Consider the following 57,671-nt stretch of genomic DNA (forward strand, 5'->3'; position numbering starts at 1 on the left):
AAGTCATACGAAAATGCCCGGCGGCGGCTCCCGAAAGAGCAACGAGAATGGGAGCAGGTTGTTTCGCTGCTGCAGGAAGCCCGTGAGATCGATCGCCTGTGGAATTTGGAGGACTGGCTGAAGGATCACAGCGAAGCGCTCAGCCACTTTGGGTATGGCAGCGGCGAAGATAACCAACGGTCTTCTCCGTATCGCAAATTCAAGGTAGGCAAGTATGAAGTCTGGATCGGAAAGAATGCCAAAAGTAACGATGCATTAACCAACCTGGCCCATAAAGAGGATATCTGGCTGCATGCCCGCGGGGTGGGCGGCTCGCATGTGGTGATCCGCATGGGCAATCAAAAGGACTACCCGCCAAAGCAGGTGATCCTGCAGGCGGCCGGTTATGCCGCTTTTTACTCCAAGGCCCGGGGAATGAAAACGGCCCCGGTTATGTACACCAAATGCAAATATGTCCGAAAACCGAAAGGGAGTCCCCCGGGCGCGGTTGTACTGGAGCGCGAAGAGGTGGAGATGGTCCCCCCGGTCAATCCCAATAACCATTAACCCTATTTCTCACACAATAATTTAGTGAAGACTCCAGGCCATTGATGTATAGTATATTTCATTTATTTTAGAATTTTGTCACAAATGAGACTCGGTCGTACGCTGCGAAATTTTCCCGTCTGCCGCGTTGTCCCAAAAATGGTGTACTCAGGTACGTTTCCGCCACCATTGCCGCACCGCCTTGCAGACGACCAAATTTCTTGGTGAGAAAAGCGGGGGAACGGCAACCTGAGTTCCAGAGAAAGGATTAAACGGAAAAGTATGGCTTATTGGGTGTCTTCGCTTGAAACAACATAATAATGATTAGCGTGGAGGTTTATCCATAGCAGGAGTACTTTTTTACAGAGCTTTGGTTCATATATCGAAACTCCCCTTAACATTAACCAAATCACGGATCATGGATATAGATGGAGAAATATCTGAAGTCATCTTTTTATGTGGATTTATGGGCGCCGGTAAAACAACTATCGGCCAAAAACTGGCCGCAGAGCTGGGCCGTCCCTTTTTGGATTTGGACGATCGTATCGTAGAAAAGGCGGGAAAGCCGATCCCCGAGATTTTTGAAGCATCCGGGGAAGGCAGGTTTCGGGCCATCGAGCGAAGTGCGCTCCTGGAAGTCGCCCGGCAGTTTAACGGGGTTGTGGCTCTCGGGGGCGGCAGTTTGCAAAATCAGCATCTGCTGGATCATCTGAAATGCAACGGCTTGCTTATATTCATTGAAGCCCCGATACCGGTGATCATAGACCGTATCTCACAGGACGCCAACCGCCCGCTGCTGTTGGATGAACAGGGAGAGCCAAAGGATCGGGATACCCTCAAAAAAGAGCTGAAGATGCTTTATGAAGACCGTCTGCCCTTATACGAGCAGGCAATGATCACCCTGAACATAAAAGCCGGTGAATCCGCCGACCAACAAGTAAAAACACTGATTAATAAAATTCGCAATTATGTCGCATCATAATATAGAAGTTGATATTTCATTTGAAGAACGCTACCGGGTCCGCATCGGACCGGATATCCGGGAAGAGCTGCCCTCTTTTTGTTCACAGCACTATTCGCCGGAGAAAATTATTGTCATCATAGACGAGAAGGTGCACCGGCTGCACCATACCAAAATCCAGGCGATATGCGGCGACTACTTCCGTGAGATCCTTTGGCTGAAGGTTCCCCGGGGCGAAGGGTCAAAGTCCCTGTCGCAATGGCAGCTGATGCTCGACCGGATACTGGAAGAGGGGATAGAGCGCGGTACGCCGCTCCTGGCCGTGGGCGGGGGCGTGACCGGGGATCTGGCCGGTTTTGTGGCGGCATCGACGCTGCGGGGTATCCCATTAATTCATATGCCCACCACCCTGCTCGCTATGGTCGACAGTTCCATCGGCGGAAAGACGGGGCTGAATCATACGACCGGCAAGAACCTGGTCGGAGCATTTTATCAGCCGGATGCGGTTTTTGCGGATGTGGCGTTTCTTCGAACGCTCGAACAAAAAGAGTGGATTACGGGTATGGCGGAAGTCATAAAATATGCTGCCATCAGAAAACCGGAGCTGTTCGATCAGCTGGCCGACCTCACAAAAAGCATCCCGGAGCCGGATGAACGATGGGCAAAAGTAATCAGTGACAGCGTCCGTATCAAAACCGATATCGTGGAAGAAGATGTTCTGGAAGCCGGAAACCGGGCTTTTCTCAATTTTGGACATACATTCGGACACGCATTGGAGAAGGTGGCAGGCTATGGAAACCTGGCACACGGGGAAGCTGTTTTTGCGGGCATGATCGCAGCCACTCATTTCTCCCGACAGCTGGGCCATCCGGTAGACGATATACGTTTTCGTCCCTTCTTACCGTTATACAAGCGTCAGATTGAATCGCTGCCCGCCGACATCGGTGCGCTTATTAAAGCGATGAGGACAGATAAAAAGGTGAAAGATAACACCATACAATTAGTGTTATTGAAAGAGTGGGGTTCGCCTTATATTCTACCTTGCACAGATCTTTCAAAACTGGAAGAATCCTGGCAGTATGCACTGGCACAGTTTACGTAAACAACCATTAGGTCTGAGTGATTTTTGATTCTTCGCTGGTTACATAAAAGCTGGAAGTATTTATGGGGGATTGTCCTTTCCATCCTGTTTGTTTTGCTCATCACAGCAGGAAGTGTCATAGGATTGCTCCAGCTCGACATCGTTCAAAACTACCTGCTTGATCGTATAGAAAACAGGGTGGAGCGCGCGTATAAAGCGGACCTTTCGGTGGGGGATATAGGGGGATTCCTGCCTTTCCGTGTTCAGTTAAGAGATGTGACCCTGGTTTCCCGGGATTCGGTGGCGGCGGACACTATAGCCAGTATTGAAAACATAGAAAATGAAATCGACATCTGGGAGCTCATCCGGAACAAGGTGAGTATTACGGGTTTTGTGATCAATAAACCTGAATTATGGCTGCGCAGGGGAACGGATGGCTCCCTTGTTTTTTTGGAACCCACTTTGCCGGCCCCGGATACCACAGGTCGCGCCAGCGAACTGTGGTTCAGTAATGTGAATGTGGAAGTACTGGCTCCGAGGATGGCTGTTACGGGCGGAAAAATTCACCTGAAAAATGTTACCGGTGATTCCCAAACGGTCCGCCTGCCGTCTTCGGTTACAATATCGGATCTTGATGCTAATTTTTTTCTGGAGTGGACCGGAAACCAGCGTTATCTTGATATCGAAACAATATCGGCGGAGACCGATCTCCCCGATCTCCGGCAATTTACGATGACAGGACAGGTTTATAGCGATCAGCGATTTTTGGAATTTAATTCGTTCTATTTTCATCTCGGTAACTCAGAGCTGATTCTCAATGGCGAAGTGGATGGGGCAGATCTGGGATCTCCTGGCTTTCTAACCCAGCTCTCGGGGGCCCATTACGATCTTAACATGGTATCAACGGCCTTGTATCCCCGCGAACTGCGGGGTATCATTCCCGCTATACCGAATGTGGACGGGCCGATCACGTTCCAGTTGTATACCGAAGGCTCCACCGATTCGCTGAGGGTGGATGAAATCTCCGTAGGCAAGGGAGAAAGTCTGTTTCGGTTGAACGGACTGGTTCAAAATCTCCGGGAACCCGATGCTTTTACCTATCAGGTGAGTATCGACAGCGTCAACCTGCGCCGGCAGGATATCCGGTCGCTGCTGGATACCCTGCAAGCCCCGGAATACCAGGTCCTCGAAGACCTTACCATGAAGGGACGGGCCGAGGGCAGCCTGGATTCGATCGACGTCGACCTGGCTTTTAACTCCCCCCTGGGCATGCTGGACCTGCAGGGCGGTAGTCAGCTAAAGGAGCCCCATCAGTACCAGGGGACCATGTCCGCCCGTGATATGGATGTGAGCTGGCTGATACCCACTACGCTGGATACGACCTCTCTGAATTTTGATGCCCGGCTCTCGGGGGTTGGAGTGACGTTTGATCAGGCAGTTTCGGATTTTGAGGTTACGTTTAAAGAAAGCAGGATAAATCAACAGGAATTTGACCTGCTCCGGTTAACTTCATCGCTTTATAACGGGCGCTGGAACCATCAGTATACCTATCAGAAGGGAGAACAGCGGATGTCGGGCTCGGGGGAGGTGGACTTCAGTCGCGAGCGTCCCCCGCTTACCATGAAGGGTGAAGCCGAGAATATCAACCTGGCAGAGCTGACGGGCGATACGCTGGTGGCCGATACCAGGCTGAACTTTGACTATAAGGTGGAGGCGGAAGACCTTGATCTGAATGATACCGAAGGCCGGGCCAGTTTTGATGTTGCCCCGTCTGTTATTGACGGCGATACGGTGCAGTCTCACCAGTTTTATGCGGATATCAATACCCTGGACAACCGGCGCCGGTCATTCAGGGTGACCAGTTCTCTGCTGGATATGAATGTCCGGGGTCACTTGTATCCCCGTGAGATTATGCGGCAGGCCCGTTTCTGGTCGACCTACCTGAATGATCGATACCGGGCAGAAATTAAACAGGACAGCACGGCCACCCTGTTGCCTCAGGTACCGTTACCGACACAAAACATTGTACTGGATGGCAGTATAACCGCCAAAAATTTAGAGCTTATAAAAGCATATTTCCCGTATTTCCCGTCATTATATACCGATTCCCGTATCAGCTTCAATGTCAATTCAGATCAAAACCGTTTGCTGCTCTCTACCGATATACAAGCTGATACGCTGCAATTTGACCAGTGGAGTATCCGGGACGGACAGTCCCAGCTGACGGCTAACTTCCGCAGTGATCGTCCGCTGAGGGCCTCTTCTTCCATCGATTTTAAAGCGGATGTCGGGACTCTTCACTCCAACCTGACGGATATGGATTCAGTGGGGATCGACTTTGGCCTCAAGCAGGACTCGCTCTACTACCACCAGCGCATCAGGAATATCGGAGAAGATGCCCGCTTTAACCTGGAGCTGTCGGGGGGGATCACGGACAGTTCTGTCATTACTGCTGTCGAAGCATTCTATCTTGGCAATGAAACCTATGCGTGGAGGAATCAGGGCAGGCCGTCACTGCATTTTATGGAGCGGGAACGAATGGTGTTTAACGACTTCAGTTTTGAAAACGAGGATGAGTTTTTTCAGCTCGAGGGAGCGTTGAGCGGCAGCCGGGACGATTCGCTGTCGTATACGCTCAGGGATATCAACCTCTCCCGGATATCAGATCTGGTGAAAGGAGAAATTGATTTCGGAGGGGTGTTAAATGGAGGGTTGATGACACAGTCCCTTGTGGATCAGCCCACGATACAGGGACAGCTTGAGGTCGACCGATTTACGCTAAACGATCGTGTAGTCGGTGATTTATCCTTTAACAGCAGCTATAGTCCGTCGAATGATCGGTTTGACACGCGTATTGAGATTTTTACCGATCCCCAAAAGTATAAATCGTATCTGCAGGAGAATGACGGCGTCCAGCAGCATATTGTACTTGACGGCTATTTTTCGACCGGTGATTCTGCTGCTGAGCAGGATAGCTTATTTTATTTTGACGCTGATTTTAAACAGATCGACATGTGGGTTGTTCGCCTCATCGTGGATAATATTTTCCAGCAGATGGAGGGACAGGCGACGGGCGAAGGATATCTTACCGGCAATTTCGATGAGTTCGATTTTCATGCTGATTTTGAGGCACAGAATGTTTTTGCCAAGCCGGAGTTTGTCAACACGAACTACTTTATCAATGGCCCGGTGACGTTCGACCGGCAGGAGGGTGTGATCCTGGATTCGCTGTCCGTCATTGATACCAAAGGCGGGTCGGGCACGCTTTGGGGCACAATCGACCTGAACGATTTCAATCCACGTACATACCTGGAGCTCTCGCTGGCCATGGACAGGCTCCAGTTCCTGAACAGCAGCATGGATCCTGATGTTCCTTTCTTTGGAAATGTTTCAGGTACGGGTACCGTACGCCTGAGCGGTTCAAATACCGATATGTACATGCGTACCGAAAACCCTGTGCGAGTTACCAATGACTCCCGGATATCCATACCCCTGATGGAGGAAACCCAGCTTACCGAGACCGGCAAGTTCATCCGGTATGTCGACTCCTTTGAAGATCGCGGAAGGACTGGCCGGTCGACATCTGATGGCGATGAGGAATCCCAACAGGAACAGCTGGAGCGACAACTCCAGGATATGACATTTAGCGAACGATTCGATTTGGATCTTCAGTTTAATACCACCGATAATATTGCAGTAAACCTCATCTTTGATCCGGTGACCGGGGAAGAGCTGAACGCCCGGGGCTCGGGACAGATGCGTATTTCCATGCAGGATCAGGAGGTGCAAATGTTTGGGCGGTACCAGATTGCCAGCGGAACATACCAGTTTGTGACTGGTGAAATCATCAGCAGGAGACTGGATCTGCAATCCGGCGGGACGATCGTCTGGGAAGGGCCGCCCGACAATGCCCGCCTCGATATAAGCGCTATTTATCACGCCCGTCCCAATATTTCAACCCTGATCTCAGAGGGTAGGATCGAATCGCAGAACCAGGGCAACAGCCAGCAAGTCCCTGTTGATCTTATCGTAAATATCACGGGAACATTGAATAGTGTTGAAAATAGTTATTATTTTGAGCTGCCGAGTTCGCTGGACCTCTCGTCCAATCCGACGTTGTCGTATACGATAAATCAGATTAACCGTGATGAGCAGCAAAAACTCCTTCAGGCTACCAGTATCCTGTTTACGGGACAATTTATACCGACGCAGGGAGCGGGGAGCGCGACGGCCTCACTCAGTCAGAACCTGACGAGAGGGTCCACGGTACTGAACCCCCTGCTCTCAAACCAGGTAATCAGTCCCCTGCTTTCCAACCAGATTAATGCACTGCTGGACAGTGATGTGAGTCGTATGGACATCGATTTTAACCTGAATGCCTATAACGAAGTTGATTTGGGAATTGCATTGCGTTTGTATAATGACCGCCTCATCTTACGGCGTGAAGGTCAGATAACAGGTGGGGGGCCGCAAACCACGTTAGGAGACCGTATTGGCGACTTGAATGCGACATACCGCATCAGCAGGAGACTCTCGCTGACCGCCTTTCACCGGCAAAACCAGATATTGAGCAATTTCGGGTCACAATCGCAGGCGGGGGACGTAACGCCCAGCGTAGATGGAGTGGGCCTGGAAACCCAGTTTCGGTTTAATACCTGGCAGGAGTTGTGGCATAAAATAACGGGGACTTCCTCCTCTGCGCCTGCCCGCAGTGAGAGGGAGAATGAAGGTAAGAATCAGGATGCGGCGGCAACTGAAGCAGGTAATAATAAAGCACGCAAAGAAAAATAAGAAATTAAAACTATAGAAAGATTTATTTAATGAGTAAAAGCAAAAAAGAAACGTTTGAAGAGATTATTCTCGATATACTAAAGAATAATCCGGAAGCACAGCTTCCATTTGAGGTATTACAGAATATTTTAAAAGTAGACAGCAATAATGATAATAACCGGCTTAAGAGTGCGATCAACAGTTTGTTTGATCGCAATCTGATCGTAAAACGCCGGGGTGGAGCCATTCAACTGGCGTCTTCCAACGGGAATGACGGCCATAATAAGAATATTATAACCGGTAAAATTGATATCAGCCGCCGGGGGACCGGCTACCTTATCACGGAGGAATTTGATGAAGATATTCGGGTCAAATCAAAACACCTGGGCATGGCGCTGCAGGATGACGTGATAAAAGTACAGCTTTTTGACCGGGGCCGGGGCAAGCGGCGCGAAGGGAAAACCGTAGAAATTGTCGAACGTGGGCGCAGTATGTTTGTCGGTACCCTCAGGAAACAGGGCAAGCAAAACTATCTTATAAAGCCGGACGAGAAGTCGGCCCATACTGATTTTTTCGTGCTCCCTGGCAATGTGCGGGACGCCCAATCCGGCGATAAAGTGGCCTTTGAGCTGGTCGACTGGGTTCATCCCCAGTCGCTGCCGGAAGCGCGGGTTATCGAAGTACTGGGCAAAGAGGGGACCAATGATGCCAACCTGCTCTCTATTCTGGCTGAAAATCAGATCAAGGCGGGCTTTCCGGAGGAAGTGGAAGCCTATGCCGAAAGTATTTCAACCGGGGTCCCCGAAAAAGAAATTATGCGGCGTCATGATATACGGGACAAGACGATCTTTACCATCGATCCCGAAGATGCCAAAGATTTTGATGATGCCATCAGTATTGAGATGCTGGATAACGGTAATTTCTACCTGGGCGTCCATATTGCCGATGTCACACATTACATGCCGCGCGAGACCATACTGGATGAGGAAGCCCTGAACCGGGGGACCAGCGTCTACCTGGTAGACCGGGTGATCCCTATGCTGCCGGAAAAACTCAGCAACGGGGTTTGCAGCCTGCGTCCCCATGAGGACAAGCTGGCCTACAGTTGTTTTATGGAGCTTACGCCCAACGGGAAGTTAGTGGGGCATACCATTGAAGAGACGGTCATCCATTCCGATCACCGGTTTACCTACGAGCAGGCGCAGGAAGTGATTGACGGGGCTCGGAGCGCCTATGCCAGTGAGATGAATCTGGCGGCCAGGCTGGCCCGCATACTGCTGAATAAGCGGTTCCAGGAGGGCAGTATTAATTTTGATACCCCCGAGCCCAAGTTTGTGCTCGATGAGAACGGCAAACCGATCGATGTAAAGCTTAAAGAACGATTGTTCGCGCACCGGTTGGTTGAAGAATGTATGCTGATGGCCAACCGGACGGTTGCCCGCCATGTCGACGAGCTGCGTGAGCGCTCCAATAAACCGACGACAAAAGACCTGTTTCCCTTCTTTTACCGCATACACGATCAGCCGGACCTCGACAAGCTGAAGAACATCGAAGACAACGTCAAGCCGTTCGGCATTAACTTTCATATTGACAGTCCCACCGTGAGTTCAAAAGCGATCAACGTGCTGCTGGAACAGATTGAAGATACCTCAATAGAGCTGACGGTCAATGACCTTATGCTGCGTGCTATGGCCAAAGCTGAATACAGTCCGAATAATATCGGGCATTTCGGTCTCGGCTTCGAAAATTATGCACACTTTACCAGCCCGATCCGTCGTTATCCCGATGTAGTGGTGCACCGTCTGCTGAAGAGCTATGCGGGCGGACAGCCAAGCTATTCCTATAATGAACTGAAGCAGCTGGGTACTCATTGCAGCGAACGAGAACGTGCGGCTATTGACGCCGAGCGAGACTCCGTTAAATTAAAGCAGGTGGAATACCTCAGCCAGCACCTCGGTGAGGAATTTCCCGGCGTCATCAGTGGTGTTATGGAGAGTGGTATTTTTGTAGATCTCAAAGATATTCACTGCGAAGGTATGGTGCGTGTGAGTGATCTGGACGATGATTATTATACGTATGATGATAAACAGCATTGCCTGATCGGTAGAAATCACGGCAGAAAATACCAGCTTGGGAAGGAATTGAGGGTAAAAGTTGTTAATACGGATATAAAAGCGCGGCAAATTGATCTTACACTTGTGGATGATGGGGAATAATGTAATATTTTCGTAAAAGAGAACAGCAATAACGATATGGAAAAATCACAATTATTATCCCGTTTCTTAACAGGCCTGTTTGCGATGGTTTTTGTGGCCGGTGCGGTCCATGAAGCCAGCGCCCAGTATTTTTCATTCGGCAAAAACCGGGTACAATACGACACCTTCGACTGGCGGTATATTCAGTCGGAGCACTTTGACGTCTACTACTACACATCCGGGAACTATGACCTGGCGAACTTTACCGCCACTTCCCTGGAAGCGGCCCTCAGGCAGTTCCACGAGGATTTTGACCACCAGATTGCCGATCGGATACAGGTCATTATCTATGATTCGCACAACGACTTTGCGCAGACTAATGTGATCCCTCTTCCGGCCGGTGCGGAAGGGATCGGCGGGGCGACCGATGCCTATAAAAACCGGATTACCATGCCGTTTCAGGGCGATTTTACCCAGTTTCGCAGTACGCTGCATCACGAGCTGGAGCACGCGGTGATCAACGATATGTTTTACGGGGGCAACGTGCAGTCGCGCCTGGGGGGGAATGCCCTTCAGATTCCGCTCTGGTTTAACGAGGGAATGGCCGAATACACTTCCCTCGGGTGGGATACGGAAACGGATATGTGGATCCGTGATGCGATCATTAACGACTACCTGCCCCCGATCCCCCGGCTGGGCGGCTATTTTGCGTATCGCGGGGGACAATCGGTCTGGAACTATATTGTGGAGGAATACGGCCGGCAGAAGATTACCGAAATAATGCAAACCATGAAGACGCAGCGAAGCGTGGAAGCTGCCTTTACCCGTACCACGGGATACAATATTGAAGAGCTGACCGACCAGTGGAGAGATTTTTACCGGAAGCGCTACCTGCCGGAGGTCGCAAACCGGGAAAAAATCGATGACTTCGCCGAGCTGGTGACCGAGAGGGGGAAGTTCGGGACCTATAATACCAGCCCCTCGGTTTCCCCGCAGGGTGATAAAATTGCAATGATTACGAATGCGCGCGGCTACTTTGATGTCGTCGTGGTGAGTGCGCTTACCGGCGAAAAGCTCAAGACGCTCATCAAGGGAGAAGACAACGTTAATTTTGAAGAGCTGAATATTTTAAATCCAAATTTAAGCTGGTCTCCGCAGGGTGATAAGATCGCCCTTTCCTCCAAATCAAAAGGAAACGATAACCTGGCAATCGTAGACTATAACACCGGTAAGGTGCAGCTGATACAGTTCCCCCGGCTGGATGCGATCGGTTCGGTCGCCTGGGCGCCGGATGGCAATAAAATTGCTTTTGACGGCAATATCGGCCCCTACCAGGACATTTACGTGTACAACCTGCAAACGGAAGAATTCAGTAATGTCACCAATGATGTAATATCCGATTACGAGCCGGCATGGGGAGCGGATTCCGAAACGATCTACTTTGTCTCCAGCCGCGGGGATGAGGTGAATCTCAACAGAGTTAAAAATACCAGCAGTCTGCTGCTGACCGATGATCTTTACAGCACCGATATTTATTCGGTGAAGCTGGGGGCGTCCCGCGCAGAGCGGTTAACCATAACGCCCCGGTGGAATGAAAATCAGCCGATAACCACACGGGATGGCGAACTGTTTTTTATCTCGGATGAAAACGGCATTCCCAATGTCTACCAGATGAATTTGAGCGACCGAACCACCTCTCCCCTCACGGATCTGCAGACCGGTGTCATGCAGATGTCGGTGAGTGCCGACGGAAGCCGGCTGGCGGTGAATACGATCAATGAGGGAGCGCTCGACATTTTTATGGTCCGGGCGCCGCTCACCCGGAAGAAGGATCAGCCGCTGGAACCCAACCAGTGGGCGCAGCGACGGGCTCAGGAGACGGAGGCCGAACGGGTACCGGCCACACAGTATGTGCGCGAGATGCTTCTCTCAAAGCCGCTTGGACAGAGCAGTCTTTCCGAGGATGCGGTAAATAATGTGCTGGAAAGAGAGCCCAAACTGGCTGTTGTGGACACCATAAAGACGGACACCACAGCCAGTGAAGTTGCCCAGGCTGATACGGATACCACGAGCGAGGGGGAAGAGAGCGAAGAGATCGATTTTCGTAATTATGTGTTTGATTCGTCAGTAGAGGAAGACACCGTTTTTGCAGCCAAATACCTTGACAAATCGAAATTTGACCTGGAGGGGAACCGCACGGACGACGGGCGGTATATCCCCAGAGATTACCGGCTGAAGTTTTCGACGGATCTGGTGTATGCGGGGGGGAGCTTTTCAACCTATTACGGGACCTACGGGCTGACCCAGATTGTGTTCAGCGATTTGCTGGGCAACCATCAGATAGCGTTCGGAAGTAACCTGAACTTCGATCTCCGTAACAGTAGTTATTTTTTGCAGTACGGTTATATGGAGAAACGGACAAACTGGATTTTTAACTTTTTCCACAACGCCAGCAATTTTCAGGATTTTTCCGGCCGGCTTTATCGCTTCCGGTCCTACGGCGGGGCTGTTAACATGCAGTATCCCATCGATAAATTCCGCCGCATAGATGTGGGATTGTCTGCCATCGGACTGGCCCAGGATTTTTCCGTCGCCTTTTCCGACCAGACCCAGAATGAAACCTCTACTTTTCTCTATCCGCAGATAACCTATACCAGTGATCGGACGCTTCCCGGGTATATTACTCCTGTCGGCGGTTCGCGTTACTCGGTGAGCCTCACGGCAAGTCCGCCCATCACAAGTGAAACGCCGCAGTTTGCCTCGGTTCTGGGCGATTACCGGAAGTATTTTAACCTCGGAAGCCGTTATTCCTTTGCGCTACGCGGTTCCGGAGCCGCTTCCTTCGGCAGCGACTCGCAAACCTACTTTATGGGGGGGATGCTGGGCTGGATCAATCAGAAATGGTCGAATAACTCTCTGCCGCTGGAACGGTTGGGCGATACGTTTTTTACGCTGCCCGCGCTCCCGCTCCGGGGGCATCCCTACAATGCTACCTACGGTGATAAATTCAGCCTGATCAATGCAGAATTTCGTTTCCCGCTCTTTGCGGCTATCTTGCCCGGGCCCATTCCCATACTGCCGCTGTATAATTTGACAGGTGTTGCCTTTTGGGACACGGGTATGGCATGGGGACAAGATGTTGTCTTCGATTACAATGACCTGCAGGGCAATTCCCGGTCGGCGGTATTGAACAGCGGTGATCTCGACTTTAAGGTAAGCGAGCGCGGGGAACGGACATTTAGCACCAGCACCGGTGAACATACGGTACGGGTCAATAACGGAGATATTCTTATGGGCGCCGGCTTCGGGCTTCGTACCATTGTCTTTGGTTTCCCGCTGCGTTATGATGTAGGGTGGCCTTTTTACCGCGGTGGGTTTGACAGCGATCCCATCCATTACGTGACGATCGGAATTGATTTTTAAAAGCCGGCGTGCGCGCCCTGATACCTTTATTACTACCGTACCGTCCGGTTATTTTGATCGTAGTATTTCTAAGCAGCTTGTTACCGCTCTGCCGTTTGCTGTGTACATGCGGGAGAGCAAAGTATTGTTATCAATAGTAAAGCCTGAAAACGCAATATCAAAGACCTTATTGCAAGCCCGTCCTGTTTAACCGGGGCTTCCCGGAAGAAACCAGGGATAGGTGAGTTCTTTTTTTACTATTGACGAAATAGTTCTATATTTGACTTTTGGAGCTACGGCCCGAGTATGGAACTTCAACATAAGTATTGGCTATAAGTATAGTTAGCTACAATTTCTCAATAAATTATTAAGATGGGATATAAAAGCGAGTCGGCTGCCACTAATAATAATATCATCCAAGAGAAATATGAAACGGTCAGGCAAAGTATAGTACAGGAGATGTACGATACGAACATAGCGTCTGTCAATGGCAGAGACAGCAGCTATTCCAAATTTGAGTCGCTGGCGAATAATACGTTTCGGGGCAAAAGGAGCATTGATGTGTTTATCGGCTGCTTTGCTTTTGTCGTTTTTTTGCTGGCATATCCCGTTTTCGCCTTTTTTATAAAGCTCAGCTCAAGGGGTCCTGTGCTATACAAACAGTGGAGAACCGGTCAGCACGGGCATGAGTTTATCTGTTATAAATTTCGGACAATGCATGAGCTGGATTTGCGAAGGATTGACGGCAAACCGGTGGTTACCCAGGAAAATGACAAGCGTGTTTTCTGGTTCGGCAGCTTGCTTCGAATGACGAACCTGGATGAGCTGCCCCAGGTATTAAACGTGCTGAAAGGGGATATGAGCCTTATCGGCCCGCGTCCCTATCAGGTGGAAGAGTGTGCCCACTGGAACAATACCTATAACGACTTTTATTACCGTTATGCGGTAAAGCCCGGTATTTCAGGACTGGCGCAAGTGAAAGGATACCGGGGCGGCACCCTCGATGAGCAGCATATGAGAAAGCGCCTGGACTATGATTTGATATATGTCGAAAAGCAGTGCCTGGGGTTGGATTTAAAAATTCTGGGACAAACGATTTTCAAGATGATCCATTTGGATACGGACGGACATTAGATTACAAAAAGATTAGCATGTATAAGCATCTGCTCCAAGAGATTATGATGGGATTGAAGCCTATCAGCTTCCATTTTTGCTCTGAACCGCGAAAAATCAAACGGCCAGCCACAAATTTAGATTGATGAAAGCCTGTCATGCATAAATACCTCCGTCAAGCGATTGAGAGCAATCAAGAGGATGGATACTTGAAATACCACGCTCCAAGATATGACTATCTGCTTGACCTGCTCCATCGATATTTCACCGGTGAGGAAGATATACTGGAAATAGGCAGAACCTCTTTTACCGGCATCATCTCTCGTTCCTTAGGTGCATCCATAGATACGTTGGGCTTTGAAGCGGATGGTGAAACCGAAGCGGGGCATCACTATCAATTTGATCTGAACGATGCCCAATACCGGGAGGCATGGCGGGAGGACCTGCCGGGATACGATATTATCGTGTTTGCTGAAGTCATCGAACACCTATACACTTCGCCGGAACGGGTGCTCAATTTTTTGAAATCGCTTTTGAAGGAGAGAGGCATAATAATTATCCAAACGCCAAATGCCGTTGCCTTACACAAAAGAATCAAGATGATGTTGGGTAAAAATCCCTATCATCTGATACCTGAAAAAAGAGATGGAGCCAATCACTATCGCGAATACACCGCTGATGAACTTGCAAATTATTGCCGGGCGGCCGGATTTTCTGTCGAAGAACAGATCTTCAAAAACTATTTTGACTACCGGTACCGTAATCACGGCCTTGGTCCTACAAACTATTCTGCCAAAACAAGAAGGTACTACTTACTCAACCTTTTATTTGACCTGTTACCATCGTCATTGCGCCCGGGATTATGCTTTGTTATCCGGGCCGAATAAGATACAATTTGCTATGCGTTCACTCATTAAACGCCTGTACCTGCTAAAACTTTAGATGGTGCAGAAAGACCGGAATCATGGGAGAGAAGGCTTTGCGAAACGGTCCTTTTCCCAATATTTTCATTACCGGGATGTCAAAACCTCTCATACGCCCAATATGCTGCGGTTTTAACATTCCTCTGGCCTTGACCTTGAGCACAAATCCTTATTTTGCATAACCTTCGAAGAGAAAAGATTCCGGCCGGGAAAATTATTTGCGGTCTATCCCATGTTCATCGGCCTTTTCATCAATAAAAGTCTTTATCTGCCGGCGAAAATGCTTTTCATCGAAATGAGTGACAGACTGCCTAACCGTTTCCCGGTCAAACGCCTGCTGTTCAAAGGCGTCGATGGCCCGGCGCAAGCTTCCCGGGGTCTGTTCATCAAAAAAACGCCCGTTAATCTGTTCCCTGATATAATCCCGGGTCCCTCCTTTGGAAAAGCCGATGACCGGGGTGCCCAGGGCCATGGCTTCGACGGGACTCATCCCAAAATCTTCTTCGGCTGCAAAAAGGAAGGCCCTGGCTTTGGCTGTCAGCTCGGTTTTTGTTTCTTCGTCTACGAATCCTAAAAAAGTGATATTGTCAGATTCCGCCAGACCCTTAAGCCTTTCGCTGTCGTTGCCGGCCCCGGCGATCAGTAATTTGCGATTCGGGGTTTGGTTAAAAGCTTCAATCAGCAGATCCACTCTCTTGTAGGGAACGAGTCGGCCCACCGTAATGTAATAATCCTCATCTCCGCAGTCTTTATACTTGTTTTTATAGCGGTCGACTTTGATGGGAGGGTGAATAACCCGGGCTTCTCTGCGATAGATGGATTCTATGCGTCTTTGGACGGTCGTGGAATTGGCGATAAAGTAATCGACCCTGTTGGACGTTGAAACATCCCAAATGCGCAGGTAATTCATAACATACCGCAGGATGAGACGGGTGACCCTGCCGATGTCATTCTCGTTGCGCAGGTACTCGTGATACTTGACCCAAGCCTGACGTATGGGCGTATGCACATAAGATATATGCAGTGTATCGGGGCGACACAGTACGCCTTTGGCCCACAAGTAGGAGCTGGAGATAACCAGGTCGTATCCCGTCAGATCGAAGTCCTCTATATAGGTAGGATAGAGAGGAAGCAGTTTACGGTAGTGCTTACGTTTCCACCGGGAATCCTTGAGTTTGGGATGTTCAAAGACTTTATGGTTGGTAAAGTACGTACTGAGAATCTCCTCTTCTGCTATCATGGTATAGATATCCGCCCCGGGGAAGAGAGAGGCGATCTGGTGAGTGACGATTTCAGCACCGCCATACTGGTTGAGAAAGTCAGTTACAATGGCTGTTTTCAAAATAGCAGGTTCTATGAATTCAAGGTTGCGAAAAAAGCGTAAATATATTTCTGTATCTCTGTTATCTCAAATCAAAGAATATGAGCGGGACTTAGAACAACTTCCCGCCACGGGCAGCCCGTGCCAGCTCGGTCCGTTCTTCTTCGACCATGTGTCCCCCGCCCCGCGTTAATGAAACAGGTACTGCAGCGACAGCTGATACTGCATATTGATAATATCATCTTTATAACGGCTCTTCCAGCTTATGGGGAGTCTTCCGTAATGATGGCGCCCATAGTTATAATGCTTGTTCCAAACTACCTTTGCTCCCAGTAATAGATCGGAGATGCGGTATTTCGCCTTGAAGCCGACATTTAGTTTTACCTGGTGGCGAAACAGATCTTTAAACCCATTTTGCCGATACCAGCGCTGATTCCATTCAAAGTGGTAATGATCATTATCGACCATTCGTTGAACAAACAAGCCGACCATACCTTTAGAGAAATAGCCTTCAGCGCCCACATATTGGCTGCTTGAGCCGGGACCGATAGCCGCTCCCAATACCTGTCCCCGGTTCGTATGTCCCTGTTTCACTCTTTTGTGCGTATAAGGGTAGGTTTGGGGACGAACATCATCTATGAGAGAGGGAATCAGAGAGTTGATTTCCGCATTTATTTTTACAAAATCGATCCGGTTGCTCTGAATGATCTTTTGGGCGCCCAGGGTGTAGGCGCGCCCGTGTTGCGGTTCCATCAGGAAATCACGGAAATTCCAGTTGTGGTCTTCTTTATAGAATTCTCCATACAATTCAGTATTACTTTCCGGGAGGACCCACCGGAAAAAGACCGATGACAGGGCGTTTTTATCCTGGTAATGGCTGGCGTCTCTAAAGCCATTCAGCACTTGTTCATCCGGGTTCGGAAAAGGTTGAAAGATAGCCAGGTAATCCGTCCCGTTGAGTCCTTCGTCCGGAATATACTGGTGGATCACGCGGCTGGTCCCCACATGGAAGTTAGGCAGGAACGATGGGGAATAGATGATATTCAAGCCGTTCATAAACCGTTTTTTGCGGTAAATATGAACGGGCAAATGGGTAAAATAGTCAGAATTTGCGGGCCAGCCCCAGATCCAGCGGAATTGCAGCCGGCCGATATTCCAGGGCAGCTCCAGGGGCTCACGTGTTCCCAGAAAAGCATGAGGTACGCCGGCGGCATTGTTGCTCATCGTGAGCGCATATTGCACGCCGGGCCCCCACCACAGTGGTTCAGAGCTGAGCCCGAGTTCAATATCATGATGATGAAACCGGACCGAAGAATGTCCCCAGTCAAGAGTCGTGTAGCTGTCGGGTCCAAACCGCCACGGGCGGTCGATGCGTTGGGCCATCGAGTCTTCGGGTATGATACCGGGAGCTACATAATGAATGTCACGGTTAATATCGGTTGGTATAAACCGGGGAGGATCAAAGTCCCTGTTCTGTTGATAGATAATGTGGGGTCGAAAGCTGACATCCAGGAAGTCGGAGGTAATATGAAAACCGCCCTGAAATTCGGTATTCAGTCCCCTTCCGTACCAGGCCGCCCCATTGTTTTCGCCATAGGGGAGGTCGCTGTTTCGGGTGCCTCTGATAACCGGCTCGTAAAAACCCAGGGTAAAGTCTTTGGAAAGCTCAATCTTCGGAGACTGAAACGGCCGGGCCCACCAGGAATCTGATGGCCTGTAATTCTGCATGACTTTTTGGTAGCGTTCGCTGCTGACGGGCCGGTTCATAAACGATATTTCGGTGGTAGAGTCGGAAAGCAGCTGCAACAGCCGAACCTGGTCGTCGCGGAAATCACCTACGGGTATCGTTTGGGCTCCGGCCTGACGCAGGGGCAAGAGCACTATTCCTGCCGTGATCAACAGAAAACACGATATGACGCGACCCGTAATTTTACTTGTATGAAATAAAGAGATAGTCAAACTGTATTCTCGTTTTTGGTTCAAAAAGTCGGGCTGTTTGAAGGCCTTATTATCTAAAAAGATAGCGGACGGAGAGCTGCAGCTGCATATTTACTTTGTCGTTTTTGTCAACGGTATCGAAATCAACGTCCAGGTCTCCATAATTATATCGTCCATAGTTATAGTTCTTATTCCAGATTAATTGAGCACCCAACAGGAGGGGACCGGTTTGGTAGGATCCTTTCAGGCCTATATTCAAATTGATGCGATGTCGCCAGATATCCTTATAACCGTTACCGAGTGCGGGTTGGTCGTAGTATACGTAATGGAAAAAGTCGTTCTCGGCCACGCGCTGGATAAAAAGTCCCGCCATCCCTTCATTAAAGTAACCCTCCGCACCAAAATATTGGCTGTCCGAACCGGGACCGATGGCCGCCCCGAGGACTTGTCCCCGGCTGGTATGCCCCTGTTTGATTCTACTGTGGCGGTAATAATAGGTTTGGGGACGCACTTCATCTATTCTGTTGGGGACCAGGGAGTTGAGTTCTGCGTTAAATTTCACGAAATCGATCCAGTTGCTTTCCACAATTTTTTGGGCACCCAGCGTATAGGCCCGGTCGTGGTCCGGCTGCATCAGAAAGTCCCGCAGGTCATAGTTGTGATCTTCCCGGAAATATTCCCCGTAGACCTCAGCATTGCTTTCCGGAAAAACCCATCGAAAGTAGACGGTGGCTAACTGGTTTTTAGCGTCATTCAGTCCGCTGCCGCCTGACTCGTCTTGCTTTACTTTCTGAAAGGCCTGCATAATATCGAAAAAGTCGGAGGCGTCGAGCCCGTCTTCGGGTACATATTGGTGGAAGGTGCGCGTCAATCCCACTGTAAGATTGGGGATAAAGGAGGGAGAGTAGCTGAAGTTGAGCGCATTCATAAACCGCTGGTTGTTGTTGCCGGTAAAATACGCTGAATCGCGGGGCCAGCCCCAGACCCAGCGGAATTCAATCCCCCCGATGCCGAGGGGCAGCGCCAGCGGCTCGCGTGTTCCCAGGAAAAGATGGGGAATACCGGCGGCATTGTTGCTCATCATCAGGGCATATTGTACCCCGGGCCCCCACCAGAGCGATTCGCTGCTGGCACCCGCTTCGATACTTTTGTAGTGGATACGGGCCGAAGAGTGTCCCAGGTCAAAATCGCTGTAGGCATCGGGGCCAAACCGGTAGGGCATATCTATATTGCTGAAAATAGCCCGGTATTGAGGATTCCCTTCACTATCGGTGGGAATGAACCGGGGCTTGGCAAAATCCCGGTTTTGGGTATGAATTACATGGGGACGAAAACTGAGCGTCAGATAATCCGACGTCAGGTACAACCCGCCCTGAAACTCCGTATTAAGTCCGCGTCCATACCATGCAGCGCCGTTATTTTCGCTGTAGGGCAGTTGACTGTTATAGGTGGTGGTCAGCACCGGTTCGTAGACGCCGGCCTCAAAAAAGTTGAAAAACGATGTTTTGGGGCCTTCCAGGGGCTGTGTCCACCAGGCGCCGGGCGATGGATGATTTGTTTCTTCCGCCAGCTTTCGGTAGGTCGACATCCACAGGGGACGGTTGGTCAGCGATGTTTGGATGGTGGAATCCGAAAGCAGCTGCAGTGTCCGGTAATGCTGGTCGTTGACACCACCGACGGGAACAGGCTGTCCAAATATATTTTGCAAAGGATATGCTGATAAGATAACGGCACACAACATCAGCTTTGCAGAAGCTACTATTGTACGATGAAAAAAGGTGGTACGAATCAATGGTTTTTATCAAGGTGATTATTAAAGGGACTAAAGTAAAAGAATGTGGCTAAAATTGCTAAAACCTATTCACAGGATGTCTGAGTCTGCATAGCACTTTTTGGCGTCTTTTGTTCCCGAACCAGTGACCCTGTATTACAGTAAAGGCCCCGAATTTGTCAATCAATGAGAAATTTCAAGACGGAGAAAAGTATTCGATCCTTGATGATCATGCTACCCTTTCAGCCTGTTTTGGAGACCAAAAATGGTACAACTCTTCCCGGATCAGGCAAAAAGGGAGGTGCCTTTTTCGGACCGATACGGGGAACCGAAGCACCATGTATTCAACTGTGACTTTTCGGGCCATTCCGCTTTTTTACAATGAGAACAAACGGTCGGCATCCTGTGAACAACGAGATTAATGAATTTGAAAGCTTCTTATATTTCTTTTTCTTATCTACTTGCTTTGAAAATATAAACCTATCAGAATAGTTCATGACTCTTGCCGGATGGACGGTTATTGCTGTTGTTGTACTGTGTTTAATTCTGTTGATTAAGACCCGCCTTTCCGCCGATGTTGTTTTTTTAGGCGGACTTACGGTCATAATTGTAAGTCAGGTGGTCCCGGTATCCGAAGTACTGGTAGGGTTCTCAAATGAAGGGATGCTCACGGTGGCGGCATTGTACGTTGTGGCAGCGGGACTCAAAGAAACGGGGGCCATCCAGTATGTAATCAACAAAATTATCGGTCGCTCCAGAAGTATCCGTCGCGCTCAGTTGCGGATTATGGCTCCCGTTATGGTGTTCAGCGCTTTTTTAAACAACACCCCGATTGTAGCCTCATTTATCCCCGCCCTGGAAGACTGGGCCCGGAAAAATCGAATTCCGGCTTCTAAAATACTAATTCCTCTCAGCTATGCGGCTATCCTGGGAGGCACCTGTACGCTCATCGGTACCAGTACGAACCTCATAGTAAACGGACTGCTGATCCAGGAAACCGCAACCGGGTCGCTCGGGATCTTCGAACCGGCCCTTATCGGCATTCCGTGTGCTATTGCCGGGTTTGTATACCTGGCCGTTTTCGGCCGAAAGTTGCTGCCCATCCGGGGCTCCGGTTTCGATACGTTTAAAGATCCCCGGGAATATACCATTGAGATGTTGGTGGACCATGGCAGCGAGATAGCGGGACAGACGGTCGAGGAAGCCGGACTGCGTAATCTGCCGGGACTTTTTTTAGTGGAAATCTATCGCGGGGGACAAATACTGGCGGCGGTGGATCCGGAAATAAGCCTACATGATAATGATCGCCTGATCTTTGCAGGTATTGTGGATTCGATTGTCGATCTGCAGCAAATTAAGGGATTGAGTCCCGCTACGGATCAGCTTTTTAAGCTTGATTCGTCGCGCAGAGAGCGTCTTATGATTGAGGCCGTCGTATCGCCGACTCATCCGATCAACGGGCGGACGATCAAAGAGGGACGGTTTCGCAATCTGTATGATGCCGTCGTTCTGGCTGTAGCTCGAAATGGCGAGCGCATTAAAGAGAAGGTGGGTGATATAGAGCTTCGGACCGGTGATACCCTGCTGCTGGAAGCGCACCCCACCTTTCTGGAACAGTATAAAAATTCCAGCGATTACTATTTGATCAGCGGCATCAGCGATTCCAATCCGCCCAATTATGAGAAGTCGGGCATTGCCTGGGCTACGTTAATTGGAATGGTCGGCTCCGTGGCCCTGGGATTTTTGACGATGTTTCAGGCTTCTTTTCTGGCAGCAGGGTTGATGATATTATTTAACTGTTGCGGGGCAACGGAAGCCAAAAGCTACATTGACTGGTCGGTACTGCTGGTTATCGCCGCATCGCTGGGTATAGGCAGCGCCATGCAGGAGACCGGGGCGGCAGCGGTCCTGGCCAAAAGCTTTCTGGGACTGGTGGAATCGAATCCCTACGGGGCTTTGATCGGTACGTACCTGGCAACCTGGATACTGACCGAGATGATTACCAATAACGCTGCTGCGGTTCTGATTTTCCCGATTGCTATTTCAATGGCGGCCTCCTTTGGCGTTAACCATATGCCGTTTGTCATTACCATTATGATGGCGGCCTCAGCCAGTTTCTCTACGCCTATCGGGTACCAGACAAATTTAATGGTTTATGGTCCGGGAGGGTACAAGTTTACGGACTTTACCAAAATCGGCCTTCCCCTGAATTTGATTGTCGCTGTAATCACCATTGTACTTGTCCCGATGATATGGCCTCTGTGATTTTTTTAGTATCTTTGGCGCTGACAGGTCAAAAAAAATAGAAAATGAATTAATAAATATAGATTATAAATTACATGTTGAAGGAAATTATTGCTACAGCGAAACAGGCGGGAGAGGCCATTCTTGACTATTATGAGGATGACGTAGAAGTCATGCACAAAGATGATGACTCTCCGCTTACCAAAGCTGATTTGGCAGCCCACCATATTATTGTGGACGCCCTGAAAAAAATAGATCCGGATACCCCGGTTATTTCGGAAGAATCCGGCATACCCGATTATGACGACCGCAGGGAGTGGACTGCTTTTTGGATTGTAGATCCCCTGGACGGGACCAAAGAGTTTATCAAAAAGAATGGTGAATTTACAGTTAATATCGCGCTTATCGAAAACGGAAAACCGGTTTTGGGGGTGGTTTATGTACCGGATAAAAAGATAACCTATTATGCGACCCGGGAGAAAGGGGCGTTTAAGCAGGTTGGCGATGAGAAGCCACAGCGGATATATTCGGAAGCCAGCAGCACCGAAAGCAGCCTTACGGCCGTGCAAAGTCGCTCACACGGTTCGGATTCGCTGATCAATCAGCTGCAGGATAAGGGCCTTCAGGTAACCGAAACGATACCTGCCGGCAGTTCGATCAAGTTTTGCCTGGTCGCTGAGGGAGCGGCCGATATCTACCCGCGGATGGGACCGACGATGGAATGGGATGTAGCCGCGGGGGACTGTGTCTATCGTTACTCGGCCCGCGATGGGGCCCATCCCTCTCCCCTGACCTATAATAAACCTGATTTGAAAAACAGCGGCTTCCTGATTGGGCTTAATGGGAATGTTGAATTGTAACTTCCATTGTTAAGACCACTCAAGACGCAATAAAAAATAATTCAAAATTCAATATTCAAAACTTACCATTATAGCATGTCAGAAGAAAAGAAACTAAAGCCGGCAGTCCTCTGGTTTACAGGGCTTTCCGGTTCCGGGAAAAGTACCATCTCTGAGAAAGTGTATCCCGCCTTGAAAGAACGAGGCTACCGGGTGGAACACCTCGACGGGGACGCCATTCGTGACATTTTTCCCTCAACCGGATTCAGCAAGGAAGAACGCAACGCGCATATCAGGCGGGTAGGGTATATTGCCAGCCGGCTGCAGGCTCATGGTGTGTTTGTGATCGGGTCTTTTATCTCTCCTTACCAGGAGGCACGGGACTTTGTACGTGACCTGTGCGAGGACTTCGTGGAGATCTATGTATCCACCCCGCTGGAAGTTTGTGAGGAACGGGATGTGAAAGGCCTCTATGCCAGGGCGCGCAAAGGAGAGATTGATAATTTTACCGGAATCAGTGATCCGTATGAGGAACCGGAGAACCCCGAGCTGGAAATCGATACCACGGATATTACTCCCGGGGAGGGGGTACGGATGGTATTGGAGTATCTGGAAAACAGGAATTAGATACCGTCCGTTGCCCCGTGGGGCGTTAAGAATTAATTATCCATATACTTTGAGAGAGCTTTACAAACTCGTGCTTTTGTCCAATGTCAGCATTATCAGTCGGTTGCAATCCTCGCATAGAGGCTATATGCCGTGATCCGCTCCCCTCTGGCCTTGACCCTGAACAATATTCTCCGGTTTTTCAAGCTCTCTTTGAAACATTTCGCAGTGCTGGCGGTTATGAAGGAAGTACCTACAGCACAGGATCCTATTCTTTGATGGTTTTTCTATCTATTAATGCTTAGTTTTAGCAGCTTTATAAAACAAACAATGATTGTCTTGTATGAGAAAGTATAAATTAAGTCACATTCGGCAGTTAGAAGCTGAATCTATTCACATTATGAGGGAGGTTGCCGCCCAGTTTGAGAACCCGGTATTGATGTTCTCGGGCGGAAAAGACTCGATCACGATGGCCCGCCTGGCCGAGAAAGCATTTTGGCCCGGTAAAATCCCTTTCCCTTTCCTGCATGTGGATACCGGCCACAATTTTGATGAGACGATTGAGTTTCGTGATCAGCTGATGGAGCAGCTCGGTGTGAATCTTATAGTGGTCAAGGTTCAGGATCTGATAGATTCCGGACGCGTAAAAGAGGAAAACGGTCCCAATGCAAGCCGTAATAAACTACAGATTCCCGCTTTGCTGGATGCGTTGGAAGAACACGGCTTTGATGCCGCATTCGGCGGTGCCCGGCGGGATGAAGAAAAAGCCCGGGCCAAAGAGCGATTCTTTTCTCACCGCGATGAATTTGGCCAATGGGACCCCAAGAACCAGCGTCCGGAGCTCTGGAATTTGTATAACGGCCGGAAGAATCACGGCGAGCACTTTCGGGTGTTTCCACTGAGCAACTGGACCGAGATGGATGTCTGGCAGTATATTGCCGCGGAGGATATTGATATACCAAGCCTGTATCTTGCCCATGAGCGGGAGGTTGTTGAGCGAGCGGATACGTACCTGGCGAAATCTCAATTTATTTCGCTGGATGAGGATGAAGAATATGAGGTAAAGAAAATACGCTTCCGGACGATCGGCGATATGACGTGTACCGGCGCTTTTAAATCCGAAGCGTCGACCGTGGCACAGATTATTGAAGAGGTCGCTTCGGCACGGATTACCGAACGGGGCAACCGGACGGATGACAAGCGGGCTGAAGCTGCTATGGAAGAACGAAAAAAGCAGGGCTATTTTTAGTGAATGCAGTATTGAAAAGATACATAAGAATTCAGAATCCGGAATAGGTTTATTCCGAATACGAACTTCTGAATTCATAGCATCTCGCCGGAATAGGTTTTAGAAGTTAATTTTAGATTTTAACAAAAGCATGAGTTCGAATACAAAAGAAGCACAAAAATATCTCGATATGGATCTCCTGCGGTTTACGACGGCAGGAAGTGTGGATGACGGCAAAAGTACCCTGATCGGACGTTTGCTCTATGACTCCAAATCCATTTTTGATGATCAGATGGAAGCGATCGAAGAATCGAGCCAGAAAAAGGGGGATGAATATACCAACCTCGCTCTTATAACGGATGGGTTGTCCGCGGAACGCGAGCAGGGTATTACCATCGATGTGGCATACCGTTATTTTTCAACGCCCAATCGAAAGTTCATTATCGCCGACACGCCGGGACATGTTCAGTACACCCGAAACATGGTGACGGGAGCCTCCACGGCAAACCTGGCAGTCATCCTGGTGGATGCCCGAAAGGGAGTGATCGAGCAGACCTGCCGTCACTCGTTTATCGCGTCGCTGCTGCAGATTGATCATATCGTGCTGTGCGTGAATAAAATGGACCTGGTTGACTATAGCGAAGACCGATTCAAGGAAATCCAGGAACAGTTCCGCTCTTTTTCCTCCAAGCTGGATGTCCCCGATATCCATTATATTCCCATCAGCGCGCTTTACGGGGATAACGTGGTCGATAAATCTGAGAACATGCCCTGGTATGGGGGGGCTACGCTGCTCTATACGCTTGAAAATGTACAGGTGGATAGTGATTACAATCATGTGGACAGCCGGTTTCCGGTGCAGTGGGTTACGCGTCCCCAATCGGAAGAATATCCCGATTACCGGGGCTATGCCGGCCAGGTGGCCGGCGGGGTCTTTAAGCCCGGTGACGAAATTATTGCGCTTCCTTCCGGCTTTACCAGCACGATCGATACCGTGGAAACCTATAAGAGCGAAGAGGACGAGGTCTTCCAGCCGATGTCTATTACCATGACACTGGAGGATGAAATTGATATCAGCAGGGGTGATATGATTGCCAAGCCGGATAATCAGCCTACCGTGGGACAGGATATCGATTTGATGGTTTGCTGGCTTAATAAGGAGCCGCTTGACCCGAGAGGGAAGTATGCTATCAAGCATACCACCCAGGATGCCCGTTGCATCATTAAAGAGGTAAAATATAAAGTCAATATTAATACACTGCATCGCGTCGAAGGGGATAAGGAGATCGGGCTGAATGATATCGGTCGCATTCAAATTCGTACGACCAAACCTCTTTTCTATGACAGCTATAAACGCAACCGCGTAACGGGCAGTGTTATTATTATTGATGAATACACTAATGAAACCGTAGGCGCTGGTATGATTATTTGAAAATTATTTGCCCCTTTTGGCTTGACCCAAAAGGGGCGGAAAAGGTCAAGGCTGAGAAAATAGGACGGCAGGCGCCGGAGGTGCTCCGAATAAAAGAAAAAAACTCACCGCTGAAGGCGCCTCAGACAGTTTTTCTTATACCCATTCCTCGCACCTCCTCTGCCTAAAAGGCTCGTCCTATTTTCAAGGCCGTGTGTTTTTTCTCATAAAATAAGAAGCTCTTTTTAAAGGTAATTTCTATATATAACATTATCTTAAGAAAGAAAGCCATCCTTCCGGCGAAGAATCCTCAGCCGGCGACTCATTTTTTTGCGTTTCGCTTTTTTCATCGTTGAAAATATGGAACAACCACCTTGGTGGCATAAAAGAGACAAGTTAAAAAATAGCTGAAATATGTTTAACGTCAAATATACCGCGCGATTATTGCAGCTTTCGGTACTCCGACAGGTGACTTTGATCAATATCGGAGAGCAGCTGGAAGGCTTTGAGCCTGACCTCGGGAGCCGCGTCCTCAAAGATAGCGCTTAATTCGCGATATTTTGTGTTGAAAAACGTATCAAAAAGAAAGTTGGAGGAGGTAGTCCGTTTGGCTTCCTGTATTTTGCCCAGCGCCCCCAGAATCTGTTGCCGCGCTTCCACCGGATGTTCAACAAAACGATCCAATCCCTGTCGGTGATACTGGTATACGGCCAATCGCAGCCCCTCATAGTTCTGGTTAAGAAGATCTGCTACCAACTGCGCCCGGTTTCGACGGTTGATGCCACTGCGTTCCCAGCCACCGGAGGGAGCGGACTGGGCTTGAGAGACAATATTTTGAGCTTGTGCAAAGTAAGGTGTGCCCCCGAGTTCGTTGAAGCTGTCAAAATCGTATCCCAACATCAAGTAGGCGTAAAAGTCTAAAAAACTGGTAAATGCATCGAACTGAAGCTGGTCATGAAGCAGCGTGCGATTGGGCGTGTAGGTAAAGCTCCAGTCCTCTTCGTTATAGAAAAAAAGAACGGTCTCCCGGGTCGTATTATAAATAGGGCGGCGTGAACGAAAAATTACCTGGGCATCGAAGTTGAAATTGTCATCAGCACTCAGTAATGTTATCTGTATATCTACCCTGACCCGTTCTTCTGCCCGGAAGTTCGTATCGGTCCAGGAATATTCATTAAGATAGGTTTCTATTTCATCAGAGAGGTCATCTAAAAAGCTGAGTGAGGTGTTGTTCACCTGGCTGCGGTCTACGGTGACATCCGCACGAATTTCCTGGCCTGCTGCCTTCCAGGGGAGGAGCAGGCAGAGAACGCAGATAAAAAGGGAGCACCACCATTTATCAGGAGAAAAAACATTCATCACAACAAAGAGATAAGGGAATCATTTATCATGAAGCATATTATACTAAACCATCGGCATTGTTACATAACATTTCTGCAACTTCTTTTGCTCGGCATGACCTGGACGGTATGTCCGCCTGCAGAGCTCAAGGCACAGGACGTAATTGGGGCACGTGAGCTGGCGGTGGGACAGGCGACCACGGCACTGCCCCACAGCCCGTGGGCGGTATTTGCCAGTCCCGCCATGATATCTGAAAAGGAGACCACGATCTCCTTTTTCGGGGTCCGCTACTTCGGACTGGCGGAGGTCAGCGATCTTGCAGCATCTGTGACCTATCCCACAAAAGCAGGAGTTTTCGCCGCCGCCGCCCACCGTTACGGCTACGATCTTTTTAGCGAAAATCGCATGCGGGCCGGCTACAAAAATTCGGTCAGGGGATTTCATTACGGTCTCGTGCTCAATTACAGTCATGTAGTGCAGGGCGGGGGGTACGGTTCCGCCGGCGCGCTGGGGATTGACATCGGGCTGGCAGCATCCATCCTGCCGGAGCTGTGGATCGCGGCCAAGGCTACGAATGTCAACCAGCCCACCTACGGCTCGCGCAATGAGGAGGAATTGCCGCGGAATCTCAGCATGGGATTTTCTTACCGGCTTTCGGATATCGCCCTTCTTTCAACGGAGCTCTTTAAGGATGTACGATTCCCGGTGGCATACCGGGGCGGTGTAGAGGTGAACATTTTCAATGGGTTAATGGGCCGGGTGGGTATTACAACGGCGCCACGAACTTTTTCAGCCGGATTCGGATACCTTCATTCCGCATGGAGTGCCAGTGTGGCCGTCCAGCGTCACGCAAATAATGTCCTGGGCTACAGTCCCGCTGTTGATTTTAAAATCAGCTGGTAATGCGCATTCGTGATGTTGGTATATCGGTTTTTGTACTGCTGCTTCCGGTCATTGCCGGGGCCCAGCAGCGCGACTCGACCCGTTCGGAAGTACGGGAAGATCTGGAGCAGGCCCTGGAAGATTTTGATTCCGATAACCTGGACATGAACAGTGAACAGTTAGTCCAGCTTCTGCAGGATATGTCGGCCCGCCCGGTGAATGTCAATCAAGCCGACTTGCACATGCTGATGCAGGTGCCGGGAATCAACCTCAAGACAGCCCGGGCAATTATTCGGTATCGAAGGGACGTAAAACCGTTCGAAGCACTGCAGGAACTGACGAAGGTCACCGGTATCGGCCGGGTTACCTATGAGAAAATTCATCCCTATGTAACCATTGGCAGGGGACTCGAACTCAGCAGTCGGTTGTTCACCGATCGGCGGTACTGGACCAATGGCAGCCGGTTTCAGGCGTTCACAAGATACCAGCGGGATCTGCAGGAATCGCGGGGCTACCGGGAGTCGCCGGAAGAGGGGGGCTACCTGGGGGGACCTGCAAAATATTACCAGCGTATGGACTATCAGAGCGATCACCTGTCGGCAAACCTGACCCAGGAGAAAGATGCCGGCGAAATGCTGCCCGGTCCCATGCAATTCGACCATCAATCCTGGCACCTGGCGCTCGAAAATAACGGCCGGTTGCAAACGCTGGTGGCAGGAGACTACAGCCTGTCATTCGGACAGGGACTTGTGCTCTGGAATGGCGGCGTGTTTGGCAAGGGGAGCAATGTGACCGGCGCGCCCAATCGAAGCGGCCGCGGCATCAAGCCCTACACCTCGGCCCAGGAGACGAACTATTACCGGGGCGCTGCGGTGACGTACGGGGGACGTTTTCAGCTGACCGGCTTTTATTCCTCCCGGCGGCGGACGGCCAGTGAAATTTCGGTCGACACTGTGCGATTTCCGACCGAAAGCGGGTATCACCGCACGATGCGGCAGCAGGCGCGGCGCGGGAATCTGCGGCAGTGTTTGTATGGGGGACATATCCGGGTGGAGCTTCCCGTCGGCTTTATAGGTGCTACCGGCTACCAAACAACATTCGACCGATACGTCGCTGCCAGCGATCAGGATTATGCCAGATATGATTTCGAAGGAATCTCCGCCTCGACCATCGGGATGGATTACAGCCTGCTTTTGGGGCCGGCCGTCGCTTTTGGCGAAGCCGCGCGCAGTAAAAACGGGGGATGGGGGGTCCTCGGCGGTGTGGAAAGTTCCATAGGACCGGATACGGAGGTGGCGCTGGCCTATCGAAATTATCAGAAGGAGTTTCAGTCGATTCTGGGAGACGGATTCGGGGAAGGATCCGGTACGCCCAAAAACGAGGAAGGGATCTATCTTGGCCTGCAGCATACGCATGGCGACAATATTATCCTTACTGCGTATATGGATCAATTCCGATTCCCGTCGGCTCGCTTCGGAACCCATCAGCCGACCAGGGGATATGACTGGCTCGGGAAGGCCGAGATGGAAATTATGCCGGGCGTGGACGCTTACCTGCAGGTCCGGGGCGAAACCAAAGAAGATGAGTACGAAGTGACGGACGAGCTGGGACGCTTTCGCCGGGAGCTGGGGACCAGCCGGCGCAGCAGTATCCGGGGACATATCGAATACTGGGTGAATGATGATGTGCGGCTTCGAAGCCGGGCAGAGTGGGTGCGGAGCCGCGAGGCCGGTGAAACGGCCGAAACGGGACTTCTGCTTTACCAGGATCTGCGGCTGGTTTTAGGCGAAAAACTGACGCTGGATACCCGTATTACGGTTTTCGATACCGGAAGCTATGCCTCGCGGGTTTACCAGTTTGAGAACGACCTGCTCTACGTTTTTGCCAGTCAGCCGCTGTTTGACCGCGGCCAGCGGATGTACCTGCTGGTCAACTACGAGCCGTTTTCCTTTTTGGAGATCTGGGCCAAGGTGGGCCTTACCAAGTATGAAGACCGACAGGTTATCGGCAGCGGACTCAATGAAATCCAGGGCGATACCCGCAGCGAGGTTGGGGTCCAGGCGCGCATCAAGTTTTAGGAAATTCATTTCCCGGTCTTGGCTTGTGAGCTACCCTGAGGGGGATCTACGAGAACCACTCATACATAGGCTTGTGTGAGCGATTGGAGGCTTACTTTATCCGGCGAATGCGTAAAAGATATAGAGATGGGAGTCCTCTTTAACCCAGCCGCCAATGACATGCCCACTCCTGTAGATAAGCCTATAAGATAAGAATTTAATGACTTTTTATTCCCATATATATTTATTGGATGTCCTCTAATATTAAAAAAATTGATATTTAAATAGTTGTTGCCTTGGATTTACGTGTATAATTCATACAACCGCTGTGTAAATTAGTTTCTGTAAAAGTAGGTAAGGATTTGGAAAAAAAGAAAGGCCATGGCTAGGTTTGATTGAATCACCAAAACCCAAACCAAACCATCGATGCCATGACCTCTAAAAAGAAGAATACAAAGAAAAACGGAAAATTTCAGCTGGAAAATTTACTGGCGAACGACAGCGAGAATCTGCTGGCGGAAATTCTGCAATTAGGACTGCAACAACTTATGGAACTCGAACGTGACCACCATATTGGGGCCGACCCTTACGAGCGCAGCGACCAGCGGCGCACCAGTCGTAACGGCTATAAACCGCGACAGCTCTACACGCGGGTGGGGACGTTGCATCTGCGGGTTCCCCAGACCCGGGACGGAGAGTTTTACCCGTCGATCCTGGAGCGTTACCAACGCAGCGAAAAAGCCTTGGTGGCGGCCCTGGCCGAGGCCTACGTGCAGGGTGTTTCGACCCGAAAGATGGCCAAGGTGACCGAGCGGCTGTTGGGCAAAGAATTTTCGGCATCCACCATTAGTCGGTTCTCGGCGGAGTTAGACGCCGAACTGGAGGCCTGGCGGACCCGCCGGCTGAGCGGGGACTATCCCTACGTGAAGATTGACGCCCGATATGAACGTTGTCGGCGGGACGGGATCGTTGTCGATATGGCCGTCTTGGTAGCCATCGGGGTCTCCGAGGATGGCCACCGCCACGTACTGGCCGTGGAGACCGGCTGGGGCGAATCCGAGACGGTATGGAGCGAGTTCATTGGCGGGTTGAAGGCTCGGGGCCTGCAAGGTGTGGAAATGTTTACCAGCGATGCCCATCCGGGGATTCGCAAGGCCCTGCAGGCCCACTTCCCGGGCACCCCGTGGCAGCGTTGCCAGTACCATTTCCAGCGCAATACCTTCGACAAAGCCCCTAAAAAGCGCCAGGATGAGCTGCACCAGGCCTTGCGGGAGATCTGGCGACGAGGCAACAGCTACCGGCAGGCGAAAGCCCGGCTCGGGGAGCTGATCGATCGGTTGGAAGAGCCGTTGCCGGACGTAGCCGACTGGCTCAGCGAGCAGGCCGAGCAAACCTTGACGGTTTTTCAGGTAGCTCCCCCGACCCACCGGCGACGCGTAAGAACCACGAACGCGGTCGAGCGGCTCCACCAAGAGCTAAAGCGACGCAGCAAACCGGTACGGATCTTTCCCAATCCCCAAAGCTGCCTGCGCCTTTTTGGGGCTATGCTCAAGGAGCAGCATGAGGATTGGATCACCGGGCGACGGTACCTGAAGATGAAACAACTTGAAGAATTTAAGAAAAAACGAAAATCTTCTTCGGTGGATCCTCCGAAGAAGATCCATCAACCAGCTATGGCTGAGTAACTTTTACAAAAAAAAACTTGCACAAGCATACAACTAACATCTGAAGCAATCTGTGGAGCAGGTAAAAACTCTTCCGAATATAGGGATTATGGAAGAGTATTTATTATAAAACCTAAACTTTTTGGGGAGGAAAACATAGCATGTTATTCAATAACATATTCTTCGGCTTTGTTTTTCCCGGCACAAAAAGTGCCTTTTCTCAGAGATAGATCCTAATATCAACTTAAAATCATCTCTTAGCTATGAAAGAAAAAAAATATTCCATAATACAGGGGTACAGATCAAGACAAAAATATCTCGTAGGTATTTTGGGAATCTTGTTTATAACAGCAGCGTTATTTTCCTGCGACATGCAGGATTTGGGTACAAATGCAAATCAGAATCTGGAAAATAATTACAGGAGTACCTCTACTTCTGATCAATCAGATTTTAATAATACGGTACAACCCTACACATTTACCCATAACTTGTCGGATAGCGTACCTGTGGTGACCATGCCACCGGTTGAGGTGCAGACACTTCTGTCAGAAGACCGAGCAGAACCACAACAGAACCGATCACCTGTCCCGCCACGTTTTGGCAAGGCCCTGGAGGTTAGCATAGATTCAGAAAATAAAGGCAGGTGGGATGAATTAACCAATGGAGACCGACTCTGGCGGCTGCGCATTGCTTCCGGAGGAGCCTATTGCATCAACTTGATATTTGACCGGTTCGAACTCCCACCGGGCGGAAAGCTATTTATTTATAACGAAGACCAAAGCACCGTCCTCGGCCCTTTTAATGAAGAACATAATAAGTCTTCCGGGCGGTTTTCAACGTTGCCGGTTAGCGGAGCTCAGATCACGCTGGAATACTATGAGCCGGGTGGTCAATGGGACAATACCGAACTGCGGATTGCAAATGTAATTCATGCCTACCGGAATATATTTGGCAGGGATAACGAAAACAGTACCCTGGACCTTGGCGACTCCGGAAGCTGTAACATTAATGTTAATTGCCCGAGCGCTTTAGGTTGGCAAGATGAGAGTCGCTCAGTGGCCATGGTGTTAGTGGATCAAAACACCCGTTTGTGTTCTGGTGCATTGGTCAATAATGTATTAGAAGATCGGACCCCCTATTTTCTTTCGGCCTTTCATTGTGCAGATAGGCTGACACCAAACGGATCACTTTCTTCGGCGGAAATTGCCGATGCAGAAGACTGGCTTTTCTGGTTTAACTATAAAAGCGAGACCTGCTCTGATCCTAACAGCGAGCCGGGCCATAACGCTGTTTCCGGGGCATCATTTCGGGCAGCAAATAGTGATTCAGATTTTCTGCTTCTTGAACTGAGCAATATCCCCCCCCAAGCATAGTGGTTATGATCCATATTTTGCAGGATGGGATGCTACTGGTAACACCCCCAGCTCTTCTGCGAGCATTCATCATCCAAGCGGAGATATCATGAAAATCTCTTTTGATGATGATCCGGCGGTTTCTGGCACTTGGGATTTTTCTCCTTCTGATTCTCACTGGGAAACTGTATTCGATCAAGGGACTGCCGAGCATGGGTCTTCCGGAGCGCCACTATTTAGCAATCACAAAATTGTAGGACAAATTCATGGGACTGATGATCCTGCTTTCGAAGGGGATAATTATTGTGAAGTGCGACATATATGGTCTGGAAAGTTTTCAATGTCTTGGAATAACAGCAGCAATGCTTCCGAACGCCTGAGAGACTGGCTGGATCCCAATAATACCGGTACCCTGACCTTAGATGGAACGGGGGATAATCTCCTGCAGGTACACATCGACGGACCTTATCAGATTCAGACAAACCAGTATTATCAGTTTGAAGCTATAACTGACGGAGGCTATCAGCCTTATAGCTGGCAGTGGCAGCTCGACTATGGGAATGGAAGCGGTCCCTGGCAGAATGTGGGCGGGGATTCCTACACCCATATTTCTTATAACCAGCAGGACTTTTATTTACGGGTTCAGGTGACCGATGCACAGAATGATACCAAGACGTCGACGATACACCCCGTTACAGTGTCACCGGGTGGAGCTGCTTCCCAAGATACAAGCTTAAATGAAGAGGAGAAGTAACGAATGTTGGTTCATTCTGGTAAAGGGGTGAATTCCAATTTTGCAAATTATGTTAATTATTTAAATACTTGGTGATATATTATGAAAACTCTAATTACAACTTTGATCGTGTTCATTTTAGGCATTGCATTGGGAGTAGCTTGCGAAGATACACAGCCATGGGAGGATAATTTGGCCGAAGCTGACACTACTCTGGTTGGGCCCACCTGGCAGCTTATAGCATTTGTGGAAGATGATGGAGATCGAATTCTTGTTGAGGATCTACCCGAATCAGGAAGGATATACTCAGTCGAATTTACGACACAATCCGCCGAAGAGTGCGTTGATACTGAAGATCCTCCGTATGGAACTTGGTGCATGAGAATTGCAGGTCATCCCAATAGTTCGCCTTCTACCACCTATGATTTGGATTCAAAAAACCGATCCCTGAAAATTTATTTTCGAGGAACAACTTTTGTTTACCCTCCCGAGGGAGCTAAAGAAACTAAATTTTTTAAGGCTCTCGACGCCACCACCCATTACCAGATCAATGGCAAAGAGCTCCGCCTCTTCTACAAAAACGAGAAAGTACTGCTGTTCGAACCGGCGGAAGCAGAGCAGGAGTAAGTGAACGGCAGGCGTTGAGGAAGAAAAACTTCCGAACTTGCCGGGTGGCTCCAAATTTTTACCTATCAGATTGCTTCGAGCGATCTGATGGGTTTCCTATTCCTATTATGCAAAATACAGGAGTATTTTAAAACTCTCTCATATGCATTCTGGATAACTCCTCGGATGATTTTTATAATTTTCAAGGGAAAGAAAGAATCTGGCTCTGAAAATGGACGAGTTATTTAAGTAAGGAGAGTTCTTTTCCCGGCTTAATAAATTGTGCTGAGGAGAGTGACCGGAGCTGAAGCGTATAGAAATCACTTCTGTTTTAGAGGAAAGAGAAGCTCAAATCTTGGTTCCAAAAAAACAACGGGGTCTGGGGAATAGCGGGAAAATCTATATTAAAAAAGACTCATGTGGAAGAGCTATCCCCGTTTGATCACTATAGTAAACAGAAGATCTGGCTATTCCCCAGCGACTTTTATTTGGGGTTCCGTTTTTTTCGTCGTTGAAAAAAATGGAACAGCCTCTTTGGTGACAAAAACTGTACAAGTTCAAATAGGCCCTCTCACAACGCCTAACCGCCTTCGAATAGTTATTTTACGTTTCCGGAGGAACATTTTCGGTTTATTTATATACTAATCAACAGCATCACACGTAATAAATGGGCACAATGGCTGGTATTGTGCGCTTGGATTAATGCCTCTTGGTATACTAACGGCTCTAACCGGCTATTTAGACTTATTTCATTCCGTACGGCCAGGCAAGGGGAGTAGAGCTGAGCCAGGGCCGGAAGGCTGGTGAAGTATATATAATACAGGACAGGAGTTTGCGTTTATAGCTCGAGGATATGGGCCGGTAGCCGGGCCCGGCAGTCCTGCTTTGCAGCCCGTACAATGAATACCTTGCGATAAGGTGCAGGCAAATAATAGAGAAACTATAAAATAATAGGTGTGTTCGCAGTTATTTTTTACATTTAGACCTCTTATTATAATCTCATATTATGAGAAGTTCGATGTATACCAGATAATATATTGCTATATTTCTTCGCAACTGAAACAGTAAACGGTTTCCGTATCTCATGGTAAAACGATTCAAATTTTGCGCTTTATTTTTGATATTTGTAATGGGCTATACCGTTCAGCCTCACGCTCAGGAAGTTCAGGAACCCTCTTCCGAATATTATCAACAAGGAATTCAGCTCTTTGACCGGGGACTATATGAAGAGGCGGCCGGTGAACTGGAGCGGTTTGTCAACCGCAGGGAGGATCATGAGCTGGCATTGTCCGCCCGGTTTTATTTGGTGCGGGCCCGGGCAAAGATAGATTCCACGAATAAACAATCTTACTACGAGCGATTTATAGCAGACCACCCGCACACCGATTTTTCTTCTACACTGCTGTTTGATCTGGCTGAACAGGCTGAACAGCAGGGACAGTACAGCAAAGCCATCAATAGCTACCAGCGGTCGCTGGATTTGGGATTACCCCGCAAGAAAGCAGCTGAAGTTTACTACTGGATGGCTGAAGCAGCCATTGCCGGGGGAGATACGGAACAGGCGAGGCGCTATTTTCTGACCGTGGGGGAAGAGTACCCGGATTCGGAGTGGGCCCCCAAAGCGCTCTATACACGCGGGAGATTATTCCTGTCGGAAAACAACTATGATGCTTCCACCGAGGCTTTTGAACTGCTGAAGGAGCAATACCCGAATGCCGATATTACACGCAGAATAGGCATGGCTCTCGGAGAATCGTACTACCAGCAGGGACGCTACGAAGAAGCCATAGGGGCGTTTGAAGATGCCATGCCCTATCTGGATGAAGAGATGACCACGAAGGCGGTATTACTCATTGCCGAGAGTCATAATTATTTACAAAACTATGACGAGGCTTCTAAAACGTATCTTCAGTATATCAACCGCACGAAAGGCACGGATGAGGAGCGATCAGCCCACTATGGACTGGGATGGCTCTACCACAAGCAGGAAATTTACCACTGGGCATCGGATGAGTTCGAAAAAGCTTCGGAAGGATCGGATGAGCTCGCCCGAAAAGCCCTGTATTACAAAGCGGTGAACGAAAAATTGGGGTCAAGATACCGAGAGGCCATGGAAACTTTCCGGAGCTTCGGCGATCGGTTTAGCGAGGGACCGTGGGTGGAAAAGACGTATTATGAGTGGGCTATCACCGCGTATGAGATGGGACGTTATTCGGAGGCCATCGAAGTACTGTTGCCGCTTGTTCGCAATGAAGAGGAGTTGGAATGGGGCGGGAAAGTATACACGCTTCTGGGAGAAGCCTATTTTGCCAATGAAGAGTTTACCCGTTCTATCCAGGCGTTTGAAGCCGCCGAGGATGTAACCGATGTGGACCCGGCGGTCAAACGTCAGGCTCGATTCCAGAAAGCATGGGTACAGTACAGCAACCAGGCGTATGAAGAGGCCCAGGCTATTTTTCAGTCGCTGCATCAGGAAGTGCCCGATGAGGATGTCGGACAGGAAGCCCTTTTCTGGAGCGCTGACGCCTATTATAATATGGAGGAATTCGGTCCGGCTGCCAACCAGTTCAGCCAGTTTATCCAGCAATATCCTGGCCACGAGCTGGTTGGTCCCGCCAGCTACTCGCTGGGATGGAGCTACTTTAAGATGGGTAATTTTGAACAGGCGATCGGTCCTTTCAGGACGTTCCTGCAGGAATACGAAGCTCCCGAGACAGCTCTCTATCCGTATGACACGGATACCCGGCTGCGTATTGGAGATGCTTACTATGCGCTCGGGAATTACAGTGAGGCCATTGCCACCTACAAGCAGGTAGTGGGGGCAGAGCCGGGAGGGGATTACGCCCTGTTCCAGATCGGAAACAGTCATTATCGAAGCGAGCGGACCTATGATGCCGTTACGACGCTCCGGCGGTTTTTGCGAACGTACCCGGACAGCCGGCTTAGCGAGCAGGCGCAATATAACATTGCTTATATCTATCTGAATACCGGCAACTACTCGCAGGCCGTGGAAGAATTTCAGACCGTTATCAATAAATATCCCGGTACCAGCTGGGCGGCGCGGGCACAGTACAATATCGGGGATACCTATTATAACGCCGGTGACTATGATAAAGCCATCGAAGCGTATAAAGAAGTAATGGAAAAGTACCCGGAGAGCGACTATATCATCGAGGCGGCGAATGGTATTGAGTATGCCCAGCTTTCAGCCGGAAATACGGATGCCAGCTCTTCGGTCCTGGAAGATTTCCTGGAGGAAAACCCGCAGACGTCGATGGCCGACCGCCTTCGCTTTCGAAAGGGCGACAAACTTATGCAATCCGGTGACTACGAAGGGGCGATTGAGGAGTTTCAGCAATATATACGGATCACGAATAACCAGGACCTTCTGCCTGATGCCCACTTCAATCTGGCCGATGCCTACGAGCAAACGGATCAGCTTGATCAGGCTGTAAGCACCTACCAGACGATTGTAGAGGAATACCCCGATTCGGAGCGGGCAGGGCCTGCTCTCGCGGCACTGGGACGTATTGCCTATGGGCGGGGTAATTATCAACAGTCACACAGTTATTTCGAGCAGCTGTTGGACCAGGGGGGCAACCGGTATCGACTGGAGGCTTATATCGGAATGGGGGACGCGCAGATTGCGATGGGCAACACCTCTGCGGCCGAGGAGCATTACCGTTCGGCCCTGCAGATTGATGGCGATTACGCCGCGGCTAATGTAGGACTTGCAAAAGTGGCGCTCAATAACGGGGCTTACCAGGATGCCAAGGATCTGCTGAATCTGGTGGCCGAGGCCAATACGACCGAAGTGGGGGCTGAAGCGCAGTACCTGCTGGGGGTAGCGAGTCATGAAAACGGAAATTATGAAGAAGCCGTTCAGCACTACTCCAGGGTAAGCGTTTTATACGGAGCATTCGACAGCTGGATTGCTAAGTCCCTGCTCGGGAGAGCCAGGAGTTTTCTCCGGATGGAACAGCCCGGCGAAGCGCGGTCCGCCTTGAATACCCTTGTTAGCGATTATCCGGATACGCCGGAAGCACAGGAAGCACAACGCCTATTGGAACAGACGAATTAATGGATTATACCGTACAACCGGCTGCGTCGCTGCACGGCATCCTTCAACTGCCGGCTGACAAGTCGATTTCACACCGGGCGGCGATGTTCGCTGCTCTGCATCAAGGCAGGTCAACAATAACCAATTTTTCGGAAGCCGCCGATCCTCACAGCACGCTGGACTGTATGCGCGAGCTGGGCGTGGAGATTGAGGAGCCGGGAAACCATACGCTTATTGTGCACGGGGTGGGGCGCGACGGGCTGCAAACACCTTCCGGTGACCTGGATTGTGGGAACTCAGGGACGACCATGCGGCTGTTGAGCGGCATCATCGCCGGCTCAGGGGTTTCCGCCCGCCTGACGGGAGACGAGTCGTTGTCGGTCCGCACTATGAAGCGTATTATTGAGCCGCTCCGGGCGATGGGCGCACATATTGAAGCCCGGGAAGATGATTTTGCCCCGTTGAACTTCCGCCGGGATGCTGAGCTCAAGCCCCTGCATTTCCCCCTTCCTATTCCCAGCGCACAGCTGAAATCATGTGTGTTGCTGGCCGGACTTTTCGGTGACGGTCCGACTGAGGTGATCGAAACACTGCCCAGCAGAGATCATACCGAACGGTTGCTGAATCTTGCCATTGAGGAAAAAGAAAAAAAACGAATAATCCGGTCCAGCCGTAAAGATGTGGTGCCGGGACAATCCTACCGGGTACCCAACGATTTTTCGGCAGCCGCCTTTTGGCTGGTAGCGGGGGCTATTCATCCTGAAGCGGAAATCAGCCTGCCGGGGGTGGGACTCAATCCCACCCGAACGGGCGCTCTTGGGATCCTGCAGCAGATGGGGGCTGATATGGAAATTACGAACAATGATCACGAGGGAGCGGAGCCGGTAGCCGACATACGAGTAAAAAGCTCGCCATTGAAACCGGTGAAGATAACCGGGGAGGTGGTCCCCAACTGTATTGATGAAATTCCCATTCTGGCCATTGCCATGCTTTTCGCCGATGGAGTGTCACGTGTTTCGGGAGCAGAAGAGCTTCGCCATAAAGAAACCGACCGGCTGAATGCGCTGGCCGAAATGCTGGAATCGGCGGGAGCTGACTTCGAAGAATACAAAGATGGCTTTACCATTAAGGGAGACCCCGACTTCCGGCCTGATCCGGCTGCATTCAGTAGCTTCCATGACCATCGTATTGCAATGGCGGCGGCCGTGCTTGCATTGATGGGACCCGACTCCTCTACTGTCTTGAACGGTCATTGTACCGCCATCTCCTATCCCGGCTTTTGGGAGGACCTGTCATTGCTGACGAATTGATTCTTTAATCCGCAAATTTGACAAAACCTGTCGATTGTGGACGCAATAATGCCAATACGTCATAAAACATTCCTTTCTTTATAGGTTGGCATTGTGATTGCTTTTATAAGAGCGAACATCAACAAATGGTTAGCTCCATGAGTGAATTTACGATCGATATTGAAAAGCAGTTAACAAGACTGGGCAAGGATATACAGGATTTCGTAGAGCGCATTGTGCCGCTCGAAGATAAAGGGCATGATTTTACACCCTCTTGTGATATCATTGAAAGTGACGAAAGCTTTGTCATTAAGCTGGATTTGCCCGGTTTGTCAAAAAATGAAATTAATATCGCTCTTAAGGAACATGTATTAACCGTAAAAGGAGAACGAGCCGGAAAACTGGCCGAAGATGAAACATACCGCCGGCAGGAGCGTTCGACGGGCGTATTTTCACGCTCATTTGCGCTTCCGGAAAATGTGAACACTGCCGAGACGGAGGCCCGGTTTAAGGAGGGCGTTCTCTCTGTTGCGATGCCGAAAACGGATGTCCCGGTTGACGCGACATCCATTCCGATAAAATAATGATGGAAATGTATTTACTGTCAAGCCGGCCCGAGAGTGTTCGGGACGGCGGCGAAAATTTTTAAAAGAATTAATCAACTAACAAATAATCATAAACGACTATTATGGGAAAGATCATAGGAATTGACCTGGGCACAACGAACTCCTGCGTTGCCGTTATGGAGGGGAATGAGCCCACTGTTATTCAAAATTCAGAAGGCGGACGAACAACTCCTTCGGTTGTCGCTTTTTCAAAGGATGGCGAGCGCCTCGTGGGCGCACCCGCTAAGCGACAGGCCATAACGAATCCTGATAAGACAATTTCTTCAATCAAGCGTTTTATGGGCCGCTTTTATGACGAAGTGGAGGAAGAGGCCAAACAGGCTTCCTACAAGATTGTCAAAGGAGATGACAATACCGCCCGTGTGCAGATTGAAGACCGCAAATACGCACCCCAGGAGATTTCTGCGATGGTGCTTCAGAAAATGAAGCAGACCGCGGAAGAGTATCTGGGCGAAGAAGTGACGGATGCTGTTATTACGGTGCCTGCTTATTTTAATGATGCACAGCGTAAAGCCACGCAGGAAGCCGGAGATATTGCCGGACTGAATGTAAAGCGAATTATTAATGAGCCGACCGCAGCTTCGCTGGCGTATGGACTGGACAAGAAAGATGAGGATCAGACGATCGTTGTCTATGACCTGGGCGGGGGGACGTTTGACGTCTCCATCCTGGAGCTGGGCGACGGCGTATTCGAGGTTAAGTCCACCAGTGGTGACACCCATTTGGGGGGCGATGACTTCGATTCGCGTCTGATTGATCACCTGGCCAAGGAGTTCAAGAAAGATGAGGGAATTGATCTGCGGGAAGACCCGATGGCTATGCAGCGACTCAAGGATGCGGCTGAAAAAGCTAAAATAGAACTTTCCAGTTCACAGAAAACGAATGTCAATCTGCCGTTTATCACGGCTACGGATTCGGGCCCCAAGCATCTGAATATAGATGTCAGCCGCTCGCAGTTTGAGAAGCTGATTGATGATCTTGTGCAAAAGACGGTGGGACCGTGCAAGAAAGCACTGGATGATGCCGGATTGAGCAAGAACGAAATCGACCAGGTGATTCTGGTGGGTGGTTCCACGCGCATTCCGAAGATCCAGGAAGTTGTTAAAGATTTCTTTGGCAAAGATCCCAGCAAGGGTGTGAATCCTGATGAAGTGGTTGCTGTAGGCGCTGCCATCCAGGGCGGGGTCATGTCTGGCGATGTCGATGATGTGGTCCTGCTTGACGTTACCCCGCTGTCGCTGGGAATTGAAACCCTGGGCGGCGTGTCAACACAACTGATCGAGGCGAATACCACCATCCCGACCAGCAAGAAAGAGACCTTCTCTACGGCTGCGGATAACCAGACGAGCGTGGAGATTCATATCCTGCAGGGGGAACGGGCCAAGGCACAGGACAACCGAACGCTGGGTCGCTTCCACCTGGATGGCATTCCGCCGGCGCCCCGCGGCGTCCCGCAAATCGAAGTGACGTTCGATATTGATGCCGACGGCGTGCTCAATGTAAGTGCGAAAGACAAGGGTACCGGCAAAGAACAGAGCATCCGCATCGAATCTTCTTCCGGACTGTCTGAAGAAGAGATCGAAAAAATGAAGAAAGCTGCCGAAGAGCATGCGGAAGAGGATGAACGCATCCGCGAGCGGGCCGAGAAGCTCAATAAGGCCGACAGCCTGGTCTTCTCTACACGCAAACAGCTGGATGAGCACGAGGATAAGATCTCGGATGAGAATAAAGAGAAAATTGAAGCTGCCCTTGAAAAAGTTAAAGAGCTGCACGACCAGGAGAAGGTTGATGAGCTCGATGAAGCCATGGAAGAGCTGAATACCGCATGGTCAGCAGCCTCGCAGGAGATCTATCAGTCGGCAGCCCAGGAGCAAGCTCAGCCGGGCGGCCCGGGCGGTCCCGGAGCGGGAGCAGCCGCAGGAGCTTCTAACGGGGCAAGTGATGCGGAAGCGCCAGATGAGGAAGAGGATGATGCAGTAGATGCTGACTTTGAAGTCGTCGATGACGATGAGAAGGAATAAATAGCATCCATCTGATTTTGCATGGACATCAATAACAGAGATAGGTAGATAGTAAAGCCCTTCATCGGTTGATGGAGGGCTTTTTTATTATCTTGGGTAGCTTACCGAATATACCTTATATTTAGGGTGAAATTTTAGAAACCTGTATTACGTGAACAGCACAACCATAAGTACGGATTTTCTCGTCGTCGGCAGCGGTGCAGCCGGCCTTAATGCTGCTTTGCATGCCAGCAGGTATGGCCGTGTCAGTCTGGTAACGAAGTCCGGGCTTGAAGACAGCAGCAGTTATTGGGCCCAGGGGGGGATTGCCGCCGTCTTGAAAGGCGATGATACCTTTGAAAGCCATAGGGAAGATACGCTCCAGGCGGGTCGCGGGTTGTGTGACAGGGAAGCCGTGGACCTGTTGGTTCGCGAGGGCGCCCGGGAAGTAAAGCGATACATCGACCTGGGGATGCGATTCGATGAAACGAACGGGAAGCTGGATCTCGGTCTGGAAGGCGGACACTCCAACCGGCGGGTCTTGCATGCCAACGGGGCGGCAACCGGTAAAGCGCTTATTGAATTTTTGACGAAATTGGTAAAAGCGGAAGAACGCATTACGGTAACGGAACAGGCGTTTGTTTATGAATTGTTCAGGAATGAAAAAGAGGGGCGTTGCCAGGGGGCGGCAGCGTATCTTTACAGGGAACAGGAACTGCTACAGATAGAAAGTCCGGTAACATTGTTAGCTACCGGTGGTTATTCAGGGCTTTTTCAGCGGAGCACCAACCCCCATACCTCGACCGGTGACGGCTTGTGGCTTGGATATGATATCGGCGCAAAGCTGCAGGACCTGGAGTTCGTGCAGTTTCATCCCACGGCTTTCTACGCCAGTGACGGGTCCACCTTTTTGATCAGTGAAGCTGTACGCGGCGAAGGAGCTCAGCTGTATAATGAAAAAGGGGAGCGGTTTATGAATGCATATGATCAGCAGGAGCTGGCTCCCCGCGATGTGGTGTCCCGGGAGATATTTCGTCAAATCCAAAAACAGGAAAATGATTATGTGTTTCTGGATGTGCGTCACCTGGATACGGAAAAGCTGGATGCCCATTTTCCAACCCTGCTCGGTAAGGTTAAGGAGCAGGGAATTGATATCAAAAATGAAGGTATTCCGGTGGCACCCGCTGCCCATTATTGCATCGGGGGACTGGCGACCGATCTGGATGCCCGGACGAATATCAAAGGACTATACGCCTGTGGTGAGGTTGCGGCGACGGGCGTGCACGGGGCCAACCGACTGGCCAGCAATTCGCTGCTGGAATGCCTGGTTTTCAGCAAACGTGCGGTTCAACATGCCTCATCCATAGAGAAAAAGCCGCCAGAAAGTTTTTCCACTGATTTCAGGATCCGTGAAGAGGGAAGTGAAGCATTCACGGCCCTGCAACAGGAAATTTCGGAAGTATTAAGCCGCCATGCGGGTATTCAGCGCAGCAGAAAAGGATTGGAGCAGGCTGCCGAGCGATGTCGGGCGCTGAGAAAGCAGCTGTCGGATGAGCAGAGCGAATATTTTGCCATACGTTCGCGCGGCCTGGTACAGCTGGCCGGGCTGGTCGTACTGTCCGCTTTGCAAAGGGAAGAGAGCCGGGGAGTCCATATACGGACTGATTTTCCGGAATGTTCTTCGGCGTCTGAACATATCGCTTTTCTAAAATCTGTTGAGCATTCGGAAGCTCTATAATATGAATACAGCACTAACTGAAATAATTCCCGAGGAGGTTATCAACCGCCTGATTGACCAGGCATTTGAGGAAGATATCGGAAGAGGTGATGTCACAACCGAGGCTATTATTGATGAACAGGCGCAGGCCGAGGCTACCTGGACGGCCAGGGGCCAGGGAACTATTGCAGGAGTTACCATCGCCAGACAGGTGTTTATAAGGTTGGATCCTGATATCCAATGGAGCCCGAGAGTCGAAGAAGGGGAAGAGGTATCCCCCGACAGTGACATTCTCGCCATGCGCGGGCGGGTTCGTGCTCTTCTGACGGCCGAACGCATCGCCCTGAATATGGTCCAGCGGATGTCGGGCATCGCAACCAAAACCCGTCAGTTTGTAGAAGCCGTAAAAGAATTTGATGCGCAAATTTTAGATACCCGGAAGACGGTGCCCGGCTTGCGCTTGCTGGACAAATATGCCGTCAAGGCGGGCGGGGGACAGAATCATCGGTTGGGGTTATACGATATGGCTATGATTAAGGATAATCATATCATTGCGGCCGGCACTATTGAACAGGCCGTACAAAAGGTGCGCAACCGTCATCCCGAATTGAAAATCGAAGTGGAAACAACGACGATCCGGCAGGTTGAAGAGGCCCTTTCTGCCCGTGCGGATATCATTATGCTCGATAACATGAGTGCTGCTGCAATGCGGAAAGCCGTGGAACTGATCAAAGATCAGGCAAAGACGGAGGCCTCAGGCAACATCACCCTTGAAAGGGTACGTGAAATCGCGGAGACAGGCGTTGACTATATTTCAGTAGGGGCACTTACCCATTCGGTGGATGCATTTGATATCAGCCAAAATTTACAACAACTTAAATAAACAAAATCTCAAACGGTGAGATAATTTTATGAATACCCAAGAGTTAGTAGCAGAAATAAAACAACTGAAAACGGAACGAAATGCCGTCATCCTGGCTCATAACTACCAGGTGCCGGAGGTACAGGATATTGCAGACTATATCGGCGACTCGCTGGGGCTCTCGCATCAGGCCGCCGAGACCGAGGCCGAGGTGATTGTCTTTTGCGGGGTGCATTTCATGGCCGAGACGGCGTCCATCATATCGCCCGATAAAAAAGTACTTATCCCGGACCTGGATGCGGGTTGCTCGCTGGCGGACAGTATTACCGCGGAGCAGCTCCGGGAGTGGAAAGCTGATCATCCCGATGCGGTGGTAGTCACTTATATCAATACGACGGCCGCCGTTAAAGCGGAATGTGATTACTGCTGTACCTCCTCAAACGCGGTCGATATTGTGGAATCGATACCTGAGGAGAATGAGATCCTGTTTCTGCCCGATAAATTTCTTGGTTCCTATGTAGAGATGGTTACGGGCCGCGAGCTGAATATCTGGGATGGGGCCTGTCACGTGCATGAAAAAATCGGGGAGCTAAACCTGGGTGAAAAACAGAAGGAATATCCTGATGCCGAAGTGCTGATCCATCCCGAGTGTGGCTGCTCCACCTCGTGCATGATGAAATCAGCGATGTATTTTGATTGTGAAGACGGGCATATTCACTCCACCAGCGGCATGTTGAATCGTGCCAGTGAGTCGAAGGCTGAAGAGTTTGTGGTGGCTACCGAAACCGGCATTCTGCACCGGATGAAGAAGGAAAATCCGGGAAAGAAATTTTACCCGGCGAATGAAAATGCTGTCTGCGAATATATGAAGATGATCACCCTCGAGAAGCTGTATGAGGCACTTAAGTACGACCAGTTTGAGGTTAAAGTACCTGATGAGCTGGCAGAGCGGGCGCATCTGCCGATCGAAAGGATGCTGAGCGTCGCGTAATCGTAAGTTTTTTTATTGCTTGGTGCGTATTTTATATTTCGATTTACAGGGTCTCCTGGACTAAACAACATCTGTTGCGAGTCCGTCGAATTTGGCCATATTCCGCACTATTTATCGTTATATTGGGCTCTATTCGCCTCAAAAGACCAAAATCTAACTCAAATCGTCTGGCTCTTGACACGATCCTCTAATCCCGGATAAACAGAATACGGACTGCGCAAGACGGCACAGCTTATGAATATCTTAGGTATTGAATCCTCATGCGATGAAACGGCTGCGGCGGTCTATACCGGGAATGGACTGAGATCCAATGTTATCGCCTCTCAGGCTGTCCACGAGCAGTACGGAGGGGTTGTGCCCGAGCTGGCGTCGCGGGCGCATCACAAGACGATCTGGGCGACGGTACAGCAGTCGCTTGAAGAGGCCGGGATTTCGCTTGATCGGATCGATGCGGTTGCTGTGACGCAGGGACCAGGTTTAATGGGGTCGCTGCTGGTGGGACTTTGTTTTGCCAAGGGATTATGTCTGTCCCGCGGCTTTTCGCTTATTGGCGTCAATCATATGGACGCGCATATCTATGCCAACTTTATCGATGATGAGCCCGAATACCCGTTTGTTTCGCTGACGGTTTCCGGAGGACATACGCAGCTGGTGCATGTTTTGGGTCCGTTTGATCATATCCTGCTGGGAGAAACCCGCGATGATGCCGCCGGGGAAGCTTTTGATAAGATCGGGAAGATTTTAGGCCTTCCCTATCCCGCCGGACCGGAGATCGACAAGCACGCAAAGGGGGGGGACCCGCAATTCCATGACTTTCCGCAGGCGATGCTGGATAATAGGTTTGAGTTTAGCTTTTCGGGACTCAAAACCTCGGTAATGTACTACCTGGAGGACCGGGAAGACCGGGAATCATTTTTGGCCGAACATCTCAGCGATGTCTGTGCCAGCGTTTCGCGGGCCATAACGGAAGTACTCGTAAAAAAGCTGGAGAATGCTATCGAACATACCGGCGTGCACACTGTGGTGCTGGCAGGGGGTGTTTCCGCCAATTCCATGCTGCGCGCCAGGGCCCGGCAAATGGCTGGTGAGAAAAATTGCCAACTGCACATCCCCCGCCTGGCCTACTGTACGGATAATGCCGCCATGATTGCGGTTACCGGTTATATGATGGGGCAGCGAGGAATGTACTCCGATATGAATCTAAAACCCTACGCTAATTTAGCAGAAAGTAGATAGTCAAAAGTAGAAGATAGTTTTCTATCTTCGGCTTTCGACTACTTTTACGACTGCTGGAATTTTCTGGAGGCTTCCACCGCCAGCCGGTCAACACGATTGTTGCGCTCATTATCGGAATGACCCTTTACCTTGATCCACTCCACATCATGGGGCTGCATGGCGGTGAGCATCTCTTCCCACAGGTCGCGATTTTCTACCGGCTTTTTATTTGTTTTCTTCCAGCCGCGCTTTAGCCAGCCGTCTACCCATCCCTGTTTAAAAGCATTAACGATGAGGGCGCTGTCGCTGTGAATCTTGACGTGGCACGGCTGATTCAGGGCGTTTAATGCTTCGATGACGGCCCGCATTTCCATCCGGTTGTTGGTTGTGTCGGGGGCTCCGCCGGTGATCTCTTTTTCCTGGCCATTCCACTGGAGCAGCGCTCCCCATCCGCCCGGACCGGGGTTCCCGCTGCAGGCACCATCGGTGAAGACAATAACCGTTTTTTTATCGGTATCAGACATATTTTTTCGTAATTGGGGATAATTGCTGCTTTAGGTTTTTTGCCGACCGGGCCACTTCTTTTGGCCATTGTTGAGATTCGCTGCCCGCATATATAATGCTCCGGCTGGAGTTGATGAGGGGGATTCCCCGGTGATTGGCCAGGGCTTCAGCCAATTCAACAACAGATCCGCCCTGTTTGCCCACCCCCGGAATAAGCAGCGGAGCCGCCGGGAAATGCATGATGACCGGTTGTAGGTCAGGAGCCTTGGTGGCTCCGACCACCATACCGAGGGTCGTGGGGCTTTTATCCTGTCTCTGTCTGAGCCGTTGGGCAATGTAAGCGGAGACCGTGTCGCCGTCCGGCAGTTTTTTGAGCAGTATATCCTCCGCCCCGGGATTGGAGGTCAGGGTCAGGGTATAGACCCCTTTACCGGGTTCTTCCAGGAAGGGATCCAGGGTTTCAAATCCCATCAGCGGGTTAAGCGTAATGGCATCCACATCAAAATGCTCAAAAAAGGCCCTGGCATAATGTTCGGCTGTAGAGCTGATATCCCCCCGTTTGGCATCGGCAATAATTATTTTATCTGGAGGGAGATAATCCACAATTTCCTGGAAAGTGTCCCAGCCGTCCGGACCGAGGGCCTCGAAAAAACCCAAGTTGGGTTTGTAGGCCGCGCAATATTCCCGGGTGACATCGATCACTTTTTTTAAAAAACGGCTGACCTTTGCAGGGTCAGCTATATCCTTATTCCGGAGGCCCGCGGGCAATAAGTCCAGGTTGGGATCAAGCCCCACGCAAAGGGTGGATTCAGCCTCCTGCACTGCTTCTGCTAATTTGTCTTTGAAGGTCATAACATATAGCAATTAAAGTTCAGCAGAAGATACAAACTGCCGGAGGGGATTCGAAATGGTTAACGATAAAAAAGAGCCGTGACGGTACGGCTCCTTTTAGGGGCCTATTGTGGTGTAACATGCGTTCCCGCTTGGTCTCTGTTTCCAAAACAAATAGTCAACCCTCAGTTGCCTGTGGGGATGCCCCGGGGAATGGAGCTGAGATCTATATCCGTGAGGCCGGCGTCGTAGGCGTTGTTAATGGCCTCGATCGTGAGGTTTGCTATAATCCCGTGCCCCTGGTTGCTGGGATGTACCCCGTCAAAGCTAAAGAGTTCTCCGGGGACCGGACGCATCGTTTCTTCCCCGATGGATACCCCTCCGTCTTCAATAATTTGTCCGTATGCCGCGTGGATATCCACCAGGGCATAACCGTGATCGGATGCGGCTGATGCAATCGCATTATTATATTCCTGGACAACCCCGTTGGCCCGGGCCAGCTCGGATTCGCCGGTCGGGGGCGAGGTAACGGGACCGTCCAATACAAGGCTGTCAGGTATGGCGTCGCCCGGGGTGACGGGAGGCGGAGCTTCCCCTGCCTGGATCCGAGCAAAATAACCGGCAGCCGAGAGCAGCAGGAAATCGTTCTGGCGCATGACCCGCGGCCCGCTCGCTGTTTCTATATAAATGGGAAAATTGCCTTCCGCGGTCGCCAGCTGGTACATTCGGGTGGTTTCATCATAAGTGATAGCTCCCTGCTGCTCCAGCTGGGCCCTGAGAAAAAAGACGTAGGGGATGCTTGTCACATCGGGAATATTGTAGAGCACGGCATCCGCTTCCGTCTGGACAATCGCCTGTATAGCAGCCTGGTAGAGACTTTGAAACTCCTGGGGGGGCAGGTAGGGCCGCGTGCCGCCACTGGTCACATATCCCAGGATATCGTTATTGCCCAGCCAAAACATTACGAAGGTAGGCTCCAGGACCTGCAGTTGCTCTGCCTGGGTATTGCCCAGGTCTCTCAATACAATATCAAAGAACGGGTTGCTTTGCCGCCGGTCGGAATAGGGAGCGCCCGGGAGGTCCTGTCCCAGGAAATCGGCCAGGATAGCATTGGGAATGCCCAGGTTGTTATAGGGCCGGTCGAGGTCAGCATTAAGAGGCTGTCCCTCTTCTTCTGTTGGCGTGGGGGAATTGGCCGGGTCCGCGGGAGGGATGGATCCGTCAAGTTCCAAACGTCCCCCGATCCCCGGGTTGCTGATAAGCGGCTGCTCAAATTCCTGAACCGATTCCATTTGTCCCGCTACCAATGAAGGATAGGAGTAGCGCTGGGCCGTTTCAAACAGCGCGCTGCTTTGAAACCCCGCCGTCAGGCTGTTGCCGACAGCTGCCACCGTTGAAAAGTCAGCCTCACCGCTGTCAGATTCAAAACTGACATCATTGAAATCCTTGCAGGAATAAAGTGAAACCGACGCTATGAGGAGCGTCAGGATGAAATGTGCCAATAGTTTGCGAAATTTCATAATAGGACTCCTTTATACTTAAAATTTCATGGTTACACCAAGAGAAGGCAGGTTGGCATGTGTATTGTAGACCCCGTGAAAGCCGTTGACCGATTCGCGGTTGATGCGTTCCTCAGACCTGATGAAGATGTAGGAAGCATCCACGGCCAGGTAATCGGTGAGTTCATAGCTGACGCCCCCCGAGAACAGCCACCGGTCGGCATCGGGCAACGTAGGGTCCATATGTTCGGTAGGCAGAGGCGATCGGTCAAAGGCGATGCCGGCGCGAAGGGAGAGTCCCTGGGTCCAGGCGTCGGTATATTCGCCTCCCACCCGTATTTGCCAGGAATTGTCGTACCCGCGCTCATTTGCAAGCCGGTCTGACCCGAAGGCGGGTATTGTTTCATCAAATTCAATAACCAGTTCGTCGTAACTGGACCAGCCCCACCATACATAATCGGCTTCGAGACTGAGATTTTCGGTCGCTTGCACATTTACGGCCGCCACCCAGTTGGCCGGGAGCTCAAGCGTGGTGCCCCCACCGGCACCGGAAGGAAACAGGGCAGTAGGAAGATCCCCGAAGTCAGCATCTCCGCTGAATTCTGTTTCCACCTTGCTGCGATAGGTAAAGCCGAGCCGCACCATGTCTGTCGGTTCATACAGAAGTCCCACATTATAGCCGATACCCGGCTTGTCGAGTTCCCCGTCTAACGAAAAAATATCATCTTCGACCGCAAAATCTTCGACGGCACGAGAAAGCTTTACGTTTCCATAGGCGGCAATGACCAGGCCGGCCCCGATTTTTACGTCGCCTATGCCAAAGTCCGGCAGCTGGTATCCGATGGTTGGCTGGACAAATATTGTTTCAATAGAGGTTTCGATAGCCTCGGTACGCCCCACCCAGTTGGCATCCCACCTGGTACCCAATCCAAAGGGAGCGTAGACCCCGATACCGGCCGTAAGGCCATCCTCAATTTCATAGGAGGCATAGAAATTGGGTACAAAGAAGTTTTGCTCGTCCATTTCATACCTTTTGTCGCTGCCTGGGTACGCACTGGAACTCGCAAAAGGTCCTCTGAAGGTTGTCCGGGGGGCTATGATGGTTCCACCTGCACTTACACGTATACCATCCAGGCCACTGAGCCCGGCGGGATTATAATAGATTGTAGATATATGATCGGCGTAGGCTGAGAAAGCTCCCAGCATTCCGTTGGCGCGAACGCTGGCTTCATAGATCGAGAAACCGCTGGAATAGGCGGAAGCCGAACATACGAATACAAGGCCAATGGTAGCTATTAATTTTCGCATGAGATCATTATTGAGATTGAGGTTTTCATGGTGTAAGGAGAATGCAGATCCTTAAAAATTATTACTTCTCGTGTAAAATATTCTTACGTAACTTAACACTGTTAAGTTCCAAATGCTAAAAACCAGTCCGGTGACAGAAAGCATTATTTGCAAAAGAGCCTGAACTTTTATTCTTTCGGGTGAAATACTTTTAACATAATCACGTAGAAAGAGGTTCATGGATTGGTTTGAAGAGTGGTTTGACAGTCCCTTATATGAAAAATTATACGCAAACCGGGATGAAGAGGAGGCAGCACAGCTGATCGAACTGCTCGAAGAGACGCTGTCTCTGCAACAATGTTCGAAGATATTGGATCTGGGATGCGGGCGGGGACGTCATTCGATCAACCTGTCTAAAAAAGGATACCAGGTAACGGGTATTGATCTTTCCAAACAGGCCATTGCTACGGCTCGTGAGAAAGCGAGGGCAGAGGGGATTGATAACATCCGGTTCAAGGTTCGGGATATGCGTGACCCGCTGCCGGAAACCTTCGATGCCGTTGTTAATCTCTTTACGACGTTTGGATATTTTAAATCTGATACCGAGAATGCCAGTGTATTTGACAGCGTCAGGCAAATGCTGGTTCCGGGAGGCATTTTCGTGTTGGATTATCTAAATGCTACCCGTGTCCGCACTGCTATACGATCGTCTGAAGAGGGTTCTTTCCATGGTATTCATTATACGATCAGGCGGTATATAAAGGATAATGCGGTGTTCAAGGAGATAGAATTTTCGGGAGACAGGATTGATGGCTCCAAAAACTATGCAGAACGGGTCAAGCTCTATACGCGCTCATGGTTTGAACGTGAGATGGGAAAACGGAATTTAACGATTGACCATACCTACGGGGATTATCAGGGGAGTGACTTTGATCCGGAAAGCAGCGATCGGTTATTGATTATTTCTCACTTGAAAGAAGGAAGTGTCAAGTAACTGTCTGCCAATCTGGTAACCGGTACCGAATAACCGATACCTAAATTAATCCTTGACACGAAGCTTAGAAATTGTCAAACACCGATAACCGATAACCGATAACCGATAACCGATAACCGATAATTACTACGTATCCTTGACATGTGGAGAAGAAATAAAGAGTCTTATATCGGTACCTTATAGCACGGTATCAGCAAACACTTCTTCGGCCCCGTGCGGGGGGCGGTCCAGGGTCCAGGTTTCAAAATAAAAATGCCGTTCTGATCGCATTCGCTTGCTGTTGATGCTGAAGAATCGAAAATGGCTGTCGACCAGGGGTTGGAAAACTTCAAAAAGGGAAGGGTAAATATTTTCTGTGGAGAACAGGTGCAGATCGAAACCGTGATGAGCCTGTTCTTTATATAGAACGTAGTTTCCGGTTTTGAGAACCTTGCTCAGGGCTTCCTTTTTATGTCCCACATTGGACTCCTCGTCAATTCGAAGCGTGCCAAAGTTAACGGATTCTGCTTCGCCGCCGATTATCAATGCCTCTCCAACGCCGGTAGCAGCTAATGCGCTGGACAGGGAATCATAGGTGTCTTCAGCGGTCGTAATATCATCATGGGAGAAAGCCTTACTTATCTGCTGGATGACAGCGTCTCCCTTAGCGAGGGTATCCAGCCCGAACTGTTCTTCTTCCAGCCGCGTACCCGTGAGATAGAACTTGGAGTACGTGGGCGTGGGGTTCATAAAATCAGCCAGCGTGGCCTCGACTTCTTCCGGGGTTTTATTGGCGTTTCGTTTGGCCAGCTTATCGAGACGCAGGTCGTGATCGAAAAAAAGCTTGAAAATATCCATAAAAATATTGCGTGATTGGTAGTGCGTAGAATCAAAGATACGTAATAGGAAGAAAGCAGGAAAATAAGGCTTTAAAAATAAAAACCCGTATCCCGGATGAGCCGGAATACGGGTTTTAAATAAAAAATGAATGTTAGTCTTTAAATCATGGTAGCAATTACGAGGGCTACAACGGACATAAGCTTCAACAAAATATTCAGCGAAGGACCGGAAGTATCTTTAAACGGGTCGCCGACGGTATCGCCGACTACAGCCGCTTTGTGGGCATCGGAGCCTTTGCCGAGCGTTTCACCGCTCACTTCATAACCTTCTTCAATCATCTTCTTGGCATTGTCCCACGCGCCGCCGGCGTTGGATTGAAAGAGAGCCATCAGCACGCCTGAAGCCGTCACGCCGGCAAGCAGACCTCCAAGCATCTCGGGACCGCCGAGGAAGCCGAATGCGACCGGAACGATAACTGCAAGCACCCCGGGAGCAACCATCTCGCGCAGAGAGGCCGTTGTGGAAATAGCAACACATTTTTCATATTCGGCTTTGCCCTCCGCCTTTTCAAAAATGTCGCGGTCTTCTTCCGACCATTTTTCGAGCTTTTGGCCTTCGTTGCGAGCCATCGCATCAAGTCCGGCACGGAGTTCGGGAATATCTTTAAACTGGCGGCGAACTTCTTCAATCATCGACATGGCTGCGCGTCCCACTGCTTTCATAGACAGTGCAGAAAAAAGAAAAGGAAGCATAGCCCCGATAAATAGTGCGGCCATAACATAAGGATCCGTCACACTGATAGATATATTCGTCCCGGGATTGACCGCCTCATACGAGGTGATAAAGGCGGCAAAAAGGGCAAGTGCGGTCAGGGCTGCAGACCCGATAGCAAAGCCTTTACCGATAGCAGCTGTCGTGTTACCAACCGCATCGAGTTTGTCGGTTCGTTCCCGAACTTCATCAGGAAGTTCAGACATTTCAGCAATACCGCCGGCATTGTCTGATATCGGTCCGTATGCATCCACCGCCAGCTGAATTCCGGTATTGGAAAGCATACCTACTGCGGCAATAGCAATACCGTACAGCCCGGCAAAATGGAAGGCCCCGATGATAGCCGTAGCAATGATAATAATCGGAATGGCTGTCGAAATCATACCCACGCCCAGCCCGGCAATAATATTTGTTGCAGAACCGGTGACGGACTGCTCTACAATGGATTTAACGGGATTGGTACCCGTGCCGGTATAATGTTCGGTGATCAACCCGATCAGCAGTCCCGCTGCCAATCCAAAAATAGTAGCAAAAAATACCCCGTTCGGCGTGTACGTAATGTCATTGAATACCCAGGTTTCGGGCAGCATCCAGTGGATGAGGAGGTAGGAAGCTACCAGCATTACGGCGGCAGAAGTAAATTCACCGATGTTCAGCGCAGACTGTGGATTTCCGCCCTCTTTTACACGTACAAAGAACGTGCCCAGGATGGAAGTGAGAATACCCACACCGGCCAGTACAAGCGGTAACAATACGGCGTTTAATCCACCGAAAGCGTTGGTTTCCCCAAAACCGGTAAGCCCGATGAAGGCCGCACCGAGTACCATCGCTCCGATAATAGATCCGACATACGATTCAAAAAGGTCAGCCCCCATGCCTGCAACATCGCCCACGTTATCGCCCACGTTATCGGCGATAGTAGCAGGATTCAGCGGATGATCTTCGGGGATTCCCGCTTCCACCTTTCCCACGAGATCAGCGCCTACATCAGCTGCTTTCGTATAAATTCCACCCCCGACACGAGCAAAAAGGGCAATTGATGATGCGCCAAAAGAAAATCCGGTTACAACCGCCAGTACTCTTTTAACACTCTCGGCTGTTCCGACACCAAATTGATTTCCGAAAAAGAGGAAGAGAACTCCGAGTCCCAACACACCCAAACCTACAACTCCGAGACCCATAACAGAGCCCCCGGCAAAAGCGATGTTCAGACCTTCTCCCAGGCTGCGGCGTGCGGCATTGGTTGTTCGCACATTTGCTTTGGTGGCCACCTTCATGCCTATGAATCCGGCCAGCCCTGAACAGATAGCACCCAAAATAAATGAAATGGCAACCATCCAGCTTGAAAGCTGAGGGTCAGCGCTCCAACCGAGGATGACCGCTACCACAGCCACAAAGACCGCAAGGACCTTGTATTCCGCTTTGAGAAAAGCCATCGCACCTTTGGAAATATGGGAACTGATGGTCGCCATTTTTTTGGTTCCCACTTCTTGTTTTGAAACCCAGGATGATTTAAAGAAGGTATAAAGCAGCGCTATGATACCGCTGAGCGGGATTAAGTAGGTTAGTAATGTATCCATATCTTATTTGGTTAGTTGTCGGATTAGTTAAAGTTATTCATCGCTTCATCGATCCCATCCCTGACAAAGGTATAACTGGCATCGATCGCTTTATCTACGGTAGAAATCATAATGTCTTGTTCTTCTTCGGAAAAAGGGGAGAGGACATACTGTACTTGCTGGCCCCTGGGAAAATCATTTCCAATACCGATGCGCAGGCGGGGGAAAGCATCTGTTCCCAATTTTTGAATGATATCCTTTATCCCGTTATGTCCCCCCGCGCTGCCCCCGGGACGCAGTCGAATAGTACCTATTTCTAAATCGAGATCATCGTAACATACCAGGCAGTTCGCGGCGTCTTCTTTATACCAGTTAAGTAACTGTTGGACGGCATCTCCACTGTTATTCATATAGGTGGTAGGCTTTGCCAGGTAGACATTATGCCCTGCATGGCGCCCTTTGCCAACATGAAAAGGGCCCTTTCCGGGCCCCATTCGCACTGACATTGTCTCAGCCAGCGTGTCAATGAATCTGAATCCAATATTATGACGCGTACCAGCATACTTGCGCCCGGGATTTCCCAGACCTATGATAACAGGCATAACGCAATCACGCTGGTTTGGTCAAAATTACTGTTCGGTTTCGTCTTCCGCACCTTCTTCGGGCTCCTCTCCTTCGGCCGCTTCTTCGCCTTCTTCGAGTTCGCCTTCGATAGGTTCTTCGCCTTCTTCGAGTTCTTCTTCGGCCGGCTCTTCGGTGATAAGGGAAGAGGTAAGCAGTTCTTCGGACTTTGGAGGACGAATAGTGACGATCGTTCGGCTGAGATCATCCAGCGGGGTAATGCCTTCAAGCTCGAGATCACTCACATGCAGCGAATCCCCGATTTTCAGGTCACTTACATCCACGCTGTATACGCCCGGGATAAGATCAGGTGTTACCCGAATGCGTAATATATGCAACGGCTGGAAGATGCGTCCGCCGCCTTCGGTTACCCCTTCGGGCGTTCCTTCGAGATGAATCGGTACGCTGATCGTCACTTTATAATCATCAGCTAATACATAAAAGTCCACATGCACCGGGCGATCCGTAAGCGGATGAAACTCAACTTCCTTGAGAAGTGTCTTGTAGGTTTCGCCGTCAACATCTATTTCAATAATCTGACGTTTACTAACCGACAGTATTTTTTCGAGTTCAAGTTCGTCAATAGAAAAATGAACGTTTTCGTCCACCTTCGGTCCGTACAGTACGCCGGGCACCCGCATGGCATCACGCAGAGCCTCGGCGGCCTTGCGACCGGTTTCTCTTACTTTTCCTTCTAATGTAACAACTTCAGGAGTAGTCATAATTCTTTTAAGTTAGTTTTTACCACTAAGCACAAAATCACCAAATGTGACTTCACTGTATACATATACTGTCTTTCAGAAATGGTTAATCATTATTCAATTCAATAAATACCCGCTATTTGCGAATGATAATGAATGAGTGCTTTCGTGTTTTTGTGGTTACCAGTTAATCGTCAAAAAGTGCACTTATTGTATCGTTGGTATGGATACGCTGAATGGCTTCCGCAAAAATACCGGCAACGCTAAGTACCTTGATTTTATTCGAAGGCTTGCGCAGCGGTACGGTATCCGTTACCAAAAGCTGATCAATAGGTGAATCTTCAATTCGCTGATACGCCGGT

41 protein-coding genes and 1 pseudogene (2 of these 42 cut by a window edge) are annotated in these 57,671 nt (G+C 50.0%); 29 read left to right on the top strand and 13 right to left on the bottom strand.

The genetic code is table 11. The annotated features are described in order from the left end of the window. The 8 genes from BUB16_RS10895 to BUB16_RS10930 form a co-directional block, all read left to right on the top strand. Positions 1-546, top strand: partial view of an NFACT RNA binding domain-containing protein gene (locus BUB16_RS10895; protein ID WP_073063725.1) — the final stretch only. The gene continues 1,044 nt to the left of window position 1, outside the view; 546 of the gene's 1,590 nt are visible here — the last part of the coding sequence; the start codon falls outside the window, past its left edge; it ends in the stop codon at positions 544-546. 397 nt (positions 547-943) lie between these two features. Then, entirely contained in the window at positions 944-1,507 is a 564-nt protein-coding gene (locus tag BUB16_RS10900) for a shikimate kinase (protein ID WP_073063728.1), read from the top strand. After that, complete coding sequence (aroB, locus tag BUB16_RS10905; protein ID WP_073063732.1) at positions 1,494-2,588, top strand: 3-dehydroquinate synthase; 1,095 nt, start codon at positions 1,494-1,496, stop codon at positions 2,586-2,588. The genes BUB16_RS10900 and aroB overlap by 14 nt, the downstream gene beginning before the upstream one ends. A gap of 24 nt (positions 2,589-2,612) precedes the next feature. After that, entirely contained in the window at positions 2,613-7,358 is a 4,746-nt protein-coding gene (locus BUB16_RS10910; RefSeq protein ID WP_073063735.1) for a translocation/assembly module TamB domain-containing protein, read from the top strand. A 29-nt stretch (positions 7,359-7,387) separates the two neighbouring features. Further along, on the top strand, positions 7,388-9,553 hold the full coding sequence (gene rnr / locus BUB16_RS10915) for a ribonuclease R (protein WP_073063738.1): 2,166 nt from the start codon (positions 7,388-7,390) through the stop codon (positions 9,551-9,553). Between the two features lie 36 nt (positions 9,554-9,589). Next, the gene (locus BUB16_RS10920; protein ID WP_084088205.1) at positions 9,590-12,955 is read left to right on the top strand and encodes a peptidase MA family metallohydrolase; all 3,366 of its coding nucleotides are present in this window, start codon (positions 9,590-9,592) and stop codon (positions 12,953-12,955) included. Between the two features lie 351 nt (positions 12,956-13,306). Continuing rightward, positions 13,307-14,068, top strand: a complete 762-nt coding sequence (locus BUB16_RS10925) for a sugar transferase (RefSeq protein WP_084088206.1) — start codon at positions 13,307-13,309, stop codon at positions 14,066-14,068. A gap of 188 nt (positions 14,069-14,256) precedes the next feature. Then, the gene (locus BUB16_RS10930; protein ID WP_170864366.1) at positions 14,257-14,934 is read left to right on the top strand and encodes a class I SAM-dependent methyltransferase; all 678 of its coding nucleotides are present in this window, start codon (positions 14,257-14,259) and stop codon (positions 14,932-14,934) included. Positions 14,935-15,184: 250 nt separating this feature from the next. On the opposite strand, the gene BUB16_RS10935 is transcribed toward BUB16_RS10930, so the two are convergent. From BUB16_RS10935 to BUB16_RS10945, 3 genes are all read right to left on the bottom strand, one after another. Beyond that, positions 15,185-16,312 (bottom strand): glycosyltransferase, encoded by a 1,128-nt coding sequence (locus BUB16_RS10935; protein ID WP_073063747.1) that lies wholly within the window; start codon positions 16,310-16,312, stop codon positions 15,185-15,187. Positions 16,313-16,480: 168 nt separating this feature from the next. Next, entirely contained in the window at positions 16,481-18,274 is a 1,794-nt protein-coding gene (locus BUB16_RS10940; RefSeq protein WP_139240279.1) for a capsule assembly Wzi family protein, read from the bottom strand. Positions 18,275-18,299: 25 nt separating this feature from the next. After that, positions 18,300-19,937 carry a capsule assembly Wzi family protein gene (locus BUB16_RS10945; protein ID WP_073063754.1) on the bottom strand — a complete coding sequence of 546 codons (1,638 nt, stop codon included), beginning with the start codon at positions 19,935-19,937 and terminating at the stop codon, positions 18,300-18,302. Between the two features lie 558 nt (positions 19,938-20,495). Here BUB16_RS10945 and BUB16_RS10955 point away from each other — a divergent pair. The 5 genes from BUB16_RS10955 to cysN all read left to right on the top strand — a co-directional run bounded on the left by BUB16_RS10955 (position 20,496) and on the right by cysN (position 26,349). After that, positions 20,496-22,265: an SLC13 family permease gene (locus BUB16_RS10955; RefSeq protein WP_073063762.1), complete on the top strand. Its 1,770-nt coding sequence runs from the start codon at positions 20,496-20,498 to the stop codon at positions 22,263-22,265. A 74-nt stretch (positions 22,266-22,339) separates the two neighbouring features. Beyond that, the gene (cysQ, locus tag BUB16_RS10960) at positions 22,340-23,104 is read left to right on the top strand and encodes a 3'(2'),5'-bisphosphate nucleotidase CysQ (RefSeq protein ID WP_073063765.1); all 765 of its coding nucleotides are present in this window, start codon (positions 22,340-22,342) and stop codon (positions 23,102-23,104) included. Between the two features lie 75 nt (positions 23,105-23,179). Then, the gene (cysC, locus tag BUB16_RS10965; RefSeq protein WP_073063768.1) at positions 23,180-23,710 is read left to right on the top strand and encodes an adenylyl-sulfate kinase; all 531 of its coding nucleotides are present in this window, start codon (positions 23,180-23,182) and stop codon (positions 23,708-23,710) included. A gap of 322 nt (positions 23,711-24,032) precedes the next feature. Then, complete coding sequence (gene cysD / locus BUB16_RS10970) at positions 24,033-24,938, top strand: sulfate adenylyltransferase subunit CysD (protein ID WP_073063770.1); 906 nt, start codon at positions 24,033-24,035, stop codon at positions 24,936-24,938. A gap of 130 nt (positions 24,939-25,068) precedes the next feature. Then, positions 25,069-26,349 carry a sulfate adenylyltransferase subunit CysN gene (cysN, locus tag BUB16_RS10975; protein WP_073063774.1) on the top strand — a complete coding sequence of 427 codons (1,281 nt, stop codon included), beginning with the start codon at positions 25,069-25,071 and terminating at the stop codon, positions 26,347-26,349. Positions 26,350-26,769: 420 nt separating this feature from the next. Here cysN and porD read toward each other — a convergent pair whose 3' ends face one another. After that, positions 26,770-27,687, bottom strand: a complete 918-nt coding sequence (gene porD / locus BUB16_RS10980) for a type IX secretion system protein PorD (RefSeq protein ID WP_073063777.1) — start codon at positions 27,685-27,687, stop codon at positions 26,770-26,772. A 96-nt stretch (positions 27,688-27,783) separates the two neighbouring features. Here porD and BUB16_RS10985 point away from each other — a divergent pair, with 96 nt between their 5' ends. The 15 genes and pseudogenes from BUB16_RS10985 (at position 27,784) to tsaD (ending at position 47,744) form a co-directional block, all read left to right on the top strand. Next, a complete protein-coding gene (locus BUB16_RS10985) occupies positions 27,784-28,572 on the top strand; it encodes a hypothetical protein (protein ID WP_073063779.1) in 789 nt (262 codons plus the stop codon). Then, complete coding sequence (locus BUB16_RS10990; RefSeq protein ID WP_073063782.1) at positions 28,572-30,629, top strand: ComEA family DNA-binding protein; 2,058 nt, start codon at positions 28,572-28,574, stop codon at positions 30,627-30,629. Before BUB16_RS10985 ends, BUB16_RS10990 begins: the two co-directional genes overlap by 1 nt. 410 nt (positions 30,630-31,039) lie before the next feature. Beyond that, positions 31,040-32,293: an IS256 family transposase gene (locus tag BUB16_RS10995; RefSeq protein ID WP_073063785.1), complete on the top strand. Its 1,254-nt coding sequence runs from the start codon at positions 31,040-31,042 to the stop codon at positions 32,291-32,293. A 242-nt stretch (positions 32,294-32,535) separates the two neighbouring features. Further along, positions 32,536-33,645 carry a hypothetical protein gene (locus BUB16_RS11000; RefSeq protein WP_139240281.1) on the top strand — a complete coding sequence of 370 codons (1,110 nt, stop codon included), beginning with the start codon at positions 32,536-32,538 and terminating at the stop codon, positions 33,643-33,645. Beyond that, positions 33,626-33,883: pseudogene (locus BUB16_RS22390) on the top strand (T9SS type A sorting domain-containing protein); the annotation flags it as partial. The gene BUB16_RS11000 and the pseudogene BUB16_RS22390, both read left to right, overlap by 20 nt. An 81-nt stretch (positions 33,884-33,964) precedes the next feature. Continuing rightward, the gene (locus tag BUB16_RS21215; RefSeq protein ID WP_139240282.1) at positions 33,965-34,378 is read left to right on the top strand and encodes a hypothetical protein; all 414 of its coding nucleotides are present in this window, start codon (positions 33,965-33,967) and stop codon (positions 34,376-34,378) included. Between the two features lie 81 nt (positions 34,379-34,459). Further along, positions 34,460-34,984 carry an META domain-containing protein gene (locus BUB16_RS11010; RefSeq protein ID WP_073063794.1) on the top strand — a complete coding sequence of 175 codons (525 nt, stop codon included), beginning with the start codon at positions 34,460-34,462 and terminating at the stop codon, positions 34,982-34,984. A gap of 1,063 nt (positions 34,985-36,047) precedes the next feature. Then, positions 36,048-39,044, top strand: a complete 2,997-nt coding sequence (locus tag BUB16_RS11015; RefSeq protein ID WP_244545684.1) for a tetratricopeptide repeat protein — start codon at positions 36,048-36,050, stop codon at positions 39,042-39,044. Next, entirely contained in the window at positions 39,044-40,333 is a 1,290-nt protein-coding gene (gene aroA / locus BUB16_RS11020; protein WP_073063800.1) for a 3-phosphoshikimate 1-carboxyvinyltransferase, read from the top strand. The genes BUB16_RS11015 and aroA overlap by 1 nt, the downstream gene beginning before the upstream one ends. A 137-nt stretch (positions 40,334-40,470) precedes the next feature. Beyond that, positions 40,471-40,896: an Hsp20/alpha crystallin family protein gene (locus BUB16_RS11025; RefSeq protein WP_073063803.1), complete on the top strand. Its 426-nt coding sequence runs from the start codon at positions 40,471-40,473 to the stop codon at positions 40,894-40,896. Between the two features lie 104 nt (positions 40,897-41,000). Next, the gene (dnaK, locus tag BUB16_RS11030; RefSeq protein WP_073063806.1) at positions 41,001-42,959 is read left to right on the top strand and encodes a molecular chaperone DnaK; all 1,959 of its coding nucleotides are present in this window, start codon (positions 41,001-41,003) and stop codon (positions 42,957-42,959) included. 151 nt (positions 42,960-43,110) lie between these two features. Further along, positions 43,111-44,676, top strand: a complete 1,566-nt coding sequence (gene nadB, locus BUB16_RS11035; protein ID WP_170864369.1) for an L-aspartate oxidase — start codon at positions 43,111-43,113, stop codon at positions 44,674-44,676. A 1-nt stretch (position 44,677) separates the two neighbouring features. Beyond that, on the top strand, positions 44,678-45,538 hold the full coding sequence (gene nadC / locus BUB16_RS11040) for a carboxylating nicotinate-nucleotide diphosphorylase (RefSeq protein WP_073063813.1): 861 nt from the start codon (positions 44,678-44,680) through the stop codon (positions 45,536-45,538). A 28-nt stretch (positions 45,539-45,566) separates the two neighbouring features. Beyond that, complete coding sequence (gene nadA, locus BUB16_RS11045; protein ID WP_073063816.1) at positions 45,567-46,508, top strand: quinolinate synthase NadA; 942 nt, start codon at positions 45,567-45,569, stop codon at positions 46,506-46,508. Positions 46,509-46,742: 234 nt separating this feature from the next. After that, positions 46,743-47,744, top strand: a complete 1,002-nt coding sequence (gene tsaD / locus BUB16_RS11050) for a tRNA (adenosine(37)-N6)-threonylcarbamoyltransferase complex transferase subunit TsaD (RefSeq protein WP_073063820.1) — start codon at positions 46,743-46,745, stop codon at positions 47,742-47,744. Positions 47,745-47,788: 44 nt separating this feature from the next. On the opposite strand, the gene rnhA is transcribed toward tsaD, so the two are convergent. The 4 genes from rnhA to BUB16_RS11070 all read right to left on the bottom strand — a co-directional run bounded on the left by rnhA (position 47,789) and on the right by BUB16_RS11070 (position 51,865). Beyond that, the gene (gene rnhA / locus BUB16_RS11055) at positions 47,789-48,247 is read right to left on the bottom strand and encodes a ribonuclease HI (protein WP_073063823.1); all 459 of its coding nucleotides are present in this window, start codon (positions 48,245-48,247) and stop codon (positions 47,789-47,791) included. Continuing rightward, a complete protein-coding gene (gene pyrF, locus BUB16_RS11060; protein ID WP_073063825.1) occupies positions 48,240-49,079 on the bottom strand; it encodes an orotidine-5'-phosphate decarboxylase in 840 nt (279 codons plus the stop codon). Before pyrF ends, rnhA begins: the two co-directional genes overlap by 8 nt. A gap of 164 nt (positions 49,080-49,243) precedes the next feature. Beyond that, positions 49,244-50,578: an SGNH/GDSL hydrolase family protein gene (locus BUB16_RS11065; RefSeq protein WP_073063827.1), complete on the bottom strand. Its 1,335-nt coding sequence runs from the start codon at positions 50,576-50,578 to the stop codon at positions 49,244-49,246. An 18-nt stretch (positions 50,579-50,596) separates the two neighbouring features. Then, complete coding sequence (locus tag BUB16_RS11070; RefSeq protein ID WP_073063829.1) at positions 50,597-51,865, bottom strand: OmpP1/FadL family transporter; 1,269 nt, start codon at positions 51,863-51,865, stop codon at positions 50,597-50,599. Between the two features lie 217 nt (positions 51,866-52,082). Between BUB16_RS11070 and BUB16_RS11075 the strand changes: the two genes are divergently transcribed. Continuing rightward, positions 52,083-52,838 (top strand): SAM-dependent methyltransferase, encoded by a 756-nt coding sequence (locus BUB16_RS11075; protein ID WP_073063831.1) that lies wholly within the window; start codon positions 52,083-52,085, stop codon positions 52,836-52,838. A 177-nt stretch (positions 52,839-53,015) separates the two neighbouring features. Here BUB16_RS11075 and BUB16_RS11080 read toward each other — a convergent pair whose 3' ends face one another. The 5 genes from BUB16_RS11080 to BUB16_RS11100 all read right to left on the bottom strand — a co-directional run. After that, positions 53,016-53,675: a hypothetical protein gene (locus BUB16_RS11080; RefSeq protein WP_073063834.1), complete on the bottom strand. Its 660-nt coding sequence runs from the start codon at positions 53,673-53,675 to the stop codon at positions 53,016-53,018. A gap of 140 nt (positions 53,676-53,815) precedes the next feature. Further along, complete coding sequence (locus BUB16_RS11085; RefSeq protein ID WP_073063838.1) at positions 53,816-56,008, bottom strand: sodium-translocating pyrophosphatase; 2,193 nt, start codon at positions 56,006-56,008, stop codon at positions 53,816-53,818. Between the two features lie 23 nt (positions 56,009-56,031). Then, positions 56,032-56,589, bottom strand: a complete 558-nt coding sequence (gene pth, locus BUB16_RS11090) for an aminoacyl-tRNA hydrolase (protein ID WP_073063841.1) — start codon at positions 56,587-56,589, stop codon at positions 56,032-56,034. Positions 56,590-56,616: 27 nt separating this feature from the next. Beyond that, positions 56,617-57,330 carry a 50S ribosomal protein L25 gene (locus BUB16_RS11095; RefSeq protein WP_073063844.1) on the bottom strand — a complete coding sequence of 238 codons (714 nt, stop codon included), beginning with the start codon at positions 57,328-57,330 and terminating at the stop codon, positions 56,617-56,619. Positions 57,331-57,496: 166 nt separating this feature from the next. After that, a protein-coding gene (locus tag BUB16_RS11100; RefSeq protein WP_073063848.1) for a ribose-phosphate diphosphokinase crosses the window boundary here: on the bottom strand, positions 57,497-57,671 show its final stretch. The gene runs 758 nt beyond the window's last position; 175 of the gene's 933 nt are visible here — the last part of the coding sequence; the start codon falls outside the window, past its right edge; its stop codon occupies positions 57,497-57,499.

Source organism: Fodinibius roseus (genome assembly GCF_900129315.1).
GTDB classification, from domain to species: Bacteria; Bacteroidota; Rhodothermia; order Balneolales; family Balneolaceae; genus Fodinibius; species Fodinibius roseus.

What these genes read in the sequence shown, in the direction of transcription:
- BUB16_RS10900 (WP_073063728.1), top strand. Translation starts at nt 944, where the DNA reads ATGGATATAGATGGAGAAATATCTGAAGTCATCTTTTTATGTGGATTT.
- aroB (WP_073063732.1), top strand. Translation starts at nt 1,494, where the DNA reads ATGTCGCATCATAATATAGAAGTTGATATTTCATTTGAAGAACGCTAC.
- rnr (WP_073063738.1), top strand. Translation starts at nt 7,388, where the DNA reads ATGAGTAAAAGCAAAAAAGAAACGTTTGAAGAGATTATTCTCGATATA.
- BUB16_RS10920 (WP_084088205.1), top strand. Translation starts at nt 9,590, where the DNA reads ATGGAAAAATCACAATTATTATCCCGTTTCTTAACAGGCCTGTTTGCG.
- BUB16_RS10925 (WP_084088206.1), top strand. Translation starts at nt 13,307, where the DNA reads ATGGGATATAAAAGCGAGTCGGCTGCCACTAATAATAATATCATCCAA.
- BUB16_RS10955 (WP_073063762.1), top strand. Translation starts at nt 20,496, where the DNA reads ATGACTCTTGCCGGATGGACGGTTATTGCTGTTGTTGTACTGTGTTTA.
- cysQ (WP_073063765.1), top strand. Translation starts at nt 22,340, where the DNA reads ATGTTGAAGGAAATTATTGCTACAGCGAAACAGGCGGGAGAGGCCATT.
- cysC (WP_073063768.1), top strand. Translation starts at nt 23,180, where the DNA reads ATGTCAGAAGAAAAGAAACTAAAGCCGGCAGTCCTCTGGTTTACAGGG.
- cysD (WP_073063770.1), top strand. Translation starts at nt 24,033, where the DNA reads ATGAGAAAGTATAAATTAAGTCACATTCGGCAGTTAGAAGCTGAATCT.
- cysN (WP_073063774.1), top strand. Translation starts at nt 25,069, where the DNA reads ATGAGTTCGAATACAAAAGAAGCACAAAAATATCTCGATATGGATCTC.
- porD (WP_073063777.1), bottom strand. Translation starts at nt 27,687, where the DNA reads ATGAATGTTTTTTCTCCTGATAAATGGTGGTGCTCCCTTTTTATCTGC.
- BUB16_RS10985 (WP_073063779.1), top strand. Translation starts at nt 27,784, where the DNA reads ATGACCTGGACGGTATGTCCGCCTGCAGAGCTCAAGGCACAGGACGTA.
- BUB16_RS10990 (WP_073063782.1), top strand. Translation starts at nt 28,572, where the DNA reads ATGCGCATTCGTGATGTTGGTATATCGGTTTTTGTACTGCTGCTTCCG.
- BUB16_RS10995 (WP_073063785.1), top strand. Translation starts at nt 31,040, where the DNA reads ATGACCTCTAAAAAGAAGAATACAAAGAAAAACGGAAAATTTCAGCTG.
- BUB16_RS11000 (WP_139240281.1), top strand. Translation starts at nt 32,536, where the DNA reads ATGAAAGAAAAAAAATATTCCATAATACAGGGGTACAGATCAAGACAA.
- BUB16_RS21215 (WP_139240282.1), top strand. Translation starts at nt 33,965, where the DNA reads ATGTCTTGGAATAACAGCAGCAATGCTTCCGAACGCCTGAGAGACTGG.
- BUB16_RS11010 (WP_073063794.1), top strand. Translation starts at nt 34,460, where the DNA reads ATGAAAACTCTAATTACAACTTTGATCGTGTTCATTTTAGGCATTGCA.
- BUB16_RS11015 (WP_244545684.1), top strand. Translation starts at nt 36,048, where the DNA reads ATGGTAAAACGATTCAAATTTTGCGCTTTATTTTTGATATTTGTAATG.
- aroA (WP_073063800.1), top strand. Translation starts at nt 39,044, where the DNA reads ATGGATTATACCGTACAACCGGCTGCGTCGCTGCACGGCATCCTTCAA.
- BUB16_RS11025 (WP_073063803.1), top strand. Translation starts at nt 40,471, where the DNA reads ATGAGTGAATTTACGATCGATATTGAAAAGCAGTTAACAAGACTGGGC.
- dnaK (WP_073063806.1), top strand. Translation starts at nt 41,001, where the DNA reads ATGGGAAAGATCATAGGAATTGACCTGGGCACAACGAACTCCTGCGTT.
- nadC (WP_073063813.1), top strand. Translation starts at nt 44,678, where the DNA reads ATGAATACAGCACTAACTGAAATAATTCCCGAGGAGGTTATCAACCGC.
- nadA (WP_073063816.1), top strand. Translation starts at nt 45,567, where the DNA reads ATGAATACCCAAGAGTTAGTAGCAGAAATAAAACAACTGAAAACGGAA.
- tsaD (WP_073063820.1), top strand. Translation starts at nt 46,743, where the DNA reads ATGAATATCTTAGGTATTGAATCCTCATGCGATGAAACGGCTGCGGCG.
- rnhA (WP_073063823.1), bottom strand. Translation starts at nt 48,247, where the DNA reads ATGTCTGATACCGATAAAAAAACGGTTATTGTCTTCACCGATGGTGCC.
- pyrF (WP_073063825.1), bottom strand. Translation starts at nt 49,079, where the DNA reads ATGACCTTCAAAGACAAATTAGCAGAAGCAGTGCAGGAGGCTGAATCC.
- BUB16_RS11065 (WP_073063827.1), bottom strand. Translation starts at nt 50,578, where the DNA reads ATGAAATTTCGCAAACTATTGGCACATTTCATCCTGACGCTCCTCATA.
- BUB16_RS11070 (WP_073063829.1), bottom strand. Translation starts at nt 51,865, where the DNA reads ATGCGAAAATTAATAGCTACCATTGGCCTTGTATTCGTATGTTCGGCT.
- BUB16_RS11075 (WP_073063831.1), top strand. Translation starts at nt 52,083, where the DNA reads ATGGATTGGTTTGAAGAGTGGTTTGACAGTCCCTTATATGAAAAATTA.
- BUB16_RS11080 (WP_073063834.1), bottom strand. Translation starts at nt 53,675, where the DNA reads ATGGATATTTTCAAGCTTTTTTTCGATCACGACCTGCGTCTCGATAAG.
- BUB16_RS11085 (WP_073063838.1), bottom strand. Translation starts at nt 56,008, where the DNA reads ATGGATACATTACTAACCTACTTAATCCCGCTCAGCGGTATCATAGCG.
- pth (WP_073063841.1), bottom strand. Translation starts at nt 56,589, where the DNA reads ATGCCTGTTATCATAGGTCTGGGAAATCCCGGGCGCAAGTATGCTGGT.
- BUB16_RS11095 (WP_073063844.1), bottom strand. Translation starts at nt 57,330, where the DNA reads ATGACTACTCCTGAAGTTGTTACATTAGAAGGAAAAGTAAGAGAAACC.